Consider the following 57671-nt stretch of genomic DNA (forward strand, 5'->3'; position numbering starts at 1 on the left):
TGGGCGAGCGAGGAGGGCCTGCCGACCCACGTCGGGGTGGCGAAGACCAGGATCTCGGCGTCCAGCAGCAAGGTGTGGATGTTCGGCCATTCGTCGCCGCCGCCGAGGTCGGTCGTCACGCCGGGCGGGATCTCGTGGTCCGCCAGGCGGAACGAGGTGACCTCGACGTCCATCTTGGCCAGTTCGTCGATCACGACCTGGGCGAGCAGGTCGGTGTTGGACTTCTCCGGCGACTTCTTGAGGGTGCAGTTCAGCACGACGGCACGCATCGGGCGTCCTCCTTCGGTAGCGACGGCCATGGCCCCGGCTACCCGGTCATCCAGGTGTGAACCGTTCTGGCCGGGGGTAATCGCTGCACGAGGAGGTCGTCATGCCAGCGGGATCGAACGCGAAACGCGAACGCCAGTACGAGCACATCAAGGACTCCGCGCAGGAGCGGGGCGCCTCGCCCAAACGTGCGAAGGAGATCGCGGCCCGGACGGTGAACAAGAACCGCGCCCAGGCCGGTGAGTCGAAGACGGCGAGCAAGTCGTCCACAGAGGACATGTCGCCGCAGAAGCGCGGCGGGCAGCGGTCCGGGACGAACCGGCCGAAGGGGCTCACCAAGGAGCAGCTCTACAACGAGGCCAAGAAGAAGAACATAAAGGGCCGCTCCACGATGACGAAGAGGGAACTCGCCTCCGCGCTCGGACGCTGACGTGCCCGAGCAGCAGTCCGAAGTGGACAAGTCGGCGGCGCTGGCGATCCTCACCATGGAGCACAACACGTTGCAGATGATCCGCACGGCGACCATCACCGACGCCACCGGCCGCGCGGGCCATCTGCTGACGACGATCTCCGCGTCGATGATCGCGCTCGGGTTCGTCGCCCAGGTCGTGCCGTCGCCGGTGTTGCTGACGCTCGTGCTCGTCATCTTCACCGCGCTGTTCCTGATCGGTCTCGCCACGCTCTTCCGCACGGTCGAGCTGACCATCGAGGACGTCCAGGCAGGCCTGGGGATCAACCGGATCAGGGCCGTCTACGCGGAGCTCGAACCGGCGACGAGGCACGTCTTCGTGCGGCAGCTGCACGACGACACCCTCGGCGTCGAGGCCGACGCCGGCCAGACCGGCTGGCGCAAGGCACGACGGCCTCGGCTGCTCGGCACGGCGCTCGGCGTCGCCGGTCTCGTGAACCTCGTCAACGGACTCGTCGCCGGGGTGATCGCCGGCGCCGCGGCAGGACTGCTGGGCGCGGGCCTGACCTGGTCGATCGTGCTCAGCGTGGTCGTGGCCGTCGCCGTGTTCAGCGGTTTCGGCGTCGCGCTCGGCCGAATCGGACGGCGTGGCATCGCGCCCATCGCCACTCGCTATCCGAGGAACAACCCGAACTGAAGGAGAACCACCATGCAGTACGACGTCGTCGACCTCATCATGCAGGACCACCGCGAGGTCGAGCGCCTGTTCGACGAGTTGAAGAACCACCCGGAGAAGCGACCTCTGCTGACCCCGGTGCTCTGCGGCCTGCTCGTCGCGCACAGCCGCGCGGAGGAGTCCGAGGTCTACCCCGCCGCGAAGGACGCCGGCGGTGAGGACGAGGTCGAGCACAGCCAGGAGGAGCACGCCGAGGCCGAGCAGCTGCTCGCCAAGCTGCTCGACACCGACTACGACTCGCCGCAGTACGAGAAGGCGCTCCAGGACGTCGTCGACTCCATCACCCACCACGTGGAGGAAGAGGAGAAGACGGTGCTGCCGGGCATGCGGCAGCGGCTCAGCGCGCAGCGCCGGTACGAGCTCGGCGAGCTGTTCGCGCGCAGCCGGGCCGACCACCTCGGTGAGCTGCCCGGCCAGGCGACCCGCGAGGAACTCCTCACCCAGGCCAAGAACCTGGGGCTGGAGGGTGCGTCGAGCATGAGCAAGGCGCAGCTGCGGCGCGAACTGCACAAGGCCGCTTCCCGCTGAGCGCCGGCCAGGAAGTCCTGTCCGCACCACGTGAGCCTTCTTCGCGTCTTCTTGCCGCACGCGGGGACCTCGCGTGCGGTCAGCGCGAACGAAAGCTCCCCGCGTGCACTCCAGCAACGTGAAGCACGCTCGCGAAAGCGGTGTGTCCCTGAGAGCGCTCGGGGCCGCGCCGCTAGGCGTTGTCGGTGCGTACGGTCTGGATGTGCACGGTGCGTGAGCCGGTGTGCGCGTCCCTGCCGTGCCAGCAGCGGTAGTTGTCGAGGACCAGGAGCTCGCCCTCGTCCAGCCTGGTCCGCGGCAACGTCCGCTGGACCCGGTCCACCTCCGCGTCGAACCGCGCGAGCAGCGCGGTGACGCGGTCGGCGTCCGGATCGCGGTGCAGGGGCACGACCCCGTCGGTGCGGCGGGTGATCCGTCTGCCCGTGCGGGTGTACTCGATGTGGCGGCCTACCCGTGGCGTTGCGGGTAGGCCGCGCGTCTGCGCCCAACGGCCGTAGAGGTCGACGTCCGTGCCGGTGAGGAAGTCCTTCAGCTCCGCGTCGAGCGAGTCGGTGAACTCGTGCGCGTCGAGCACGAACGACCGGCCCCCGTGCGGCGCCTGGGAGGCGAGCAGCACCAGCACGAAGTCCTCGTCGGGGTGCCTGCGGCGCACGGGTCTGCCGGCGATGTCGACGACCACGTCGAAGCTGTCCGCGTGCAGCCCCACGATCCCGCCGTCGACGGACCTGCGGGTCCGATGTGGGTAGAGCTCGCGCAACGCCGTGCCGAACAGCAGGGCGGAGGCCACCGGCAACGAGTCGGGGCTGTTCGGCAGCCCGGTGAGGATCACCGCGCCGGTGTCGTGCAACGTCCGGCGCGCGGAGGGGTCCAGCGCCGGGACGCGCTGGATGATCACCGGCGCGGCCCGAAGTCGCGCGACGACGGGACCAGCGCGGCCAGACCGGGAGCGGCGAAGCAGATCACCGCGCAGGCCGCGAGCACGGCCGGTGCGCCGAACGCCGAGATCGCCGGGGCGATCAGAGCCAGGCCGACCGGGGCGAGGCCGTAGGACATCAGGAAGTCCAAAGAGGACACGCGGGCGAGCTTGGACGGCTCGACCTCGCGCTGGGTCGCGGTGAACCACGGCACGTTGAACAGCTCGATGCCCAGACCCGCCACGGCGTACGCGGCGATCACGACGAACGGGTGGACCGGCAGCAGCAGGCTCAGCGGTGCGAAGCCGTACAGGGCGAGGCCGAACAGCGCGGTCCAGCCTGCGTGCCGCGGTCGCCAGCGGGCGATCAGCACGGCGCCGGCCAGCGCGCCGAGCGTGTAGGCGGTCAACGCTCCGGCGAGCACGGCCTCGGTGCCGTAGCGGTCGCGGCTGACCAGGGGGAGCACCACGCCGGTGGCCGAGTAGCCGGTGGCGATCACGGCCGTCAGCGCGCCCAGCCCGGCCAGGAACCACGGGTGCCTGCGGGCTTCGCGCACGCCCTCCCAGAAGTCGGCCACGAAACCCGAACCGGTGCCCGGCGCCGTCCGGCCGGTGCCCGCGGGCGGGACGAGGGCGGCGACGAGCCACAGCGCGCCGATGCCGAGCAGCAGCACCTGGGTGTTCAGCACCAGCGCCAGCAACGCGGTCAGGCCCGGCGCGACGAGGGTCGTCACGCGCACGGACAACGTCATCGCCGCGTTCGCTTGCTGGCGTTGCTCACCGTCGACCACCTCGGCGGTCAGCGCCTGGAACGCCGGGCGGCACGCGCCCTGGCCCGCGCCCATCGCGGCGGCGGCCACGGCGGCGACGATCAGCGAATCGCCCACGAAGGCGGCGAGGACCGGGGCCGCGAGCGCGGAGGTCAGACCGGAGATCAGCACGACCCGGCGGCGGGCGTAGCGGTCGGCGAGCACTCCGCTCACGGGAACGGCGGCGAGGAAGCCCGCGGTGCGCGCGGCGAGCAGAACTCCCAGTTCCACGGCCGTGATCGAGCGCGAGAGCACGGCCAGGCCCAGCACGAACGGCAGCGCCCAGGTCGCGATGCCCGACGCCGTGGTGGCGGTCCAGAGACGGAGAAATGTCGGGCTGCGCAGCACCGAGGGAGTGCGGCGCGCTGTGTCGTGGACCACTCGTTCGACCTTCCGGCAGGGTTGCAATGAAAATGATTGTCGTTACAGTAGCGCACACCGATCGAGTGAACTTCTCTGGAGGATCCGATGTCTCACCCCGCCCGGCTCGGCCTGGCGCTGGTCGCGGTTCTCGCCGCCGGCTGCGCCACACCGGGAGGCGCCGAAACCCCGGCAGCCGCGCAATCGGTGGTGGTGGACAGCTGCGGCAAGCAGCTGACGTTCTCCGGCACGCCGCAACGGGTGGTGACGCTCGACCAGAACTCCACGGAAACGTTGCTGGCGCTCGGGGTCCAGGACAAGATGGCCGGCACCGCGAACGTCAAGACCAAGGTCGCGCCGCGGTTCGCCGACGCCTACGCGAAGATCCCCGTGCTGTCGCCGAAGCTGCTCACCGCGGAACCGCTGCGCGCGGCCAACCCGGACATGGTCGTGGCGTCGTTCAAGGAGCTCTTCACCGCCGACCGCGCCGGAACGCGCGACGAGCTGGAATCCCTGGGCGTGCCGACGTTCGTGAGCGCGGTGAACTGCCCGGACGGCACGACCGCGCCGTTCGACCGGCTGTTCCGCGACTACGAGAACTTCGGCAAGATCTTCGGCATCCCGGAGAAGGCGAACCAGCTCGCCGCCGACCAGCGGGCCGCCGTCGCGGAAGTGCAGGCCGTCAAACGGGATCCCGTCAAGGTCGTCTGGGTCTACTCGGTGTTCAAGGGCGTCCCGTACGTGGCCGGGCGCGACGGCATGCCGAGCCAGATGAGCAAGATCGCCGGCGCGGTCAACGTCTTCGACGACGTGAACCAGGAGTGGCCCGAGGCGTCGTGGGAGGAGATCGCGCGCCGCGACCCGGACGTCGTCGTGGTCGGGGACCTGTCCGAGCGCGGCAACCCCGGCGACAAGGCGAGCGAGAAGCTCGCGATGATGCGTGAACACCCGGTCGTCTCGCAGCTGAAGGCGTTGCGGGAGAACAAGGTAATCGAACTGCCCGGCATCGAGATGGACCCGTCCGTGCGCACGGTCGACGCGTTGAAGGCGTTCGCCGCCGGTCTGGACGAGATCCGTGGCTGAGGCCGCGGTGCTGGACCCCGTCGTCGCATCTGTTCCAAAGCCCTTGCAGAGACGTAAGAACACCGCCGTCGTCGTGCTGAGCCTCGTCGTGCTCGTGGTGTCGATGGCGCTCGCCGTGCGGATCGGCGTGGGCGCCGGCTGGGCCGAGATCGGCCGGGCCGCGGGCTCGCGGCTCGGGCTCGCGGTCGTGCCGCTGCCACGCCTGCTGGACTCGTTGATCTGGGACCTGCGGCTGCCGCGGGTGTTGCTCGCGGCACTGGTCGGTGCGGCGCTGGCGGTGTGCGGCGCGGTGCTGCAGAGCGTCACGCGCAATTCGCTGGCCGATCCCTATCTGCTCGGAGTGTCCTCCGGCGCCTCGACCGGTGCGGTGGTCGTGGTGGTGCTGGGGTTCGCCGGGTCGCAGCTCGGGGTGACCGGCGGGGCGCTCGTCGGCGCGCTGGTGGCGTTCGGGCTGCTGATGCTGCTGCTGCGGCGCACCGGGCTGGACTCGTCGCGGATCGTGCTCACCGGTGTGGTGGTGGGACAGCTGTTCGCGGCGCTGACCTCGTTGATCCTGTTGTCGTCCGGTGACGCCGACAGCATCCGGGCCGTCACGAACTGGCTGCTGGGGTCGCTCGCCTCGGCGCGCTGGACGTCCGTCGTGGTGTGCGCGGTGGTGCTCGGCGTCGGCCTGCTGGTGGTGTGGCTGTGCTCGGCGGCGCTGGACGGGTTCGCGTTCGGCACCGACACGGCCTCTTCGCTGGGGGTCGACGTCCGGACGACGCGGATCGTGCTGCTGGTGACGACGTCGGTGCTGACCGCCGTGGCCGTGGCCGCCGTCGGAGCGGTCGGGTTCGTCGGGCTGATCGTGCCGCACGGCGTGCGGTTCCTGGTGGGGCCTTTGCACCGCAAGCTGTTGCCGTTGTCGGCCGTGGTCGGCGCGCTGTTCCTGGTCTGGACGGACGCGCTGACCCGCGTGGTGTTCGCGCCGCTCGAGGTACCGGTGGGCGTGTTCACCGCGCTGCTCGGCGTGCCGCTGTTCCTGCTGGTGCTGCGCAGGCGGGGTGAGCTGTGAAGATCGAGGTCACCGGGCTGAGCTGGGGTGTGCCGGGCAAGACGATCGTGCGGGACGTGTCGCTGGTCGTCTCGCCGGGGGAGACCGTGGGGCTGATCGGGCCGAACGGGTCCGGCAAGTCGTCCCTGCTGCGGTGCGTGGCGGGGTTGCGGGTGCCCACCGCCGGGGTGGTGCGGTACGACGGTGTGGAGATCGGGTCGTGGCCTGCTCGCGAGCGGGCGCGCAAGCTGGCGTTCGTCGAGCAGACCGCCGACACCGAGAGCGATCTCCGGGTCGCCGAGGTCGCGATGCTCGGCCGGACCGTGCACCGGTCGCGGTGGCGCGGGCCGTCCGCCACCGATCACGAGATCGTCGCCGCCGAACTGGCGAAGCTCGACCTGACGGGGCTGGCCGACCGGCCGTGGAAGCAGTTGTCGGGCGGCGAACGGCAGCGCGCGCATCTCGCGCGGGCGTTGGCGCAGCGGACGTCCGCCCTGTTGCTGGACGAGCCCACGAACCACCTGGACGTGCGGCACCAGCTCGAGTTGATGGAGCTGGCGGCGCGCACGCCGCAGACGGTGGTCGTGGCGCTGCACGACCTCGCGCTGGCCGCCCGGTACTGCGACCGGCTGGTGCTGATGCACGGCGGCACGGTCGTCGCGTCCGGTGCCGCCGAAGAGGTGCTGACCGCGCCGTTGCTGCGCTCCGTGTTCGACGTGGAAGCCGAGATCGGCCGCGACGGCCTGGGCCACCTGGCCGTGGGCTACCGCGAGCCGGTCCGATCTGGAGGGGGAACCGATGTCCACCGTGGATGATCTGATAGCCGAGGTGCTGGCGGGACGGCACGGTCCTGATCCGGCGGAGGTGCCGGCGACCAGCGTGTTCTGGGTGCACCACGGCACGCGGTTGGCGGGCGGGAACGTCACCTACCGCAACCAGTACGTGCTGGCGCGCGTCGGGACCGCGTTCGGTGCCTGCGCGTTCGCGGAGGGGGAGGCCGACCCCGCCGTCTGTGCGAACTACTCGGGTGCGCCGGTGTCGGTGCTGCTGACCGAGGCGCCCGCTCCGGTGCGGGTGGCGGCGCTCGACGCCTACCTCGGTTTCGTCCGTCCACATCGGACTTCCGACGCTGAGCGCGTGCTGCTTCCCGTTGGTACGCCCGAGGAGCGGGCGCAGGCGCGGGACGCGGCCGTCGCCGGTCTGCTGGACGTGCCGGCCGGCGCCAAGGTCGCGTTGATCGGCGTGGTCAACCCGCTGGTGGCGGCGATCCGGGAACGCGGTGCGGAGTGCCTGCCGTGCGACCTGGCGTTGCGCACGACGCAGTGGGGCGATGCCGTCACCCCGGACATGCGGGACGTGCTCGGCGTGGCGGACGCCGTCGTCGCGACGGGCATGACGATCGGCAACGGCACGTTCGACGAGATCGTGCGGGTGTGCCGGTCCCGCGAGGTGCCGCTGATCGTCTACGCCCAGACCGCGAGCGCGGTCGCCCGGCACTTCCTCGGCTCCGGGGTCACCGCCCTGTCCGCGGAGCCGTTCCCGTTCTCCCAGTTCAGCGCCGACGAGACAGCGCTGTACCGCTACCGGACATGAGAGAAGACGTGGACCACCACATCGCAGACGCCCTCAGCCGCCCCGCCCTGGTTCGCCTCGACTCCCGCACCTTGTGCCTGCGCTTCGAGACCATGAAGGTCGCGTCGGCGCTCGAGGCCGTCCGGTTCCTGCTGGAGCGCGGGACGATTTCTCGTGGTGACACGCTGGTGGACAGTTCCAGCGGCATCTACGCGCACGCTCTGGCGCTGGCCTGCCACCGGTACGGGCTGCACTGCCACATCGTCGCCTCCACGACCGTGGACCTGACGTTGCGCACCCAGTTGGAGATCCTCGGCGCCACCGTCGAGCCGATGCCGCCGTCGGCCAGCCTGAAGCTGGACCAGAGCCGGCGGGTGGCCAGGGTCCGGGAGATCCTGCGGGACCGGCCGCGGTACCACTGGATGCGGCAGTACCACGATTCCGTCCACTACCGGGGATACCGCGCCATCGCGGACCTCGTCCGATCCACTGTGGACTGCTCGCGGTTGTCGGTGGTGGGCGGGGTCGGGACCGGGGCTTCCACCGGGGCGCTGGTCTCGTTCCTGCGGGAGACCTCGCCGTCGGTGGAGCTGGTCGGGGTGCAGCCGTTCGACAGCGTCACCTTCGGCAGCGAGCACGTGCACGATCCCGAGATCATCATCGCCGGGATCGGTAGTTCCATCCCGTTCGGCAACGTCGACCACACCTTGTACGACACGGTGCATTGGTTCGGGTTCGATGCGGCGCTGTGCGGTGGCGTCGCGTTGTTGCGGGAGCACGCGATCTTCGCCGGGTTGTCCGCCGGGGCCGCCTACCTGGCTGCTCGGTGGGAGCAGCGCGTCGACCCCGAGCGGACCGTTGTGGTTCTGGCGCCGGACACCGGGCACCGGTACGTGGATGCTGCCTATTCCCGGCATGCTTCCGCGCTGCGGCCGGAAGAGTTGGAGCCACGGCAGATCTCGGAGTTGAGCGAGATGGACCTGCCGTGGTCCCGGATGCGGTGGGGGCGGGCCGAGGCTCCGCCCGGGGCCGTCGCGGCCGGATCGGCCGTCAGCGCTGCTGTGGCGGTCGCTTCCTGAAGGTGAGGGTGGCGAGGATGGCGATTGCCCGCTGGCGGGCCGTTGCCCTGGCCAGGGGGCCCTGGCTCAGCTCTTTGGCCAGGTCCGGGTCGGAGGCGCGCAGGCGCCGTTCTATGTCGATGAGCCGTTGCTGTTCCTGACCACTGAGCATGTCCCGCTCCCCAGGTCGGTTCGGCCTGCCGTCCATCGGGGTGGCTACCCGGGGGTGGTCAGGGCCAAACCCGTCCAGTTGGGCGGGTGGCTGGGTTCGGCGCGAAGACCTTGACGGGCCTGGTCGAGGCATCGCCGCTGGCGCGTCGATGGGGATTGGGGCTTGACTTCGAGGCCCTTGCGAGGTGCTGGTCGTCCCGGAAAGGCCGGGCTGAAAAGCGCCCGGCCGATCCGCGAGGGGCAGCACCTCGCACCCGGAGTCAAGCCCCAATCCCTTCAGGTGCGTGGTTGCGTGACACCGCACGTCACCACACCGGCTCGACGGTTCAGCCAAGACGGTCGGCTCGCCTGCGGCATCGCGTTGGGTCTTGGCTGCATGGCGCTCAGCCGGCCAGAGCTGCCTCTGTCCCGTTACTCACCCGTTGGCTTTGGGGTCCGGCGGTAGCGGGTCCGGGCCTGGCGGCCTCGGTGGGGCCGTCGGGTCCGGGTTGGGGGTCAGCGGGTCGGGTGGCGGACCAGGCCTCGGGGGATTCGGGGCGGGTGGGGCCGGTGGCTGGAACGGGTCCGGCGGGCGGGGCTGGTCTGGGCCCGGCGCCGGGGGCTGGTCCGGGCCCGGCGTGGGTGGGACTGGGTTCGGCGGTGGTACCGGTTGGTTCATGGTGTGCGGGTACCCGGTGTGTAAACCCTGGTCGCGGGGCATTCGTGGCCACTTCGAATTACACCGAACCAGCTAATGCGCGGCGGTTCGTGTCCGACAATCCGTCCAGATTCTGTTTGGGACCGGCAGATCGGGGCGAGGGTGGCGCTGTCCAGGGGTGGGTTGCAGGGGTGGTTCGTCGGTTCCGAGCAGACTCGCGGGCTGCAGTTCAGCGGGGCCGTCGAGTTGGTGCGGTTGCTGGATCGGTTGTCCTCGCGGCCTCGGTGGCCCGGGCGGGACGTGCCGTTGCCGATCGTGTGGTTGCGGCGGCCCGCCGGGGTGGAGAGCCCGGTGGAGGCGCTGGCCAACCGGCCCGTCGCCGCTCGGGGGCGGCGCGTGCCTTATGCCCACGTCGATGGGGCCCAGGTGGATCGGCGGCGGTTGCTCGACGACGTCGTCGGGCAGTTGGCCGGTGAGGTTCGCGGGGTGCCTCGGTTGCGGTTTCCGCATTACGCGCTGGCCGGGTGGTTGCTGGACCTGTCGTTGCCCGCCGGGGTCGAGGCGGACGACGAGGAGCGCGAGATCGCTCGTGAGTTCCGGCAGCACCTGAGGCGGCGGGTCCGGGTCACCGCGGACGGGGCCCAGGACCTGGCTCAGGACTTCCCGTGGTGGATTCGGCTGATCATCGGGGTGATGCCCCGGATCGGCCTGGCGGTGATGGCCCTGGTGTGGCGGCCCGCCACCTGGGTGGGGGAGCAGGCTTTCGGCGGGCGGTCGCGGCGTGGGCTGTACCGGTTGGCCAGGGCCGTGGTGAAGGAGGGGCTGGCGGAGCGGCACGCCGACGAGGTCGGCGACCTGTTGGTGCGGGCGTTGCTGGAGGACCTGCGGCGGTCGCACCGGCGGTGGACCCCGTGGGGGACCGGGCGGCGGCGCACCGGGAACCCCTGGCTGCTGGTGGACAACGCGGAGGGGCAGTGGTTGCCCGGAGCCGTGGCGAAGGCCCGCAGCGGGATCCGCAGCGGGCAGTCCTGGCGGGCCAACCCGTTGAGCAAGCCCGATCCGTTGCTGGTGGTGGCCGCGGCGGAGTCCGAGGAGGTGCCGCGGACGCACGCCGCTGACGCGCTGGCCGGGTACCACGACTGGCTGCGGCAGTTGTCGCGGTCGGACGACTGGGTGTTGAAGCTGGACACCGACGCCTCCGAGCCGGCGCGCGGGGTGATCGGGGCGTTGTCGGAGTTGCCGCCGATGCGGCTTCGGCGTGCGCTGGCGGCCCCTGTGGTGTTGCTGGTGCTGGCCGGGTTGCTGGTGGCGGTGCCGTTCGTCAACCACGGGCGGTGTGAGGAGTGGTGGTCGCCCTCGTTCCGGTCGCCGCTCGAACGGGTCGGCGCGGAGTGCATCGGGGTGTCGGCGGATCCGGTGCGGCACTTCGTGCCCGACACGGTGCCACCGGAGATCCGGTCCGACCTGGTGGACGCGTACGGGCGGATCGTGGCCGAGAACCGCAAGGCCGAGACCCGGCCGGACGCGATCACCATCGTGTTCCTGAGCGTGCTGACTCCCAGCACCTCCAACAGCTTCCAGGCGTTGGTGGAGGAGTTGCGCGGCGTCTGGGTGGCGCAGAAGACCAGTGACGTGCCCATCCGGATGTTGCTCGCCAACGGTGGTGAGGGGCCGGGCGGACGAGGGCTCGCGTCCGGGGACGTCGCGACCGACAAGATCATCGAACTGGCCGCGCGGGACCGGAGCGTGGTCGCGGTGACCGGGCTGTCGATCAGCACCGACACCGCCCGGTCCGTGGTGAAGCGGTTGGGCAGCGACGCTTTGCCCATCATCGGTACGCTCACGTCGGCCGACGACATGGCCCTGATCAACGAGTACTACTACCAGATCGCGCCCAACAACCTCCGCGAGGCGCGGGTCGCCGCCTACTACGCGAAGACGCGGCTGAACGTCACGGACGTGGCGATCTTCTACTCCGGTGACCCCGCCGACCGGTACAGCCAGAACCTCGCCGAGGACGCGAAGGCCTCCTTCGGCGAACGGGGGATCACGGTCAGCCAGTACAAGTCGTACCGCGTCGCGAACGACGACGAGGGGCTGGCGCCCGCGAGCCTCGGCCAGGGCGCCTGCCTCACCGAGACGAAGCCGGGGTACGCGATCTTCTACGTCGGCCGCTCGCAGAACCTCGCCGAGTTCCTGCGCGGCATGAACAGCAGGTGCCAGGGCCGCACCCCGCCGGTGATCGCGAGCGACTCGTCCACGCGGTTCATCCTCGAGGGGACCATGACGCAGTTCCCCAACGTGCAGCTGGACTACGTGTCGTTCGCGAGCCCCGCCGCGTGGCGGGACTGCGCGAAGGTGCCGTTCTACAAGAACTACCTCGACGCGTTCCGCAAGGACTGCCGGTCGATCGGGGACGGCCGGTCGGCCAGCGCCTACGACGCGATGCAGGTGCTGGCCGAGGGCGTGCGGCAGGTGCGCCGCACCGACCCCGGCGCGCGCGTGCGCGAGGGACTGCTCGCGGGCATCGGCAGCATCCGGCCGGACAACGCCATCCAGGGCGCGACCGGCACCATCGGCTTCGGTGCCAGCACGCGGTTGCCGTCCAACAAGGCCGTGCTGGTCCTGCGCGGCAACGAGGACACGACCTCGACGCCGTTGCTGCTGTGCGGCGAGTTGCCGTTCCGCGAGGACCTGGTCGAGCTGCCGGACGTGGAGGGCTGCCCGCGAGACCTCCAGTGAACGCAGTGGTGTGGCTCAGCACGCCGGCGCGGGTGCCCCGCCCCCGTGCTGGGCCACACCGCTCAACGCTCCGGGCCCAGCACCGGCTTCACGTCGACGATCGGCGTGCCGTCGATCGCCTCCAGGTGCGCGACCCGCACGCTCAGCCCGTCGACCTCGGTGATCCGCACGTGGTGCAGGCCGATCGGGTTCGGGCGGTCCGGCGACCGGGTGGAGAACACCCCGGTCTCCGGGCGGGCCGGGTCGCTGCGCGGGTGCACGGCCAGCACCGACCGGTCGGCCCGGTCGAGCCACGTGAGCACCAGGACGTCCTGGCCCGGGATCAGTTCCCGCATCGCCCGCGCGTACTCGGGCGCGAACACCAGGGCCGCCTCCGGTGCGCCCTCGTCGGGCTGCTTGGGCGCGGCGGCGCGGTCGGTGAGGGGAGATTCGACGTGGCCGATGGGCTGCAGTTTCATCAAGTCCCGCAGAAGGTCCGGTAGGTGGCGCTGAAATCCCGCGGCGCGGGAGCCGAGAAGTATTCCAGGCCGGGTCGTTCGCCGAACGGGGAGGTAACCGCTTTCAGCAACCGGTGGAACGGGCCCATGTCGCCGTCCGCGCCGGCCGCCAGCGCCTCTTCCACGAGGTGGTTGCGCGGGATGTAGACGGGGTTCACGCGGTCCATCACGCCGGCGTCCGGGCCGAGTTCGCGCCAGCGCGCGATCCAGGCGTCGATCGCGGCCAGGTCGAGGAACAACGACCGCGCGGGTTCCGCGTCGCCACGGGCGGCGTGCGACAGCAGGTGGAAGAACGACGTGAAGTCGACGTGGTTCTCCTGCATCAGCGCCAGCAGGTCCGTCAGCAACGGCTTCACGTCGCCGGACACGCCGAGTTTCGCCGCCATCCCGCCGATCCACGCCTGCTCGAAGTGAGCGTCGAACGTCCGCAGCGTCGCGAGGGCCAGCTGCACGGCCTCGTCCTCGTCGTCGGCGAACAACGGCAGCAACGCCTCGGCGAGCCGGGCGAGGTTCCACTCGGCGATGATCGGCTGGTTCCCGTACGCGTACCGGCCGCGGTGGTCGATGGAGCTGTACTTCGTCGTCGGGTCGTAGGCCTCCATGAACGCGCACGGGCCGTAGTCGATCGTCTCGCCGGAGATCGTCATGTTGTCCGTGTTCATCACGCCGTGGATGAACCCCACGAGCATCCAGCGCGCGACCAGGGACGCCTGCGCGGCCACCACGTGCCCGAACAGCTCCAGTGGGGTGCTGCCGGGGTGGTGCCGGGCGATGGCGTGGTCGGCGAGACGGCGCAGCAGGTCGAGATCGCCCGTGTTGCGCGCGTACTGGAAGCTGCCGACGCGCAGGTGCGACGCGGCCACGCGGGCCAGCACGGCGCCGGCCAGGGGTTCCTCGCGCTGCACGACGTGCCCGGTGGAGACGACGGCGAGCGCCCGGGTCGTCGGGATGCCCAGTGCGTGCATGGCTTCGCTGACGACGTATTCGCGCAACATCGGGCCGACGGCGGCGAGTCCGTCACCTCCGCGGGCGAACGGCGTGCGCCCCGAGCCCTTCAGGTGGAGGTCGCGCAACCTGCCCTCGGCGTCGGTCAGTTCGCCGAGGAGCAACGCGCGGCCGTCGCCGAGCCTGGGGCTGTACCCGCCGAACTGGTGGCCCGCGTACGCCTGCGCGACGCCGGGGGCGTTGTTGCCCGTGAGAAAGGGCAGACCTCCTTCGGTCAGCCAGTCCGGATCGAGCCCGATTTCCCTCGCAAGCTGCTCGTTGAGGACGAGGAGTTCCGGCTCGACGACCGGTTCGGCCTTCCACGAGACCGCCATCTCGGGGACCGCGGTCGCGAAATCGCTGCTCAGGCTGATGTCCACGCCTCCAACGGTACCGGCTGCTTTCCGGAACGCGTGTGATCGCGGTCTCAACTCGAAGTTCGTCGAACCGTTCTGAGAGCGCGCGCGTGTCAGTGGTGAACAGGTTGTCGAGTCCACTCAGGAATGAGAAAAACCAATGCGTCGCAAGCAAGTTGGGATCGTTGCTGCCCTTTTGGTGGTCGGTGTCGTCACGCTGACCGCGTGCGGCCAGGGCGCCACGCAGTCCGGCTCTGCCGCCCCCGCCCAGGAGCAGGCCCAGGCTGAGAACGCGGCCGACAACGCGGTCGAGACCGACGCGACGTCCGGTGTGGATCTGTTGCGCGGCACCGCGAACTCCAACAAGGCCGACCAGAACACCGGTGACCGCGCCCCCGAGGACGCGCCGGTCGCGACCAAGCAGAAGTGGGTCGAGCTGCGCGCCGGCAACGCCGGTGGCCTGGAGCCCGCTGTCGTGAACGGCAAGGGGCTCTCCGTTTACTGGTTCAGCGACGACCCGGTCGGCGGCGGCGTGTCGAACTGCAACGGAGAATGCGCCAAGACCTGGCCCGCCATCACCGTCACCAAGGGCACGCGGCTGTTCTTCCCCGGCATCCGCAAGGAGAACATCAGCTTCATCAAGCGCCAGGACGGCCAGTTCCAGGTCGCGATCGGCGGTCGCCCCGCGTACCTCTTCAACAAGGACAAGAAGGCCGGCGACATCCTCGGCCAGAACGTCGGCGGCAAGTGGTTCGTGATGAACCCCGAGGGCAAGCGCGCCGTGCCGAAGGCGGAGGCCCCGGGTCAGGGCAACGGGCAGCAGGGCCAGCCGGCGCCGGGCGCCAAGCCCGCGAACTCGGTGACCTTCTTCAGCGGCAGGAACCAGAAGGACTTCGGCGACAGCTTCGCGGTCGGCGTCAAGGTCGAGTCGAAGTGCGCCGACCTCCGCGGCGGCTTCCTGTCGCTGAACCCGGACGGTGCCGTGAAGATCTGGTCGGAGCCGGGCTGCAAGGGCAAGTCCGCCGTCGTGAGCGCCGCGGTGAACGACGCGTCCGCCGCCCCGATCGGCTTCCCCGAAGGCGTGAAGTCCTACATCGCCGCCTGACCCTGATCGGGTGAACGACCCGGGCCGCCAGAGCTACCCCCGCTCTGGCGGCCCTTCCGTCTCGCTACGCTCCTGGCATGCGCTACTCCGCCATCGCGCTGGCTTTGCTGCTGCTCGGGTGCGGTACCGGGACCTCGTCCCTGCCCACGATCACCCCGGCCTCCACCACCGCCACCGGCTCACCGCTGCCCGATCTGCAGCCCCGGCTCGACGCCATCGGCGTCCTGCTCACCGACTGCGCCGCCCGCCTGCGCGGCGAGCCCGTCGCCGCCGCCGACAACTGCGCCCACGTCATGCCCGACGTGACAGGCGTGATCGACGAGGTCGAGAAGCAGTCGGCCAAGCTGCCGCCCGCGGGCCAGACCGCCCTCACCGACGTGCGCCGCCAGCTCGCCGAGATCGGCTCGTGCGAACCCTGGTTCGCGGCCGGCGGGCAGAGCGCGGACGGCGACCTGAACGCCCGCTGCAAGAAGGCCTGGGACGCGCTGTACAAGGGCTACAACGCGGTCCGCAACGCCGCCTAGGTCCCTCACCCGCGCCTGCCGCCCGACGGACTTGCAGGACAGGGACTAGTCCACAGTGGACGGCTCCGCCGGGAAGCGGGTCGTGAGCTCGGCCGAGATCTCGTAGTGGCGCACCAGGAACGTGCGTTCGTCGAGCTTCTTGCGCCGCAACCAGCCCGTCACCTCGGCGTTGCACTTGCTGGCGTTGCACGATCCGCACGCGGGCACGACGTTGCCGAGCGTGTACCTGCCGCCGCGGGAGATGGCCTGCACGCAGTCCTTCTGCAACGCGGCGGCGGGTGCCGTGCAGTACGCGCAGCCGCCCCACGCCGCCTTGAGGGCGTCCCACTGGGCGTCGGTGAGGTCGTTGACGACGCGGGCCATGCGCTTCTTCCGCTTGCGCGCGGCCCGAACCTGTTTGCTACCGCCGGTCGGCACGATGGGTGAGACTACGCGTCGCGATGGTCAACAGGTCGGAGGCGGGGCCGCGCGGTGTCGTGCCGGACGGCCAGACCGCCCGCAGCGCGCGGTGCAGGTCGACGTCGCCGACCTCGATCCGGACGAGCGTGCGGGCCGCGAGGTCGGCCTCCACGGTGTGCACGCTGAGCACCGCCGGGCCGATGCCGCCGATCGCGGCCGCCTTGATCGCGGTGGTCGACGACATCTCCAGCAACGGGTCCGCCGACTCGGCGATGCCCGCGGCCTGCAGCGCGTGCTCCCAGGCCTGTCGCGTGCCGGACCCCGGCTCCCGGCTGGCCAGCGGCGTCGCGGCGGCCTTCGCCGCGGTGACCCGGCGGCGGCGGGCCCACGGGTGGCCGGGTGCGACGACGAGCACCAGTTCGTCGCGGGCGACCACGCGGGTGGCGAGTCCCGCCGGCACGTCGGTGCTCTCGATGAACCCCAGGTCGGCGCGGTCGGCGAGGACCTGCTCGGAGACGTGCACGGAGTTGCCCGCGGACAGCACGGTCGCGGTGCCGGGGCTCACCTGGCGCAGCGCGATCAGCCACGCGGGCAGCAGGTACTCGGCGACGGTGAGGCTCGCGGCGATCCGGAGGTGGCTCTGCCGGTCGGCGCGCAGGCTCGTGATGCCGGCGTCGAGGTCGGCAGCCTTGGCGATCACCTGCGCCGCCCAGCCCGCCACCAGCTGACCGGCGGTGGTGAGCTTCGCGCCGCGCGGGGTGCGTTCGAGCAGCGTCACGCCTACGCGGGCCTCGAGGGTCCGCAGGCGTTCGCTGGCGCTCGGCTGGGACATGCCGTGCGCCAGCGCGGCCCGGCCGATGCTGCCCAGTTCGGCGACGCTCAGCAGCAGGTCAAAGCTGGTGAGGTCGGTGACCCTCGGCGGCAGAGGCATAGGGACAGCCTATGTGCACATCGGCGGTTGCCGCCTACCGAGGTGGATTCGAACGGACGATCGTCATGTCGTGACCGCTCTCGCACCTCGACCACACCGTGCCCCAGAGGTGCGACGAGCGGCGCCCTTCGGCCCGAACCTCTTCGCTTCCGTGATGGGGACGGGGATCGTCGCCACGGCCGGTGCCCCTGTGCCGGGCCTGCACGCCGTCGCCCGGTACGTGTGGGCGTCGGCCGCCCTGGTGCTGGTGTGCCTGGTGGTCGCGGCCACCTGGCGGTGGACGTGGCAGACCGTGCGCGCCCAGGTCGCGGACCCCGTGATGGCGCAGTTCTGGGGCGCGCCGCCGATGGCGTTGATGACGGTCGGCACCGGGACGTTGCTGCTCGGGTCCGACTGGATCGGGTTGCCCGCCGCCCTGGCCGTTGACTGGACACTGTGGACGGTCGGCACCGCGCTGGGACTCGTCACGTCCGTCGTGGTGCCGCTGCGGATGTTCGGCAGCGGGGAGCCCGCGTTCGCCGGCTGGCTGATGCCCGTCGTGCCGCCGATGGTGTCCGCTGCCTCCGGAGCCTTGCTGGCGCAGCACATGGCGGACGGCGCCGGGCGGCAGGCGATGGTGCTCGGGTGTTACGCCCTGTTCGGCGTGAGCCTGTTCGCGACCTTGGTGATCGTGCCTCAGGTGTGGCAACGGTTGGTGCGGCACGGAGTGGGTGCCGCTTCGGCCGTGCCCACGGTGTGGATCGTGCTCGGGCCGCTGGGGCAGTCGATCACGGCGGCGAACCTGCTCGCCGGGGTGCCCGTGCTGCCGGGGCAACGCGCGTTCGGCGTGCTGTACGGGACCATCACGTGGGGGTTCGCGCTGCTGTGGGTGGCGCTGGCGGCGGCCGTCACCGTGCGGACCGTGCGGCGCGGGCTGCCGTTCGCGTTGACCTGGTGGAGTTTCGTGTTCCCGCTGGGGACGTTGGTGACCGGGACGAGTGCCCTCGCCGTGCGGGTTCCGTCGGCGTTGTTCTCCGGAGTGGCGTTGGTGCTGTACGGAGGTCTGGTGGTCGCCTGGGCCACCGTGGCCGCTCGCACGGTTGTTTCCCGGAACTGGCCCCTCGCGGTGGGAAACGCGCCCTGAGCAGCAAGATCATGTGCCCGGAAAACCTTAAGAGCATTTAAAACCAAACATGTCCCGGTCCGCTTTGAACCCCGTTCGTGACCTCCCCGTAGTCATCGGTACAACACCGTTCGACCCCCCGAGGAGACACAGAATGGGCGCTCGACACCGCAAGCCCGCCATGATCGGCGCGGGCGCCGTGCTGGCGGTCGCCGCTGTCGCCGGTGGCATCTTCGCCTTCAGTGGCACCAACTCGAACGCGGCTGAGGACTGCGGCGGACTGGACACCGCCCTGCAGAACAACCTGAACTTCATCGCGGGCCAGCAGGCCAACCCCGACGCCCAGTCGGACGCGCGCATCCAGAACCGCCAGCAGGTCGTGAACCTCATCAACCAGCGGCGTGCCGCGGCGGGCTGTGGCGGCAACGTCCAGGCCAAGCCCGAAGCCGGGCAGGCCGCCACGTCCGGTGAGGACTGCGGCGGACTGGACAAGGCGTTGCAGAACAACCTGAACTTCATCGCGGGCCAGAAGTCCAACCCGGACTCCCAGTCCGAGGCGCGGATCGCGAACCGGCAGGCCGTGGTCGACCTCATCCAGCAGCGGCGCAAGGCGGCTGGGTGCCAGGGCGACGGCGGCGCGGGCGACGCGAACCAGGGCAACACGGGCAACGCCGGCAACAACAACGGCAACGCGGGCAACGGCAACCAGGGTCAGGTCGCGCAGCCGCCCGCCAACGAGGGCAACAACAACGGTGGTGGCGCCACGGGCCAGCAGGTCTGCAACGGCTCCACCGTCACGCTCTCCGGTGAGGGCGGCGCCCCTGCCGCGTCCAGCGGCACGTTCCCGGTCGGCACGACGCTGAAGGTCACGAACCTGGACAACAACAAGTCCACGACCGTCAAGGTGGCGTCGGTGTCCGGCAGCTGCGCGCTGCTGAACAACGCGGCCTTCGAACAGGTGCGCGAGCCCGGCAAGTTCCTGATCCGCAACGCGCGGATCGAGAAGATCGGCTGATCTGTCCACAAAGGACCGGGACGGGTGCTCTCCGCAGGCGGCGGGGGAGCACCCGTCCTTCTTTGCCTGTTGACGCGGAATATCGACGCGGTGTGGTCAGGAGCGCTCCGGTGGTGGGACCTTGGTCCACGTGACCGAGAAAGCGACGAAGGCACCGTCCGTCTTCCGCAACACCGCGTTCCTGAGGCTGTGGACCGGCACGACCGCGTCGGGGCTCGCCATGTGGGCACTGCCGTTCGTGCTGGGCCTGGCCGTGCTGGAACGGTCGATCACGGCCGTGGAGCTGGGGGTCGTGCTGGCCGCCAGAACAGCCGGGTTCGTCGCCGCCGTGCCGGTCGCCGGGGTGCTGGCGGACCGGCACGCGCGCCGGGTCGTGGTCTTCTGGTCGTGCCTGGTCGCGGGCTTGGTCACGCCGCTGATCGCGCTGGGCGTGGGGCGGTCCCCGCTGCTCATGGCCGTGGCGGCGGCGGTCGTCGGTGCCGGTCAGGGTGCCTGCCGGCCCGCCTTCCAGGCGTTGGTGGCCGAGGTGGTGCCGCAGTCGCAACGGCAGCAGGCCAACGCGATGACCACCCTCGCGATCCGGGTGACGACGTTGGTCGCGCCGAGCCTCACCGCGCTGGCGGCGCTGATCACCGACGCCCGGGTGCTGCTCGCGGTCACCGCGGCGCTGTGGCTGTGCGCGGCGCTCGTGCCGCCACGGGGGCAGGGCAGGCCGGAGCAGACGCAGGCCCGCGCGGGGTTCGTGGCCGACTTCCTCGACGGCATCCACGAGGTGCGGCGGCACCCGTGGTTGTTGGCTGGCCTAGGCGCGTTGACGGCCATGATCGCGTTCGGGTACTCCGCGACGGCCGTGCTGCTGCCGGTCGTGAGCCGCGACCGGTACGACACGGAGGCGGTGCTGGCGGGCGCCACGACCGCGTACACCGTGGGGGCGTTGATCGGCGCGGCGGTGATCGGGCGGTGGCGGCCCCGGCACGCGGGCTGGGTCGCGTTGACCGGCCTCGGGCTCTACGGGCTGATCCCGCTCGGCCTGCTGCTGCCGGTGCACCCCGTCGTGCTGATCGCCGTGTACGTGGTCGCGGGCATCGGGATCGAGCTGTTCAACGTGCCGTGGTTCACCGCGATCCAGCGCGAGGTCGAGCCGGGCAAGCTCGCCCGCGTGTCGTCGCTCGACTTCCTGCTCTCCTACGGCCTCGCGCCGCTGGGACTCGCGCTCATCGCACCCGCGATCGACGCTTTCGGTTCCGGCGCGGTGCTCGGCGCGTGCGCGGTGATCTGCTTCGCCACCGCAGCCGCGGCCGCGCTGGTGCCCTCGGCGAGGGGGTTCACCAGGTCCAGCTGAAGCCGCGGCTGCCGGGCCGCACGTCCAGGGCGACGTCGAGCAGCGTGCGGCCGGGCTTCACCTCGGAGCCGTCCGCGACCTGGGTGACGGCGCTCGGGGCGTCGCCCTCGAACGTCACCTCCAGCACGTACTCCCTGGTCGGCAGCCGGAACTTGCGCTCGTAGCTCGTCGCGGGCGGGCACGGGTCCTGGTTCACCAGCTCGTGCTCGATCACGACGCTCTCGCCCTTGCGCAGCGGCCGTTCGAAGAGCAGCTCCGCGACCAGCAGCCCGTCGGCCGGTTCGCTGACCGTTCTGCCGACCGTGCAGTTCTTCAGGGCGTTGATCTGCGGCAACGGCCGGTGGTGGTCGTCGATGTGCATGATCACGACCCAGCGGTCCGGGCCGTTCATCGACGCCGACAGCACCTGGCGCGAGCGGAAGACCCGTTCGGTGCGGTCCGCCCCGATCGTCACGAAGTCCTGCTGGCTCACCCGCAGCAGCTGGTCGTCCCACTGCGTGTCGAGGTCGTGCAGCGCGTGCTCGACGGGCGAGGGGAACGGCCAGAACGCGGACATCGGCGCCGGTGCGTGCCGCAACCAGCGGCCCCTGGGGCGCGGCGGCCCGAGCAGTTCGGAGAGGTGACCGGGCGGCACCTGCAGGATGTGTTCCAAGTGGACGACGGCCTGCAGCGACTTCTGCCGCTCGGGACGGCTGCGGCCCGTCTGCCAGTAGCTCAGCGTGGCCATCGAGACGGACACGCCGTTCTGGGAGAGGTGTTCGCGCAGGCGCTCCAGACCGAGACCGCGATTCGTGATCGCCGTCCGGAGCGCCTGCGCGAACTCGTCCACGCTGGTCACGCTAATGCATCTGCACGTCCTGCTGAAGTCCTCCCTGGTAGGGGCGGTAGGTGACCTGGTTGCCCTCCAGCACCAGCTCGACCTCGACCGTGTCCGGGAAGGGCGGGCCCAGGGGCGCCAGCAGCACCGGCGCGTGACCTGCCCGGTGGATCCGGACGTTGACGCCCTGCTGCGTCGCGATCAGGTGTCCGAGCAGGTCACGGGCGTTCTGCCAGCCGTTGTTCTCGTTCGCGTCGCTGTGCATCCGCCAGTTGGCGTTCTCCACCAGCGACCCGTACAGGTGACCCTGGTGCATCGGCCTGCCGACGCCGTAGTCCGCGACGGCCTTCGTCACCTTCTGGTGCGTGGCCGCGAGCCGCACGACCTCCCTGCGCAGGGTCATCGGGTCGACGCCGCGGGCCTGGCCGACGACCGAGTACAGGCCGTTGGGCGTGACGGGCGGCGCCGGCTGGCGGACGAGCACGTCCTCGTTCAGGTACCGCAGCTGCCGTTGCGCGGTGCTGACGTGGTCGGACGCCACCACCCCGTGCGCCGCGACGAGCTTCTGGTCCTTCTGGATGCCCGCCTGCATCTGATCGAACGGCGCGGGCATCGGTGCCGACACCGCCGGGTTCATCTTGTTCTTCTGCAACGCGCCGAGCTGGTTCGCCATCGTCTTCGGCGGCTGCCAGGTCGTCTTCGTCTCGCCGTCCGCCGGGGGCAGGAACGGCTCCACCAGCGCGTGCTCACCGGTGGCGAGCCGGTCGCGTTCGTCGGCGAACTTCGTGCCCTTCTTGGCGGGCCTGCCGTCGAAGAACCGCTCCGACACGCTCGGCAGCGCGGTGTGCGACTGCGGCAGCTTGCTGTCCTTGATCAACCCGTAGGCGATCCTGGACAGGTCCGTGCCGGTGTCACCCGCGACGAAGTCCGTCTTGAACGCCTCGCCGCGCACCGGGTGCCGGTTGTTCTGAACGTCCACTTTGGCGCGTTCGGTGGCGGCGGCCATGTCGCTCGCGTCCTGCGGCGTGTGCAGCTTCGCGAGCTCCGCCGCGTAGAACCGGTTGAGCGACTGGCTGAGCTGGCCGTACTCCGCCCCGCCCGGTCCGAATCGGACGGTCGGGTCGGTGAGCGGCACCAGGGCGTCGACGAAGAGGTTCGGCTCCGGCGTGTAGGGCAGCAGCGGGTGGATGCCCTGCTGCGTCCTGCGCGCCTGCATGTCCGCGTCGATGGCGTGCACGAAGTCGTGGTAGAAGTTCTCTTCGCCGAGTTGTTCCCTGAACTCCGCCTTCTGCTGGTCGGTCGTGCTCGGGTCGTTGTCGATGCGGTCGAGGACGTCGGCGTGGAGCTGCTCGGGCGACACCGCGACCCGGTAGCCGCCGCCGATCAGCAACGGCCTCGTCGGCGCGCCGGCGTCGTCGCCGACCCTGCCGTCCACGAGCTGGGTGACGTGGTCGAAGACGTGGCCGCCCTGCCTGGTCGTGCGGTCGGCGGGGTCGAAGTCCATGACCGCGACGTACGGGTGCGTCCCGGTGGCCGCCAGCGCGGTCACCGCGAACGCGTGCGCGTCGCTCTCCAGCGTCGCGTTGCGCGTCTCGCCGAACTTGAAGCCCTTCCGCCCGTGCACGACGCTCACCAGCGCGATCGGCTCGGTCCGGCCACCGATCACCGGCGCCGCCTGGGCCATCGCCGCGTCGATCTCGGCCTGCGTCCCGGCGTTCACGCCGAGCACGAACGCCACCCGGCCGTCCACGTCCTGCGCGCCGGCCATGACACCGTCGACGACGGCCGGCAGCTGGTCGAGTTCGCTCGCCCGCACGATCATGCTGACCACGAACGACGGCTTCTCGTCGTGGTCGATGCCGTGCTGGGTGCGCTGCAGGTAGTTGTCCGCGGTGAGCTGGACGAGTTCGTGGCCCCGGGCCAGGTTCTCGTACGCCGCGTTGTGCACGCCGTGCTCGTTGAACGTGCTTTCCCGCATCTCGGCGTCCTGGGTGTCCTCGATGGACAGTTCCTCGAGGTCCTCACGGGTGCGCTTCACCGGGTCGGCCGCCGGGTCCGTGCCGAGTTCCTCGTTGCCGCGCTTGGGCATGTGCGGCGGGGGCAGCTCGGACCGTTCTTCGGCTTGCCGCTGCGGCGGGTTGTGCGTCTGCAGCGCCGCCATCCGGTCGGAGACCAGCTGGAGGTGGCGCGGCTTGAGCCGTGCGTCCGCCTCGCCGATGCCGTCGTTCATGGGGGAGTTGTCGTCGACGACGTGTCCCTTGCCGTCCTGGTGCTGGAAGATCGGCTTCACCGGGCCGGTCTCGACGTACTCGTCCCGCAGGCCGAGGAAGTGGCCGACCTCGTGGGCCAGCCTGCGCTGGTCGGTGTGCGAGGGCCAGGTGAGCTGGTCGGCCCGGCCGTCGGGGTCGTTCGTGACGGCGACGGTGGCGTGCGCGTCGGCGGGGTCGTCGGTGAACTCGACGGTGACGTGGAACTGCTCGCCGCCGGGCAGCCGGTAACCCTGGTTGAACATCTCCTCGACGCCGGCACGGGTGCGGTCCTGCACGTCCGGCGTGCCGTTGTCCAGGTGCAGCCTGACGGTGAAGTCGCGGACCTGGACGCCGTCGACCTCCAGGGTGCGGAGGTCGTAGGTGATGGGGCCGCGCCAGGCCTGCATGGCGATGCCGTTCGGGCCGACCTTGGTGGAGTCGAGCACGCCACCGGCTTCGCCGCGGACCCAGCTGGTGGCCGGGGTGGTTGCGCGGGCGTGGGCGATGGCCTCGGAGGAGACCGGGGTGCGCGGGTCGAACCAGTCGGCGGTGGTGTCGGTGCTGTGCAGCGGGTCCGCCTGGGTGGCGGGCTGCTCGGCTTCGACGGTGGCGACCGGCTCGGCCTCGACCGGGCTTTCGACCGCGGGCTCGGCTTCGGCGGTGGTGTCGGCCGCTGGGGCGGCCTCGACCTCCGGCTCGGCTTCGACGGCGGCTTCAGCAGCGGTCTCGGGTGCGACCGGGGTTTCGGGCTGGGTGTCCACTGCGGACTCCGCCGGGCTCTCGGACACCGTGGTGCCGCCCGGCACCGGCGCCTCGACGACGTCCCTGAACGCCGCCTCCTGCGCCACGCTCGCGCCGTGGTCGTAGCCCATGCCGTGGGCGAAGACGTCGGTGGCGAGCTGGTCCGGGTCGGCGGTGTAGGACGGCGTGGTGCCGATGGCGTCCCACATGCGGTGCGCCCAGGCCTCGAAGGCGGACCGGCTGCGCGGGTCGGCGAGGTCGCCGAACTGCGCCTGCTGGGCCGTGCCGATGACCGGGTGACCGAACTCCTTCTCGAACGCCCTCGCCACCTGGGCGGCGCCGTGCCGCTGGATCAGCGTGGCGACGTCGGCGGTCCTGGTGTCGAGGACGACCGAGGCGCGCAAGAGGCCTGCGCCCTGGCTGGTGGGCAGGGCTTGCTCGACCTGCTTGACCAGCGGGGGAGCGTCGGTCATCGCGTCCGCGGTCAGGGACTTCAGGTGGCTCGCCACCACGACGTCCGGGACGCTGGCCGGAGCTTCGACGTCTGGAGCGCTGGTGTCCGGGGCGGACGTGGTCGGCTCGCCGCTTGCGGGGGCGTGCGGCGGTTGCGGTGCCTGACGGGTCGACGACGACGCCTCGGCGGACAGCACAACGACGGTGTCGTGGTCGGTGTCGCTGGGCGAAGCCTCGGTCACGGTGATCACGGGCGGCTGGGGAGGCACATCGGTGCCGCCATCGGTTCCGCCATCGGTTCCACCGTCGGTCTCGCCGTCAGTCCCGCCATCGGTCTCGCCGTCAGCGCCGCCGCGGGTCCCGCCGGTGCCGCCGTCGGTGCCGCCGTGAGTCCCACCGCGGGTCCCGCCGCCGGCACCACCGTCGGTCCCGCCGTCGGTCCCGCCGGCCGCCGGAGCCGGAGGCGCGTTGAACGAGGCGATCTGCCGGTCCACCTCCGCCTTCTTCTTCCACCACTCCTGCTGCAGGTCGTCGGCCGCCCGCCGCGCGTCGTTCAGGCGCGTCTCGGCCGCGGTGACCAGGGCCTCCTGCGTGGCGCGGTCCTGCGCCAGCCGGGCGGCTGCCTGGTCGTGGGTCGCCTTGGCGGCCAGGCGGTCCGCCTGGGCCTGGGCGATGACCTGCTGCTGGGCCGCCACGTCGGCGCGGCGGGCGCCTGCCTCGGCGCGGAGGTCGCTGATGGCCGCGTTGGCGGCGTCGAGCCGGCGTTGGGTCTCCCGCATGGAGTTCTGCGTGGAGTCGAACGTCGCCTCGGCGGTGCGCAGCGCGGTCTCGGCCTCGGCGTGCGACCGGCGGGCGGCGTCCACCTGGGGCTGCAGGCCGGGGTTGGCGGCCAGCTGGGCCTCCAGGCGCTGCACGGTGGCTGCCTTGGTCTCGACGTCCGTGCGGGCGTCGTCGATCTCGAACTGCGCGGTCATGGCGAGCGCGCCGAAGCCGCCCACCTTGGGTGCGAGGTCGTTGATCTGCTCCAGGGTCCGCGCCACCTCGAGGCGAGCGGTCTCGGCGCGGGCTTCCAGGGCCGGCAGCTTCGCCTGCTCGTCGAGATGGGTCTGGATCGCCGCGTTGTAGGCGATCTGGACCGGGGTGAACGACGAGTCGGCGCGCGCGTTGGTCGCCGCCACGTCGTTGATCACCTGCTGGGCCTCGTGGCGGCGGGTGTCGACGGTGACCTCGGCGGTGCGCCAGGCGTCGGCCGCGGCCTTCACCTGGGTCTGGGCACCGGACAGCTCAGGGCTGAACGGGCGGCCCAGCAACGCCTGCGCGTCCGCGACGGGCATGCGGACGGCGGCCGACGAAGGCACCGACAGGTCGACCACGGAGGTCTTGCCACCGATGGTCGCGACCACGCGGTACTCGACCCCGAACCGCACCAGACCGGTGGTGGCCTTCGGCTTGAGGTTGTTGACCTTGTTGTCGGTCTGGCCGCCGCCGACGGCCGACGAGTCCTCGGCCGCGTGTCGCAGTTCGACACCGCTCACAGCGACCGCCACGTTGTCGCCGGGGTCGGTGTTCTGCTTGATGCCCGCGCCACCGGTCGCGAGACCGACCGACACGTCACCGGTGTCGGCGACCTTGGAGTCGGTGCTGGTCGCGGTGACCTGCGTCCTCGGGTTCTCCAGCGCCACGCCGTCGCTGAGCGCGCCCAGCGACGGGTCGACCAGCTTCGCGTAGACCTTGACGTCCGCGTCCTGCCCGAACGTCAGCGCCGCCTCGTGCAGGCCGGGCACCGACAGCGGCCCGGACAGCATCGACGGCAGGTGCGGTTGCAGGTTCTCCGGGCTCAGCGTGGACAGCAGGCTGTTCAACGAGCCCGTGCCCTTGCCGGTCAGGCCCTTGCCCGCACCCGCGCCCTTCAACGCGTCCAGCGCGGCCGTGCGCAGGTCCGCCGCACCGCGGAAGTTCTCCACCGACGCACCGGCGGGCAACGAGGCACCGCCCGCCTTCCACGCGTCCACCGCGTCCGGAGCGGCGTCCGCCGCGGTACCGGTGGTCTGCGTCTTCGTGTACGGCGCGGGCGCCTCGGTGCCGCCGACCTTCTGGTTGTCCGCGTGCAGGCGGACGGTCATCGACTGCACCCCGCTGGGCTGCGAGGCGACGACCTTGTCACCCTTCTCCACCACGAGCTCGAACTCGATCGGCACGGTGTAGCGCGCCGCCGGTCCGCTGCCCGCGCGGAACGCCGAGAACTGGTCGGTCGTGGACGTGCTGACCGAGCTGCTCGTCGACGAACCGACGTTCGCCGCCGCCGCGACACCCGCAGTGCCGGACACGTTCGGGTTCGCGCTGCCCGGCGCCGCGAGGCCCGGTGCCTTGAGCCCGACGCCCCAGCCGGTGCCGCGGCCCTGGCCGTCGGTCACCTTGTGCGAGCCCGTGATCGTCGACTCCATCTCGACGCCGTCGTTGACGACGTCGACGAACTCCGGCGTACCGGCCTTGGCCTTCAGCGTGACCTGGTAGGAGTCCTTGCCGAACGTGCCTGGCTGGTGCACCAGCAGTGGAACGCCGCCGTCCAGTGCGCTGTCGATCATCGCCTTGACGCTCGCGGGCGAGCTGAAGTCGACCAGGCGCTGCAGGTTGCTCATCGAGTCGTCGAGCACCGAGTCCGGCAGCAGCGAGCCGCCGAAGCGCTTGGACGTCTTGGCGTTCACCTTCGTCGACAGGTCCGACACCACACCGGACAGGTCCGGCACGCTCTCCACGGTGGACAGACCCAGCGCGCCGGGCTCGCCGGGAGCCACGGTCGCGGGCGGCGCCATCTTCGGGAACTCGGGCCTGGGCACGTCCGGCTGCACGTCGGGCAGCAGGCCCATCTCCCTGGCGACGTCCTCGGTCACCCGCACGAACACGGAGTTCGGCAGCGAGACCGTGGCGCCCTCGGCGTGCGGCTTGGAGCCCGCGATGAAGTTGGCCGCCCGGCTCTCGCCGACCACGGTGACGTCGGCGTCGAGCTGCACCAGCACCGTGCGGGCGCCGGAGGGCGTCACGCGGTTGCGGTCGTGGCTGCCGCCGACCTCCTTGCCGGAGGACCTGGAATCCGACCACGGCGTGATCTTGCCGGCCACCGCGACACCACCGGCACCGCTGGCGGGCGTGGGCTCACCGGCGGGCGGGGCGGGGTCGTTCGGCTTGATCGGCACGTTGATGCCGCCGGTCACGTCCACCGACCGGCTCGTCGACGACGTCTGACCGGCCTTGTAGCCACCGGTGCTGGCGTTCTCCGTCGCCGTGTCGTCCGAAATGGACACGATCTTCGGGTTGCTCAGCCCGAACTTCACGCCGATCGCGCCGGTCCGGTCGAGCAGCCTGCGGTCGTACTTGAGGCCTTGCTCCCCGATGCCGGTCTCGGTCAGCGTGCGCAGGTTCGCCTTGATGTTCTCCGGGGAGAACATCCTGTCGATCTGCGCGCGCGACGCGGTGCCCGGCACGGTCAGCGCCGAGTCACCGCCCGCCGCGCGGTTCAGGGCGTCGATCGCCTGGTCGCGCAGCGCCGTCGTGTTCGCGACGGCCTCCACGTGCAGGAAGTCCGGTGCCTTGTCCGGGTTGCGGGTGCTCAGCAGCTCCTTGACGGTCGGGGCCTTGTCCAGCGCCTTCGGCTCCGGCGTCCCCGGCTCGAAGCCCTTGCCGGGATCGGTGTCCAAAGTGGAGCTGTCGGACACCCACAGGTTGACCTCGCCCTTGATCGGGGCGAGCCCGCCGTCACCGGTCTTCGCGACCGTGGTCTGCACCGGCGCCTGGAAACCGGGCGCGCCGGGCACGATCCGCCGCACCCAGGCCCGCGGACGGGTGAACGTGGTGATCTCGACCTCGAACTCGACGTCGCCGCGGAACACCTGGGCGTTCGGGCTGCCGACGTTGAGCGACGTGCTGTTCACCGTCGGACCGGCGGTGGTCTTGTCGGTCCACGAGTGGTTGTACTTCACGCCCGCCTGCGGGGTCGGCGTGAGCTTCGCGACCGACGTCTGGCCGGGGATCACGACCTTGCCCTCGACGCCGCCGCTCCAGCCCTTGGTGGTGCTGGAGGAGCTGTCGAGCTTCGGGCCGGTCGACGACGCGTCGCGCACGTTGCGCAGGTCGGCCTGCCCGAGGTGCTTCGGGTCGCTGACCTTCGCCTTGACCGTGACGTTGACGTAGGTGTTGGTGGAGCGGCCGCTGTTCTTCAGCTGCACCTGGACACCCGGACCCAGGAGGCTGTCCATGCTGGTCCGCAACGCCGCGGGGGAGAGCTGCGAGGTCAGCCTGCGCTGGTTCGCGAGCTGCTCCGCGACGTCCGCGAAGTCCTTGCCCTTGCCGCTGCGCGGGTCCGCTCCGGCCTCGTTCCACCTCGGCAGGAACTTCTCGAGCCCCGGCACCTTCCGCAGCTCGGCCTCGACCTGCTGCTGGACCTCGGCCGCCACCTCGAACTCGCCGACCTTGGCGTTGCCCGTGGCGATCGCGTCACCGAGGTAGGGCGGCGGGAACTTCCTGCCCTTGTTGGAGTCGTCGACGATCGAGGCGCGCGTCCCGTCCGGCGTGGGCAGCCCGGCCTGCGCGGCCTCGGGCAGACCGACGCGCAGGTACGTCGTCACGGGGATCTTCACGCTGTCCCCGGACGGCGTGCGCACCTCGACCTCGGCCGTCACCTTGTACAGACCGGTGTCGCCCTTGAGCTGGATGCCGCTCTTGTGCGCGGTGTTGATGCCCGCGTTGACGTTCTCCGCGGTGCGTGCCGAGTACCCGAGCGTGGCGCCGACCTGGCCGCCGACCGCGTTCGGCACGCCGATGTTGCCGCCGAACCCGGCCGTGACGTCGCCGCCCGACTTGGTCGTCGAGGACACACCGCTGCTGTGCGCCGAGGACTCGTGCAGGCGCAGCTGGCCGGTGCCGAGCGTGCCGACGAGCTCCGCCTTCTGCAGCGTCGCCGTCATCTGCACCGCCGCGCCCTTGCTCGCGTGCGGGCTGACCAGGTCCGGCGACGTGACGTACGCGCCGCCGAGCATCGCGCCGAGGTTGTTGCGGATCTCGGTGGGGGACAGGAAGTTCTGCAGCGCCTCCCGGCCGGGCGAGCCGACCTTGACGATCGACGGGTGCAGCTTGCGCGCGACGTCCTCGAACGCCTTCACCTGGTTGTCGACCGTCACGGCCTCGGGCGCGGGGTGCTCGAGCTTGGTGCCCCACTTCGGATCCGCGGGGTTGTGGCCGTCCTTGGCGGTGCCGGAGCCCGTGATCACCGCGAGGTCGTTCGGGACCTGCAGCGTCACGTCCGTGCCGGTGTCGACCGTGCCGACGGTCGTGTGGCCGCCCTTGGCGTCGGTCAGCGTGATCTCGTACGCCACCTTCACGACCGCCTGCGTCGACCCCTCGCCCGCGCGGATGATCCGCTGGTCGGTGAGCGACGACGACGTGCTCTGCGACTGCGCCGGTGTGGCGAACTGGGCCTTGCCGCCCAGCGAGCCGTACGGGCCCATCGCGACGCCGGCCGTGGCCGAGCCGCCGATGTCGTTGGCCGTCGCGACGGTGTGCGTGGCCGAGGACGAGGTGCCCGACTGGGCGGTCGCGTCGACCTTGACGCCCGGAGCGTCGACCGGGGCGGTGTCCGTCTGCGCCTGCATGGTGGCGCGGACGTTCACCTCGTAGGCGTTGTTGCCGATCTTGACCTGGAAGTTGCGGCCGGAGTCGAGGAACGACTCGAAGTCGCCCCTGATCGCCTGCTGGATGCGGGCGGCGTCGTCGGCCTTCAGGTTCGAGATCGCGTTCGTGACGTTCTCGGCACCCCGGACGTCCGTCGGCGCGATCGTGCCCAGCGCCCTGTTGTCCTGGAAGAAGCCCGGCAACGCCTGCGTGCCCGGCATGACCTGGCCGACCGCGGGCGGCGCGAGCACGGTCATCGGGAGGACGACCGGGTTCGGCTTCGGCGGCGCCGGACGGGTCTCGACGTCCGGCTCGGCGTCCACGTCCGCGGTTTCCGGGGCCGTCCACACAGGACCGTCCTGGCGCGGCGGTGCCTGGCGGGTCGGCGCGTCGTCGACGTCCATCGCGTCGGGGTCGTACGGCCGGAACGTCGACTTGCCGGTGTCGTCGTTCGGCGTGACCTCGAACTCCAGCGCGGGCTCTGCCGAGGTGCCGGTGAACGGCTGCAGCGTCAACGACTCACCGGGACGGTGGAAGACCACCGGCCGGCCGAGCTGCGTCGCGAGCACGTGACCGGCGAGGTTCTCCGCCGCACGCACCTTGACGTGGTCGGCCGCCTTCGCGTCGGCCTCGGCCTGGTCGAACGCCGACTGCTCCATCGGGTCGACGTCGCCGGGCGTGCCCGTGTGGTCGATCCCGGGCGAGGTCGGCTCACCGGGCGCCGGCGTGAAGCCGGCGGGGATCCTGGTCTCGGGCGCGGGGCCCGGTTCGAGGAACGCGGTGGCCACGTGGCCGTTCGCCAGGCGGTGCTGCTGCCGGTACCGCGCGATCTTCGTGGTGACCGCGGGGGAAGCGCTCGCCGCCTTGGCGATCGTCTCCCTGCGCAGGTCGGTCGACGTCCGGGGATCGTTGCCGAGTGCGTTCGCGGCGGCGTCGAACAGGCCGTTCGGGCGCGGTTCGGCCGCGTACTGCAGGACGCCGTGCTCCAGCGTGCCGAACGTCCGGGTGACGTTGCTGTTGTTGTCGGCCAACGCCATCGCGAGCGCCGCGGCCATCTTGTGCTGCTTGGTGCTGGCGTCGATCGGGGGCAGTGCTTCGAGCGCGGCCTGCTTCTCGGCTTCCCGGAGCGCCTTGTCCGCCGCCTGCTGTGCCGCCTTCTCCTCCTTCGTGAGCTTCGGCCCCTTCGGCGCGGCCTTCTTCTTGCCCTTGTCCTCCGGCGGCAACGGCGGCGTGTACACCGGCGGCACGCCCGAGTCGAGACCCGAGTACCCGATCCCGGCCTTCATCGGGGCCGAGACCGCCCGGTTCAGCGTGTTCTTGTCCTGCCACCCCAGCTTGCGGGCGTCCCCGTCGGTCGAGTCGTCCGGCTGCCAACCGGGGTCGACCGACGTCTGGTCGTGGCGCCCCGTCTCCGGGTCGTAGTCGTACTCGTGGTGCTTGACCTGCTGGGGCTCGCGCTCGGCGTGCTCCTTGGACTTGAAGTCGTTGCGGATGTCCTTGGGCCCCGTGCCCTCCTTGGCCGCCTTGGCGGCCTGGGCGACCTTCTTGGGGTCGACGACGTCCGGGCCCGCACCGAAGAACCGGCTCGGCACGGTGGTCCAGTCGACGTGCGACTGCGGCCACGACCTGCGGCCCCGCTCGGCGTACTCGAGCGCGAGGCGGGACAGGTCGGTGCTCACCGCGCCGTCCACGAAGTCGGTGGAGAAGTTCTGACCGCGGAACGGGTTGCGGTTGTTCGCACCGTCGACGGCCGCACCGGAGGCGATGTTCGCGATCTGGGTCTGGCGGTCGTTGCCCGACTTCCGGTGCACGGCCTGCGCCGCGTGGATCTCGACGAGCTCGTGGGCCGCGAACTGGTTCATCGACTTGCCGAGGCCGTTGAACTCCGCGTCGTCCTTGCTGAACCTGACCTGCGGGTCGACCAGCGGGACGACGGCGTCGACGAACAGGTTCGGCTCGGGGGAGTACGGCAGCAACGGGCTCACGTCGGCCTGCCGGACGCGCGCGTCCATGTCGTCGCGCATGGCCTGCTCGAAGTCCTCGACGAAGCCGGGCTCGTTCATCTCGGCCCTGGCCGCCTCGAGTTCCTCCTTGCGGGCCTTGATCTCCGCGATCCTGGCCTCGGCCTTGTCCGGGTCGAACTTGGCGCCCTTGCCCTTGCCCTTCGCGGCGGCGTTCGGGTTGTGGTTGTTGATCTGGTTCTGAAGCTTGCCCGCCTCCGCGTTGAGCTTCTTCGTCTCCTTGTCGATCCGCGCCTCGACCTGGCCCTTGATGTCCGCGTCACCGACCCGGTAGCCGCCCGAGTACATCAACGGGCGGAGCGGCGCGATCCCCTCCGGGCTCATCGAGTCGCGGAAGTGGTTGAAGACGTCCTTGCGGTCACCGGTCACGAGACGCGAGCCGGTGTCGAAGTCCTGGATCGAGAGGTACGGGTGGGTGTCGCGGCCCAGCATCGCGCCGACGGCGAACTTGGTCGCGTTGCTGGTCATCGTGTCGTTGCGCATGTCGCCGTACGGGAACTTCGCCGAGGCGGCCGCGGACACGGGGTCCAGCCTGACCAGGGCGATGGGCACGTCGAGCCCGGCGATCTCGCGATTGGCGTTCGCGATGGCGACGTCGAGCGCGCTCTCGTCGCCCTTCTTGCCGTTGACGCCGACCACGAACACGATGTCCTTCTTCAGGTCACCGGCGTTCGCGGTGATCGACTCGACGACCGACCTGATGCCGGTCTCCGGATCGCTCAGCTGGCCGTGCCCGACGATCATGTTGACCACGAACGACGGCGGCTTGTTCTGCTCGACGCTCCTGAGCAGCTTGCCGACGTGCTCCTGCCGCGACGGGATCGGCACGGCGTCCGCCGAGAGCTTCGCGAACGCCTGGTTGTACTTGAAGTCCACCGGGCCGAGGTCGAGCTGGCCGAACTTGGCGGTCAGGTTCTCGACGTCGGCTGCGAGCGCCGCGTCCTCCTGCCGGGACCTCTTGTCCGCACCGGACGGCTGGGTCTCGGCGTCGCTGTCGTTGTCGAAGTCCCGCTCGTCGCGCTTCTTGCCGGGACGCGTGTCGCCGTCGTGGCTCTCCCGTGCCCACGTGGTGTCCCGCGGCGTGGTGATCGGGCCGGTGTGGTCCAGCCTGGTGTCGGGCACCATGACCTGGCTGTTCGCGGTGCGCTCGACGAGCCACAGGTGCCGCGGCCGCAGGCCGGGCTCCTTGCCGTGGACGTCGGCGCCCATCATGCCGCCGTCGTTCTGGTGCACGCCCGAGTTGGTGTCGTGCTGCTGGAAGACGCGGCTGGTGTCCTTGTACTCGTCCGGGACGCCCAGGTAGTGCAGCGTCTCGTGGGCCAGGACCTCGGGACTGGTGTCCGGGTTCCAGTGCTTCTGGTCGACGTTGGGGTTCTTCGGGTCGACCTTGATGCTGGTGTGCGCGTCGGCCTTGTTGTCGACGAACTCCAGGTTCAGGTGGAACTGGTCGCCGCTCGGGAGCCGGTGACCCTGGTTCAGCAACGAGTTCACGCCGTTGGTGGCGTTGGCCTTCAGCTCGGCCACGACCTCCGCGTGGACCTTCGCGGCGGGGTCGAGGTGCACCTTGACGGTGTACTCCTGCACGAAGTTGCCCGGCGAGGTCTCGATGCGCCGCAGGTCGTAGTTGATGAGTCCCTTGTAGGACTTCAGCTTCGACGGCGTGCTGTCCGTGCGGACGTCGCGCACGACGACGTCGACGGTCTTGACGTTCGCGTTCGCCCGGCGGTCGGCCCACGTGCTCGGGTCGGCCGGCTTGCTCGGCGCGAACCAGTCAGCGGTCTTCGCCGGGTCGTGCCGCCACGACTCGTCGGTGAGGACGTCCTTGCCCGCGTGGGACTCTCGAGTCGGCGGCGTCATCTTCGGCGGCGCGCCGACCTTCGGCACGTCCCTGCGGCCGTTCGGGACCGGGGGAGCCGGCGGGGCGTCCGGCGGTGCCGGACGCGACGAGCTCGCCTCGGCACCGGCGCGGCTGGTCTCCGCGGTGTCCTTCGGCGGGGCGGGCGGCGGCGTGTCGGTGTCCGCGCTGGTGTTCGTCTCGGCGTGCGCCGGCGCGTTGCCGTCCTTCGGCGGGACCGGCGGCGGGGTGGGGTGGTTGAACGAGTTGATCTCGCCGTCCACCTTCGCCTTGGCGTCCCACCACTTCTGCTGCTCGGCGTCGGCCTTGCGGCGCGCGTCGTCGAGCTTGGTCTCCGCGTCCCTGATGTCCTTCTCGGCCTTGGCCTGCTCGTCCACCAGCTTCTGGCGGGCTTCCTCGGCCTTCGTGCGGGCGTCCCGGGCCTCCGCGGCGACCTGCTTGTGCTCCTGGAGGTCCGTGCGGGCGTCCGCGGCTGCCTGACGCCGGGCGTCGAACTCCGAGCGCGCGTCGGAGAGCTGCTGCTGGGTGTTGATCAGCGCGGTGTGCGCCGCGTCGGCGTCCTGCTCCAGTTGGGCGATCTGCGCCTCGGGCGCACCCTCGGCCCGCGCGTCGGCGAGCGCGTTGTCGGCCACCTGCGCGTCCTGGCTGAGCGACACGACCTGGGAGTTGAGGTCCTGGATGGTGGCGCGGGTGGCGGCGGCGTCGGCGATCGCGCCGTCGAACGTCGTCTGGAACGGCGTGACGTCGTTCTCGGCGTTGAGGTGCGTCTCGATCGCCGTGTTCGCCTTGACCGAGGCCTCGGTGAGCGGCGTCTCGGTCCGCGCCATCACGGCCGCGGCCTCGTTGATCCTGTCCTGCGCCTCGTGCCGGGCGTCCTCGACGGCCTTCTCGGCGGTCCGCCAGTCGTCGGCCGCCTTCTTGACCTCGGTCTGCGCGTTCTTCACCGAGTCGCTGAGCGGCTGCTTCAGCACCGCCTCGACCTCGGCGGCGGGCATCCGCACACCGGCCGAACCGGGCACCGTCAGGTCCACGACACCGGTCTTGCCGCCGATCGTCGCCACCACGCGGTACTCGACGTCGAACTGCACGAGACCGCTGCGGGACTTGTCCGCCGGCTTGACGTTGCCGCTCGAGGACTGCGACGGGTTGCCGGACACCGCGGCGGAGTCCTCCCCGCCGTGCCGTCCCTCGACACCGCCGGTGCCGAAGTTGACCGTGTCCTTCGGGTCGGTGCCCTGCTTGACCGCGGCGCTGCCCTGCGCGAGACCCACCGACACGTCGGCGGTCTCGGACACCTTGGCCTCGCTGGAGGTCTCGGACGACCTCGTGTCGAGCGGACGCTCGATCTTGACGTCGTCGCTGAGCGACCCGAGCTGCGGGTTGACGAGCTTCGCGTACACCTTGACGTCGGCGTCCTGCCCGAACGTCAGCGCCGCCTCCTTGAGGCCCGGCACGTCGAGCGGGCCGGACAGCATCGACGGCAGGTGCGGCTGCAGGTTCTCCGGGCTGAGCGTGGCGAACAGGGCGTTGAGCGAGCCCGTTCCCTTGCCGGTCAGGCCCTTGCCCGCGCCCGCCTCCGTCATCGCCTTCACCGCGGCGTCGCGCAGGTCCTTCGCGCCGCGCAGGTTCTCGACCGACGCGGTGGAGGGCAGCTGCGAGGCACGGGTGTCCTGCTGGAACGCGGACGTCGCCGCGTCGGTGCCGAACTCGGCGCCCCGCCGGGAGGACGCGGACATGTACGGCTGCGGTGCCGCACCACCGGCGATCTTCTGGTTGTCCGCGTGCGTGCGGACCTTCATCTCCTGCGGGCCGCTCTCCGCCCTCGCGACGAGCTGGTCGCCCTTCTCGACGACGATCTCGAACTCGACCGGCACGCTGTACTGCGCGGCCGGCCCGCTGGCCGTGCGGCTGTGGCTGAAGCCCTCGGTCGTGGAGTTGGTCAGCGAACTGCTCGTGCTGCCACCGACGTTCACGCCCGCGGCGACACCCGCGGTGCCCGAGACGGCGGGGTTCGCGCTGCCCGGCGAGGCCAGGCCCGGCGCCCGCAGCCCGGCGCCCCAGCCGGTGCCGCGGCTGACGCCGTCACTGTCCTTCCTGGACCCGCCGACGTTGTGGGACATGTCCACGCCGTCGTTGACGACCTGCTCGAACTTCGGCGTGCCGGCCTTGGCCTTCAGCGTGACCTGGTAGGAGTCCTTGCCGAACGTGCCGGGCTGGTGCACCAGCAGCGGAACGCCGCCGTCGAGCGCGCTGTCGATCATCGCCTTGACGCTCGACGGCGAGTTCAGGTCGACGATGCGCTGCAGGTTGCTCATCGAGTCCTGGAGGACCGAGTCCGGGATCAGCGGGTCGCTGCCGAACTTCTTGGTCTTCGTGGACAGCTCGGTGGTGAGCTTGTTGACCGCGGCGGAGAGGTCGGGGACCGACTCCACGTTGGACAGACCCAGCGCACCGGGCTCGTTGGTCGCCACCGTCGACGGCGGCGCCATCTTGCCGAAGTCCGGCTTCGGCACGCTCGACTCGACCTTGGGCAACGCGCCCAGGTCGCGCGCGACGTCCTCGGACACGCGCACGAAGATCGACTTCGGCATGTCCACCGTGACGCCCTCGGCGTTCGGCGTGCCGCCGTGCAGGAAGTTCCCGGCGCGGCTCTCGCCGACGATCGTGAACTCGGCGTCGATCTGGACCAGCACGGTCCGCGCCTCGCCGGAGGTGCTGCGGCCGCGGTCGACGTTGCCGCCGATCTCGTTCGACCTGGTCTTGCTGTCCGACCACGGCGTGATCTTCGCGGTCGCCGCGACACCACCGGAACCGCTCGGGTTCGAGGGCGTGCCGGCGGGCGGCGGGGTGACGTTCGGCCGCACCGGCACGTTGATGCCGGCGGTGAGGTCGACGGACCGGGAGGTCGTGGACGACTCACCGGCCTTGTAGCCGCCGCTGACCGAGTTGTCCGTGCCGGTGGTGTCCGAGATGGCCACCAGCTGCGCCTTGCCCAGCTTGACGGACATGCCGATGGCGCCGGAACGGTCGGTGACGCGGCGGTCGTACTTGAGCCCCTGCTCCTGCACGCCGGTCTCGATGAGCCGCTGCAGGTTCGCCTTGATGTTCTCCGGGGCGAACATCTTGTCGATCTGCGCCCGCGACGCGGTGCCCGGCGTGGTCAGGGCGGAGTCGCCCTTGGCCGCCGCGTCGAGCGCCTTGATCGCCTGGTCCCGCAACGCGGTCGTGTTCGCGACCGCCTCGACGTTGAGGAACTCCGGCGACTTCGGCCGTGCGGCCTCCGGCGCCAGCAGCTTCTTGACGGTGGGCGCGTCGTCGAGCCGGGTCACCGTCGGGTCGCCCGGCTTGAAGCCGTCGCCAGGGTTGTTGCTGAGGGTCGCGCCGTCCTGCACCCACAGGTTGACGTTGCCCTCGATCTTGGGCAGCTTCGGGTCGCCGGTCCTGGCGACCGTGGTCACCTCGGGCGAGTGGAAACCGGGCGCGCCGGGCACGATCGTGCGCACCCACGTGCGCGGCCGGGTGAAGGTCGTGATCTCGACCTCGAACTCGACGTCGTTGGAGAACACCTGCGAGTCCGGGCTGCCCGACTGCGCGTTCGTGGCCGAGACCGCCGGGCCCGCCGAGGTCTTGTCCGTCCACGAGTGGCTGTAGGACACACCGGCCTGCGGCGACGGGTTGAGCGCGGCGACCCCGGTCTTCACCGGGATGTTCACCCTGCCCTGCACGCCACCGGTCCAGCCCTTGGTGGTGCTGGTGTTGGCGTCGAGCTTCGGGCCCGTCGTCGTGGAGTCGCTGACGGCGTGCTGGTCGGCCTTGCCGAGGTGCTGCGGGTTGCTGAGCTTCGCCTTGACCGTGACGTTCACGTAGGTGTTCGTCGTCTTGCCGGTGTTCTTCAGCTGCACCTGGACGCCGGGCCCGAGCAGGCTGTCCATGTTCGCCTTGAGCGCGGCGGGGGACAGGTTCGCGGTGATCTTGCGCTGGTTCGCGAGCTGTTCGGCGACGTCGGAGTAGCCCTGGCCCTTGCGCGGCTCCGCGTTCGGGTTGTTCCACTGCGGCAGGAACTTCCGCAGGCCGGGGATGTCCTTGAGCGCGCCCTCGACCTGGCCCTGGACCTTGTTGGCGGCCGCGAACTCGCCGACCTTCGCGTTGCCGGTGGCGATCGTGTCGGCGACGAACGGCGGCAGGAACTTCGTGTTCGCCGTCGCCGGGTCGGTGATCGTGTTCCTGGTGTCCGGCGTCGTGACCAGGCCCACCGCGCCGGCCTCGTTGAGGCCCATCCGCATGTGGGTCGTGACGTCCATCTTCACGCTCTCACCGGAGGGCGTGCGGACCTCGACCTCGGCCGTGACCTCGTACAGGCCGGTTTCGGCCTTCACGCCGATGCCGGTCTTGTGGTTGCTGCTCGATCCCGCGCTGACGCCCTCGGCGGTGCGCGCCGAGTAGGTGACGGTCGCGCCGACCGTGCCGGTGACGGTGCCGGGCACACCGATGTTGGCGCCGATGCCCGCGTTCGCGTCGAACCCGGTCTTGGTGGACGCGGACACGCTGCTGCCCCAGGCGGAGGTGTCCTTCAGGTCCAACGCGGCGCTGTCGTGCGTGCCGACGAGCTTCGCTTCCTTGAGCGTCGCCTTCATCTGGACCGCGCCGCCCTTGCTGGCGTGCGGGCTGACGAGGTCGGGCGACGTCACGAAGCCGCCGAGCATCGCGGGCAGGTTGTTGCGGATCGAGGTGGGGCTCAGGAAGTTCTGCAGCGCCTCCCGGCCGGGCGAGCCGACCTTCGTGATCGACGGGTGCAGCTTCGCGGCCACGTCGGTGAACGCCTTGCCGGAGTCCTTGACCACCACGGCTTCCGGCACCGCGTTCTCGACCTTGGTACCCCACTCCGCGTCGGCGGGCTTGACCGCCGGCGTGGTCTGGGGGGTGTCGACCAGCGTGCTGAGGTCCGTCGGGACCTGCAGCGTGACGTTGGTGCCGGTGTTCACGGTCGTGGACGGCTTCGGGTTGCCGCTGGCGTCCCTGAGCGTGATCTCGTACGAGACCGGCGTCTTGACGGTCTTGGAGCCCTCGCCGGACTTGATGGCGCGCGCTTCGGTCGTGGTGTTCGTGGTCGACTGCGAGACCGCGGGCGTCGCGATGGCGGCCTTGCCGCCGACCGAGCCGTACGGGCCCGCCGCGACACCGGCCGTCACCGCGCCGCCGACGTCGTTGGACGTGGCGATGGTGTTCGTCGTCGAGGACGCGGCGGCGGCCTGGAAGTTCTTGTCCACCTTGGTGTCCGCGTCGGCGGTCACCTCGGTCGTGGCGTCCGCGCGCATCTCCGCGCGGATGTTCGCCTCGAACCACTTGCCGTCGAGCTGCACCTGGAAGTTGCGGCCGGTGTCGAGGAACGTCTCGAAGTCGTTCTCGAGGGCGGCCTTGATGCGCGCCTGGTCGTTCGGCTTCAGGGTGTCGATGCTGCCGACGACCGCGTCGGCGCCCTTGACGTCGACCGGCGTGATCGAGCCCAGCGCCTTGTTGTCCTGGAAGAAGCTCGGCAGGTTCGTGCCGGGGACCTGGCCGACGGGCTGCGGAGCCGTCGTGGTCATCGGGATGGCCGGGCTCGGCTTCGGCGGCGCGGGACGGGTCTGGACGTCGGCGTCGGTGTCGGTGTCGGTGTCCACGTCCATGTCGGCGGGCGCCGACCGGGTGTCCGTCTCGGGCTTCGGCGGCGCGGGACGGGTGTCCGCGTCCATGTCCACGTCGCCGTCACCGTCGCGCGTGGAGTCGTCACCGTCGCGCGTGGAGTCCCGGTCGCCGGGGCCCGTCGGGCCGTCGCTCATCTCGTTGGGCCGCGGCGGGTTCTCCGGGTCGTGCGGGGTGAACCTGGTCCTGCCGTTGTCGTTCGGGTGCGCGTCGACGTGGATCGCCGTCGCGGGGTCGAACGTCGGCGGCTGCCAGTTCTCGATCTCCTCCAGCTTCTTCTTCGACATGCCCGGCTTGATCTCGGGCCTGGGCTCGAAGAACGGCTCGACGGTCGTGGTCGCGCCGTTCGGGCCGTGGATCGTGATCGGGCGGCCGATGTCGGTCGCGAGCAGCTTGGCGGCCAGCACCTCGGCCTGCGCCAGCTTGGCGTTCTCGGCCTTCTGCTCGGCCTTGTTCTCCGCGTCGTACCGGGCCTTCTCGGCTTCCGACAGCGGCTGGTGGTCCGGGTCCTCGATGCTGTTGTCGACCTCGACGTCACCGCTGCCCGGCTGGTACTTCGGGTCGATGGGGTCCGGCGTCAGCGGGCCGGGCTCGAGCAGCGAGCTGACCAGGTGGCCGTTCTCCAGCCGGTGCTGCTGGTTGAAGTCCGCGATCTGGTCGACGATCCCGGGCGTGGACGTCCAGCCGGTCTCGACGGCACCGGCGCGCAGGTCCGTCGCGGACTTGACGTCGGTGATGGCCGGGTCGGCGACCATCGCGTCGTGCACGGCGCTGAAGATGCCGTCCGGCCGCGGGTCACCGGCGTACGGCAGCGCCCCGTGCTGGAGCGTGCCGAACTGGCGCGTGACGGTGCTGGGGTTGGTCGACATCGCCAGGTTCAGCAACGCGGCCATCTTCTCCCGCTTCGCGGCGGGATCGATGCCGATGCTCCCGTGGCCGGAAACGGGCGTGGAGACGGCCGGGCTGAGCTTGTTCTTGTTCGGCTCGCCGAGGAACTTCTTGTCCCCCGCCGAGGGGTTCCAGCCGCCCTGCGGTTCGGCCTTCTTCTTGTGGACGCCGGAGTTCTCGTCGAACTCGTAGCTGTGGGTCGTGACCTGCTGCGCTTCGCGCTTCTCGTGCGGCTTGAGCTTGGCGCCGGTCTTCGCTTCGCCCTTGTCGTCGAGCGGCCCGAAGGCGTCGCGGATCTTCGCGACGGACACGCCGCTCTTGGCCGCGCGGTCCTCGAACATGCGCGACGTCACCGAGGTGAGCACGTCGTGCGACTGCGGGAGCTCCGCCCCCTTGGTCTGGGCGAAGGTGTGGGCGAGCCGGGACAGGTCGGTGCTGACCGCGCCGTCGACGAAGTCGCTGGTGAAGTTCTCGCCGCGGTAGGGGTTGCGGTTGTTCCTCAGGTCGACCGCGATGCCCGAGTCGACGATGCTCTGGTTGAGGATCTTGTCGACCGCGGCGTCCACCGCCGCCTGGGGCGCGTTGGGCGCGTTCGCCGTGAGCTCGGCCCTGATCTCAGCGGCCTTCCGGTCGATCTGGGCGATCGAGTCGTCGATCGACTCGAGGGTCTTCTGCTGGGCGGGGCTCGCCCCCTCCGGCTGCCTCGCGATGTCCGCTTCCAGCTTCGCCTTGGCTTCTTCGAGCGCCCGCGTCGGGCTCGCCGGTGGCGGCAGCTGGTTCTCGTGGATGTCGACGACCTCGGCGCCCGCGAACTCGTTGATCGACGCGCTGAGTCCGCCGAACTCGTTGCCGTCGGGGCCGAACTTCACGTCGTGGTCGACGACCGCGACGTTGCCGTCCATGAACAGGTTGGGCTCGGGCGAGTACGGCAGCATCGGACTGGAGTCCTTCTGCCGATCGCGCGCGTCCATGTCGTCGCTGATCGCCTTTTGGAACTTGTCGACGAAGTCGGGGCTGTTGAGGAAGTCCTCGGTGGCCCGGATCGGCTCGAGAGCGGCGTCCTTCTCCTCGCGGGTCAGGAAGTCGTTCTTCTCGATCGCGTCGCGGTCCTTCTGGATGCGCGCCTGCGTGTCCGTCTTGAGCTGCACCGGGTCGCCGACGCGGTAGCCGCCCGAGTACAACAGGGGGCGGTTCGGACCGGCCGGCGTGTTCATCGACTCGGCGACGTGGTTGAAGATGTCCTTCGGCGGTGCGCCGTCCGGCGTCTTCACCGTGCGCGAGCCGTTGTCGAAGTCCTGGAACGAGATGTACGGGTGCGTGCCCTTGCCGTTCATCGCGCCGACCGCGAACTCGTTGGCAGAGCTGTGCATCGTCTCGTTGCGCATGGTGCCGAACGGGAAGTCGCCGTCGAACGTCGTCAACGGCACCAGCGCGATCGGCTCGGTGCGGCCCGCGTTCGTGATCGAGTCGTTCGCGGTGTTGATGCTGTTGGTGATGTCGGGGCCGGTGCCGGTGGGACCGTTGACACCGATGACGAACACGATGTCCTTGGCGAGCGGGCCGGCGTCCCGGGTGATGGCGTCGATGACCGTGTTGACGTTGGTCTTCGGGTCGTTCAGCTGCGTGTGGCTGACGATCATGTTGACCACGAACGAAGGAGGCTTGCCGCCCTCGACGCTCTCCTTGAGCTTGGCGAGGTAGTTGTCCCTGGTGGGGACGTCGAAGCCGCCGTTCGCGAGGTCCCGGAACGCCTGGTTGTAGACGACGTTCTGGTTCGTCATGGCGTTGACCGCGCTGTCGACGGCGGCCTGGGTGTCCGCGTCGAGCGCGGGCTGGTCGACCTCCATCGCGGTGTCCGCGTCGCTGTCCACCGTGGACGGACCGGCTTCGGTGCTCGGGCCCGCGACGTTGTCCGGGTCGAACTCCGGCCCGTCGTGCTTCGTCCTCTTGGCGCTGGGTTCGGCGTCGGCGTTGGTGTCGGCGTTGAGGTCGATGCCGCCGACGTCACCGAGGTCGCTGTCCTCGGAGTGAGCGCGCTTCGCGGGACGGGTGTCCACGTCGGCGTTCGCGTCGATGTCCGGGTTCGGCGAGGCGTTGGTGCCGGTGTTGGCGTCGGTGTTGGCGCCGGGTGCCGGAGACGAGCTCCTCGGCGTCCAGTCCGCGGGCGGCGGCACGGTGGCCGGGCCGGCCGGGTTGATCGTGGTGTCGGGCACCATGACCTGGCTGTGGGCCGTGCGCTCGATCAGCCACAGGTGCCGCGGCCGGATGCCGGGGTCGGGCAGGTGGACGTCGGCGCCCATGAGGCCGCCGTCGTTCTGGTGCACGCCCGAGTTGGTGTCGTGCTGCTGGAAGACCCGGCTGGTGTCCTTGTACTCGTCCGGGATGCCCAGGTAGTGCAGCGTCTCGTGCGCCAGGACCTCGGGGCTCGTCTGCGTGCCCCAGTGGGTCTGGTCCGGGTTGGTCGTCTTCGGGTCGACCTTGATGCTGGTGTGCGCGTCGGCCTTGTTGTCGGTGAACTCCAGGTTCAGGTGGAACTGGTCACCGCTGGGCAGCCGGTTGCCGTTGTTCAGCAGGTTGTTGACGCCGTTGGTGGCGTTCTCCTTGACCTTCGCGATCTGCTCCGCCGTCATGTTCGCGGCGGGGTCGAGGTGCACCTTGACGGTGTACTCCTGCACGAAGTTGCCGGGCGTGGTCTCGATCCGGCGCAGGTCGTAGTTGATGAGTCCCTGGTAGGACTTGATCTTCGACGGCGTGCTGTCCGTGCGGACGTCGTGCACGACCTGGTTGACCGTGCGCACGTCGGTGTCGTTGCGGCGGTCCGCCCAGGTGCTGCGGTCGGCCGGGTTGTTCGGGTTCGACCACTCCGCGCTCCTGGCGGGGTCGTGGCGCCACGACTCGTCGGTGAGGACGTCCTTGCCCGCGTGGGACTCCGGCGTCGGCGGCGTCATGGCCGGCGGGGCGCCGACCTTCGGGATGTCGCTCCGCGTGCCGTCCGGGTTCGCGTTCGGTGCAGGGGGAGCCATCGGCGGTGCGGGCGGCGGCGCGGGACGCGCGTCGCCGTTCTGCCGCGCTTCCTGGACGTCCTGGGTGAAGTTCCGCAGGCCCTCCAGGTGGCTGACGTCGTGGCCACCCGCCCGGGCGTGCTCGATCTGCTGGTCGAGGTGCGCCTGCACGGTCGCGATGTCCGCGTCGCTGAACTGGCGCCAGCCGTAGGAGTTCGGGTCCGCGGGCTGTTGCAGCGCGTACGAGGTGAGAGCCGCGTCCCGATTGTTCGTGAACTGGTCGACCCGTTCCTGGGCGCGCTGGACGTCGCGGTCGGCCTGCTCCTGGCGGGCCGCCTTCTCGTCGAGCATGTCCTGCGTCTTGAGCGCGTCGGGGATCAGGTCGGCGGCGTTCCACCGGTTGCGCGCGGCCTCGGCCCTCTCCAGGCCCCGCTGCGCGGACTGCGCCTGCGCGTCGTAGACCGAGGGACCGCCGATGGACCGGGTGTTGGTGTCGATCTGGGTCTGGATCGCGGCAGCGCGCTCCGGGTTGCCGCTGTACGCCGGGTTCTGCTGCATCTCGCGCAGCGCGTTGTTGTCGAGGCCGTACAGGGACGCCTCGAACGACTGCTGCGGCGTGCCCTCCTGCACGGGGCCGAAGCCGCCGGGGACGTTGAGGTCCACGTCCGCGACCGCGGGCCGGTTCGCCGGGTCCTGCATGAACGGCGGGCGCGGCCGGGGTTCCGGTGCCGGTGCGGGCTGGGCCTGCTCGTTCTGCTCGACCTGGGCGTCGTTGCCGGACTCGACCGACGCCGCGTCGTTCTGCTCGGCGTTCTGGGCGTCGTTCTGCTCGACGGCGGGGTCGATCGCCTGGATCGGGCCGCCCTCGTCACCGATCCGGATGTCCCGCAACGTCTCGGCCAGCCGGTCGAGGTCGGGGTTCGTCTGCCCGGCGGCGTGCGCGTCGTTGATCAGGTTCGTGACGTGGTTCTCCAGCGCCACGACGTCCCGCGGCGACATCGACTGCCAGCCGGGGGCGTTCACGTCGGCGGGCAGGTTCAGCGCGTACGAGGTGAGCGCGTCGCCGCGGTCGAACGTGAGCCGGTTCAGCTCGTTGTTGAGCTGCATCTCCTGCAGCCTGAGGTTCTGCTGCTCCGCCTGGCGCGCGGCCTGGTCGGTCTTCATCAGGTCGGACTTCCACGCGTCCGGCAGCGTGTCGGTGAGGCGCTTCAGGTCGTTGATCTGGTTGCGCGTCTCCTTGGCCTGGTTCTGCAGGTCCTTGAGCTGCCCCTCGATGCCGCCGTCCTTCCCGGCGGCCTCCTGGTTGCGCTGCATCTGCTCGATCTCGGCGGACCGGTCGACGTCGTTCTGGTACTGCGCGGCCAGCGCGTCGAGCTCGGCCGGGGACTTGCCGAACAGGGAGGCCTTGAACGCCGAGTGCTCCTGCCTCGCCAGCTGCCGGGCGTGCTCCTGCGCCTCGCGGATCTGCTGCGCCCAGGCCTGTTCCGCCGCCTCGCGCTGGGCGGTCCGCTCCATGTTCTGCCGGTTGCGCTCCTGCAGCGCGTCCAGCCGCTGGTTGACGTCGTGCGTGTGCAGGGCCTTGTCGACCCGGTTGCTGTACTCGGGGTTGGTCGCGAACGACAGCTGGTGTTCGTTCTTCTTCAGCAACGCCTCGGCCTCGGCGATCTTCGTGTCGACATCGGCAGAGCTCTGCCAGTTGCCGTCGCCGAAGATGCTGTTCATGAAGCCGTTGAAGCCGGTGTAGTCCTCCTTGGTGGCGCGGATGTCGTCCAGGATCGCGCTGACCCTGTCGACCTGGGCCTGCAGGCCCTCGACGCCGTGGCGGGAGATCTGGGCCATCGCGACGTTCGCGTCCGGCTCGTTCTGCACCCGCTCCAGCAGGGCCTTCAGGTCCTTCGCGTCGAACCCGGCGTTCTCCGCCGCCGCGATCTGCTCGGTCAGGTGCGTTTCCACCTCCGCGAGCGCCCGGTCGTTGAGCTTGCCGACGCCGTCCGCGGTCGGCCCCGCCACGAGCTTGTCGATCTGGTGGGTGAGCCTCACCCGAGGGCCGGCGTCCCGGATCGAGTCGATCTGCTGGTTGACGTTGTTCAGCAGGTCGGTGTCGCGCTGGATGTCCTGCTGCAGCTGGGCCTCTTTGGCCTTGTCCTGCTTCGACTGCAGCGCCTCGGGCTTCCAGGTGGACCTGGACTTCGCGTCGTCGATCCGGTTCTCGAGCTTCGCCTGCTGGTTCAGCAGGTCGTTCATGAAGACCGACGGACCGCCGGGGTGCTCGGCCGCGCGCTTGATCAGCTGGGTCTGCTTCGCGGCGTCGTACAGGGGCTGGTTCTGGACGCCGCCCTTGTACAGGTCGGCCATCGTCTTGTTGATCTCGGCCGCGGACTTGCCGCCGAGCCAGGCCTCCATGCCGGCCTTGACGTCCTGCGGCGACGGGGTGCCGAGCGCGCCGAACGTGCCGTTCTGCTGGTTGACCTGGACCTGCGGCGCGCCCGCCGGTCCGTGCAGGGTCTGCACGCCGTTGTTGTCGACGGCGATCTGCACGCCCAGCGACTGCGCGATCGTGTCGGGCAGCTTCGCGCCGACCTGCGAGTCGGCCCAGGCAGGGGTTTCCAGACCCTTGGCGACGAGGTCGGCGGAGGACGGCATCGCGCCGTTCGCCTTGACCTCCTGCGTGACGTGGTTGATCACGTCGACGTCGCCGGGCTTCATGGTGCTCGGGTCGAGGCCCGCGTTGACGACGTCCCAGCGCTTGCCGGACCCGTTCTGCAGGTCGGCCGCGACGTTCTGGCGCCACTGGTCGATCTTGGCGTCGTTGGTGAGGCCGGGCGTGTTCGGTTCGAGGTCGGGGTGGAACTTCGCCAGCGCGTCGGGGTCGACCTGGCTCGCGACCCAGTTGCTGAGGTCGTTCGGGGTGAGGCCGGCGTGGTCGTGGTTGCCCGGGTTCTGCCGGACGTCGTTCAGCACCGTGTCCACAGTGGACTTCACGTCGGTGCCGCTGACGAGCGGCGAGGAGTTCGGCACGTCGACGCCCTGGAACGCGGCGCTGCGCAGGACCGACTCGACCAGGCCGACCTTGTCGAGGTTCGGACCGTGCGTCTGGACGGGGGGAACCTCGGCGTGCACCTCGGCGTCGAGGTCGACGCCGCCGGGGAAGCCGCCGGGCATCGGGGCCGGGCGCGTCTGCACCTCGGGGGCGACTTCGCGGGTGGCGGTGTCGGGTGCGGCGTCGCGGGTGGAGTTCGCGTCGTTGTCGGCGTTGGTGTTCGAGCCGGTGTTGGCGTTCGACTTGGTGTCGGTGTTCGTCTGCGACTGGACGTCGGCGTCGGTCTGCGACTGGACGTTTCCGCCGGTCTGCGGCGACGGGGGTGCGGGGCGGGTGTCGCTGTCGGCGTCCCGTGAGCCGCCGTCGCGCGAACCGCCGTCCCTGGACCCGCCGTCCCTGGGTCCGCCGTCCTTGGAGTCGCTTCCCTTGTTGTCGGCGTCCTTGGAGTCGCTTCCCTTGGAGTCGCTGTCCTTCGGGCCGCCGCCCTTGCCGTCGTTCGAGTCGGGGCTGTCGTCGTTGCCCTTGTCGTTGCCGTCGTTGGTGTTGTCGTTGGTGTTGTCGGCCGGGCCGGGGTCCCTGCCGTCACGTCCGCCGACCGCGTCGCCCAGCGCCTCGTAGCCGGTGACGGTGTTCGGGTCGTTGTTCAGGTCCTTGTGCGGGCGGTTCTGCTCGAAGTTCGCCGGGTTCTCGTCGAGGATCTTGTAGGAGCCGTACTCGGCGAGGTCGTCGAAGACCTCCTTGCGGAACGCGTCGCCGAGCGGGTTCTCCTTGGTGATCGGGTACGACTCGAAGCGGCTGTCCCACTCCGCCCGGCTCGCCTTGCGGTCGGTGTCGACCAGCGCCTCCCAGGCGGCCTGCTTCCAGTCGCCCGGCTTGGTGGCGGCGTCGACCGTCTTGCCGAGGTTGTTGGTGTCGATGTCCTGGTGCATCGCGAAGGCGTTGACCTGCGCGTCCGACCCCTTGTGGTCGGTCAGGTACTGCTGCAGGTGGTGCTGCGCCGCTACCAGCGACAGCCCGCCCTGCGTGTAGTCGATGAGCACGACGTTCTTGTCCGCGGGCAGGTCGCCCAGGAACTCGTCGAAGTGCTGGTTGAGCATGTTCTGCTGGTCGGGGTTCAGCGGCTCGACCTTGCCGCCGTGCGCGTCGAACGACGGCCGCAGGATCGAGTTCGGGTCCGCGGGCGGCGGCCGGAAGTTCGACAGCGGGATGGACACCGCGGGGTGCCCCTGGTTCTGCAGCGCCGCGACCACCGCGGCGGGGCTGCGCCCGAGCCCGACGTAGGCGAAGTCGCTCGGCGGGTACTTGCTGGTGATGTGGTTCGCGACGTCGTTGACGGCGTCGACCAGGTTCTGCTGGCCCTGGATGTGCTGCTCGCGCGCCAGGCCCATCATGTCGCTGTGGAAGTCCGCGGCGTTGTTGACGTCGTAGACCTCGGGCTTGCGGTTGCCGCCACCGACGTTGGGGTCGTAGAGCAGCGGGATGATCGTCGAGTCCACGCCGCTCTGCGGCGGAACCTCGATGTCGTTGTCCTTCAGCCACTCCTTTGCCATGTACGGCGTGAGGCCGATCGGCCCGTTCTCGCCCTTGATGCTGACGAACTCGGACGGCTTGTTCTGCTGGTACTTGAACTCGCCGTCGACCTGCTGCCACCGCGAGTCGAGCTTCGGGTCCGACGCCTTGTAGGTGTCGACCCGCTGGTCGACGCTCTCGAACGCGTCGTGGAAGTCGCTGTCGCTGTCCGTGTCGCTGTCGACGTCCGAGTCGGTGTTGCCACCGGACCTGGGCGGCGCCTGGTTGGGCGCCGGAGCGGGAGGCGGCACGACGACGGGCGGCGCGACGACGAGGTCGGGCGCGGCGTTGGGGTTCGGGTTGGTGGCGGGGCCTGCCACCGGACTGCCGGGGGGCGGGGGAGCGGGCCGCGTCTTGACGCTCGGGTCGCCGGGGTTCGGCGTGGTGGCGGGCGGGACGTTGGTGGCCGGGCTGGGCGAGGTGTTCGTGCTCGTCTCCGGCCGCGGCGACGGCACGGAGGGAGGCGGCGTCGCGGCGTTCGGCGGCGGGGTGTTGACCGGCGGGGTGTTGGTGCTCGGCGTGTTGACCGGCGGAGTGTTCACCGGCGGCGTGTTGGTGCTCGGCGTGTTGGTGCTCGGCGCGTTCACCGGCGGCGTGTTCGCCGCAGGGGTGTTGGCGGGCGGGGTGTTCGCCGGAGGCGTGTTGGTGTTCGGCGTGGTGACCGGCGGGGTGTTGGTCGCCGGGTTGGGCGTGTTCACGGACGGCGCGTTGGCCGGCGGCGTGTTCACGGGCGGGGTGTTGACCGGTGGCGCGGGCGGGGCCGGGCGCGTCTGGGCCGGGGGCGGGGTGTCGGCGCGCGGCGGCTGCGCGGACGGCGTCGACTCCGGGCGCGGGGACGGCGTGTTCGCCGGAGGCGTGTTCGTCGTCGCGTTCGGCGGGGGCGTGTTGACCGAGGGCGCGTTCGTCGACGGGGTCGGCGACGGCGTGTTCGCGGGCGGCGTGTTCGTGTTCGGCGCGTTGATCGGCGGGGTGTTGACCGGCGGTGCGGGCGGGGCCGGGCGCGTCTGTGCGGGCGGCGGGGTGTCGGCGCGCGGCGGCTGCGCGGACGGGGTGGTGTCCGGGCGCGGCGACGGCGTGCTCGTGTTCGGTGCCGGGGTCGGCGAGGACACCGGCGGGGTGTTGACCGGCGGGGCCGGGCGCGTCTGGGCCGGCGGGGCCGTGTTCGCCGCGGGCGGCGGGACGTTGGCTGCCGGGGGCGGGGTGCCGGGACGCGATTGGGTCGGCGGTGCCGTGTTGGGGGACGCGGTGTTGGGGGACGCCGTGTTCGCGGCAGGGGTGTTCGACGCCGGAGCGTTCGTGGAGGGGGTGTTCGTCGCCGGTGGCGGGGAGAGCGGGGTGGGCTTGGGAGCCGGGGGCGGCGTCGACGGGGACGACTGCGGCGGCGCCTTGGTGATGGTGCTGTCGGGGGTCGGGGGCTTGGGCGCGTCGAAGACGCCCTTCGTGCCGCCACCGGGACCGAACTTGTTGCCGCCCCGTTCGCCGCCGGTCGCGCCCGCGGCTGCGCCGCCCGGTGCCATCGGCGGGGCCATGCCGCCTGCCGCCGCGTTCGGCGCAGGCGTGACGGTCGGGGTCGCGCCGGGGCGCCCGCCCGCGTTCTGGGGCGGGGTGGTCACCGCGCTCTGCGAGCCCGGTGCGGCGGGCGGCACGTTGCCGGGGCCGTTGTAACCGGGTGCGGTCGGCGTGAACGCCGCCGGCGTCTTGGCGCCACCGGAGCCACCGGGCGAGGTGCCACCCGGAGTGCCGCCGGGGGTCGTGCCGGCGGGCGGCGGGGAGAGCGGGGTGGGCTTGGGAGCCGGGGGCGGCGTCGACGCGGACGTCTGCGGCGGCGCCTTGCTGATGGTGCTGTCGGGCGTGGGGGCCTTGGGCGCGTCGAAGACGCCCTTCGCGCCTCCGCCCGCGCCGAACTTGCTGCCGCCGCGCTCGCCGCCGGTCGCGCCGGGGGCTGCGCCGCCCATCGGCGGGGCCATACCGGGAGGCGCTGCCGGAGGAGTCGCGCCGCCGCGGGACGGGGACGTCACGGCGTTCTGCGGGCCGGGTGCGCTCGTGGACGGCTTGGTGCCCGCGGCGCCGCCCGGCTCCTTGTAGCCGGGGGCCGACGGGGTGAACGACGCGGGGGCCTTGGCGCCGCCGCCGGTGGACGCACCGGTGCCGCCCTTGCTGCCGCCACCAGGGGTCGCACCGGGGGTCGCACCGCCACCGGTCGTCGCGCCGCCCTTGCCGCCGGCGCCGGGCGGGGTGTAGCCGGGCGCGGTCGGGGTGAAGGACGCGGGGCCCTTGGCACCGCCGGTGGTCGCGCCGCCCTTGCCACCGGCACCCGCCGGCGGGGTGTAGCCGGGTGCGGTGGGCGTGAAGGACGCGGGGCCCTTCGCGCCGCCACCGGTCGTCGCGCCGCCCTTGCCACCTCCGGCCGGCGGGGTGTAGCCCGGCGCGGTCGGGGTGAACGACGCGGGACCCTTGGCGCCGCCGCTGGTGGAAGCGCCGGTGCCGCCCTTGATGTTCGGAGTGGCCGCGGCCGGGCCACCACCGGGCGTCTTGACGCCCGAGGTCGCGTTGCTGCCGCCGCCCTTGATGGTGCCGGGGCCGTTGTAGCCGGGCGCGGTCGGCGTGAACGGCGCGGGGCCCTTGGCTCCGCCGCCACCGCCCTTGATGTTCGGGGCCGCGGCGGCCGGGCCACCGCCGGCGGTGTTCACGCCGGACGTCGCGTTGCCGCCACCGCCCTTGATGTTCGGGGCCGCCGCCGCCGGACCGCCGCCGGGGCCCTTGACACCGGACGTGGTGTTGCTGCCGCCGCCCTTGGTCGTCGGCGCCGGACCGGCGTTCGGGCTGCCCGGCGTGAAGTTGCCGGACGTCGCGTTGCCGCCGCCCTTGATCGCGGTCGGGCCGTTGGCCGTGGGGCTGCCGGGCGTGAAGTTGCCCGAGGTGTTGTTGCCGCCGCCGCGCACGTTCTTCGCGTCGGTGGTGGAGTCGATCGACTTGATGTTCGTCTGGTTCGTCTGGTCGACCTGCTGCGACGTCTGAAGCGTCGCCTTCAGGTTCGACTGGACGTCGGTGAACGCCTTCGCGCCCTTGTCCGCCTGCGAGACGGCGTTGTCGTTCGAGTTGTTCAGCGCGGGCACCGCGAACAGGCCGATCGGGCCGAGCGCGTTGCCGCTGAAGTTCAGGCCCCGCAGGCCCGACGAGATGCTCGACAGCCGGGACCCCAGGTCACCCGCCTTGCCCTGCAACCCCTGCATCGAGGAGTCGTTCATGGAGTAACCGCTGGTGCCGCTGGGGCCTCCGCCGGTTCCGCCCGTTCCGCTCGTGGGCGGCGCCGTGGGGGGCGGGTTCGCCCCGGGGTTCGACGACGGGTTCGGGTTGACGTTCCCCTTGGCCATGAGCGGCGATTCTCCAGAACTGCGTCAGAACGAGGCGGGATCCCACCCGGGATCCCGGCTGTTGGCTGGGACTTACTCTGTCGGCCGGGCGGGACGCTCGGCCGGGCGCAACGGCTGCGAGGCGGCCCCACCAGCAGCCTCGTACGCCGTGGTCGACTGCAGCGGCTCGCCCATGAGCGGGTTCACGCTCTCGTAGTAGGCGGGCTCCGCGTCAACGCGCGCATAGGCTTCGCGCGGCTGCGACGGCTCGAGAGCGTCGTACGCATGCGACATCTGCGTGCGCGCGAGAGGCTCGTAACCGGACTGCTGCTGCAACGGCTCGGACGGCGTCTCCGGGCTGATGTACATCTCACGCGCCTGCATCGGCTGTGCGGCCTCGTGCATCGCGCCACCACCGCCGCCGGTCATGCTCACGCCCGACGTCATCGTGGAGTCCGAGTTGTCCACGCGGGAGAACGCCACCGGCGCCTGCAGAGCCTCGGCCCGCTGGAAGGGCTGCACCGGCGTCGAGGCTTCCCGCAGGTAAGCCTGCTGCGTCGGCTGCAGCGGTTGGGCGGCGTCGCGTGCCAGCATCTGGTGGGTCGGCTGGAGCGGTTGGGCGGCGTCGCGTGCCAGCATCTGGTGGGTCGGCTGGAGCGGTTGGGCGGCGTCGCGTGCCAGCATCTGGTGGGTCGGCTGCAACGGCTCCGCGTCACGCGCCCGGACCGCCTGCATCGGCTGGAGCGGTGCGTCGGCGAGCCTCTTGGCCGTCTGCATCGGCTCGAGTGGCGCGTCGGCGAGCCTCCTGGCCGTCTGTATCGGCTGCAACGGCGCGTTCGGCAGGGTCGCCTGGGCGTACCCGTCCGGCTGCACGGTGCCGACGCGGGCGCTGGCGAGCGTCGCGTGCGCGGTGCCGTCCGGCAGCACCGTGCCGACACGCGCGTTGGCGAGGGTCGCGCTCGCGGTGCCGGTCGCGTCCGCGGCGGTCTTGCCGTCGGTCGGAGCACCACCCGTACCGCCGCCACCACCGCCACCGCGGTTCGCCATCGCCTCGTCGATCTTGTCGTCGACGCCCTTCTGCGCCTTGTAGCCCTCGTAGGTGATCTCGGCGACGTCAGCCGAGTTCTCGAAGCGCTCCCAGCCCTTGCTGACCTTCTTCATGATGTCGTCGAGGTCGCCGATGCGCTTCATCTGACGGCCGAGGGCGGCGACGACGCGCGCCACGCGGGACGCGATGTTCACGCCGAGCGCGACGGCCTTGCCGACCGCGAAGCCGCAGAAGATCGGGATCGAGGCGCCGAACGTCGGGATCATCGCGGCGGCCGCGAGGATCGCGCCACCGATCAGCGAACCGATGAGCTGCGCGATCAGGTCGCGGACGATGTCGCGCAGCACCGTGACGAGCATGCCCATGATCGCGACGATCTTGGCCTTGCTCTCCACGGCGTTCGCGAGGTCGTCGAGCTCGTGGCTCATGTTGTCCATCGACGCCTTGAAGCGCTCGGACGACTCACCGGTCCAGCCGTCGAACGTCGCGAGACCGCTCTTGTGGTCCTCGGCGAGCACGCGCAACTCGGCCGCGCGGGCCTTGTTCGCCTCGACGTTGGCCTGGATCTCCTCCGGGTTGCCCATCAGCTGGTTCAGGGCGTCGCGCAGGAACGACACGTGCTCGATCAGCCAGCCGACACCGGCACCGATGATGCTGCCGAGCGGGTCGATCGCGAGCATCACGGTGGCCGAGGCGGCGCCGATGGCGTTGAACGTGATGTCCAGCGCCTTCTCGGTCTCGCTCTCGGCGTCCTTGCTGATGCCGTCGATCAGGCTGCCGTAGGCCTCGATGAACAGCGAGCCCTTGAGCTTGTTCTCCTCGGTGATGTGCATCCCGGGAGGAGACGGGAGGGGAGTTTCAGGCGCGGTCATCGCTGTTCCTTACCAGGGCTCGTTGTCGTCGTTGTCGTCGTCGTCCGTGCGGGGCCTGCCGCGCACGGGCGGCGGCTGCGGGGCCGCAGCGGGCCGCGACGCCGCCGGAGCGGGAGCCGGAGCAGGTTCCGGCTCGTCGTCCTCCTCGACCGCGTCGTACCGGTCGTCGGTGTCCTCGTCGACCTCGTCGTCCGGGATCGAGTCGGAGACCATCTGGTAGGCCTCGGTGCCCTCGCCGAGAGGCTTGAAGAGCTCCAGGACCTGCTGCGCCGCCTGCTTCTGGGCCTTGCGCGCCGTCTCCAGGATCAGCGCGGTGAGCCGCGGCCCGCCCAGTTCGACGGCGCGGTGACCCAGCTGCAGGTTCTGCAGGCCGCCGTTGGGCCCCACCGTCACGGTCACCGCGCCGTCCTGGGACGACACGGTGGCGCCGGCCGCCGCGAAGTTCTCGGTCAGGTTCTCCGACTTCTGCTTCAGGTCGGCCAGCTTGGCTTCGTACTCTTCGACCCACTGGTACGGGTTCGCGGCAGTCACACGGTCCTCCGGCGGCGGCGGTTCAACTTGCGATCTATCAGTTACACGTCGGTTCGCGCGGTTCAGTTCACGCCAGTACGGCGTTGATGCGCGTGGCGATGCGGTCGTTGTCGGTCGGCGACAGGCTCATCCAGCCGTCCGAGTTGACCATCAGGTAGCGGCCCTGGTGCGTGTCGAACCAGTTGATCACGACACCGGACCGCTGGCGGTCCTGGGTGACGCCGAACTGGCCGCCCGCGACGCGGTTCGACGCGAGCTCCTCGAACTGCTTGGCGTCCTGGGCGGACAGACCGGCCTGTTCCAGCGCCTCGCGGTCGTCCACACCGCCTTCGCCGAACAGGTCGTCGGCGTCGGCCGCGCCCTCGGCCTCCTGGATCGCGACCGCGTCCTGAAGGGACTGGACGCGGACGTTCACCGCGGTGCCGGGGCCCGGCTCGGCGTCGGGCAGCACCTTCACGATCTCGCGGGCGATGCCGGTCTCCCGGATCTCCAGCAGCCCGACGCGGTCGCCGTCGATGATCGCCAGCGCGGCGCGCTCGCCGTTGGAGACGGCGAGCGCGCGCACGGTGCGGTCGAGACCGGCGACGGCGTCCACGGACACCTTGTGGTCCGCGAGCAGCCGCAGGAAGTCCTCGAGACGCTGGTTGTCCACGAGCCCGCGGGACCGCAGCTCGTCCATCGTGTTCGTGACGAGCACGCGGCGTTCCTGCTCGGTCGCGCCCTCGTTCGGGACGTCCAGCGGGTAGGGCACTCTGCCCAGCCGCAGGTCGTTCCACAGGACGTCGAACTCGCGCGGTGAGAGCAGGAACTCGGGCGTGATCACGAGGATTCGGTCCCCTTCTGCTTCTTGACCTTGGCGGCACCGATCACCGACGGGGGCAGGTTCTCACCGGGGACCTCGAACAGGTCGCCGCCCATGATGTAGCTGGCGGAACGGTGTTCCTTGTCCTCCTCGCCGCGGCCACCGGCACCCGGAGCGCCACCCATCGGCGCACCCGCGCCCATGCCGGCACCGGCAGCCGTTGCGCCACCGGGACCCATGCCCATCGGCATGCCGCCCCGGCCCTGGGCCTGGACGCCCGCCGCACCACCGGAGGTCATCGAGCCACCGCCGGCACCGGCCGTACCGCCCGCGCCACCACCGAACGCGCCGCCACCGCCGCCGCCCGCACCCATCTGCGGGGTGTACGGCATGGGGCCGCCCTTCATACCGCCCGCGCCGCCACCGGCACCGCCACCACCGCCGGCGCCGCCGCCCGCACCGCCGGGGCCGGTGTAACCGGGCGCCGAGGGGTTGTAGGCCGCGGGGCCGCCCTTGATGTTCTGCGGGGTGTAGCCGGGGTTCTGCGGGTTGTAGTTCGGGTTCGCGACGTCGCGGCCGACGACCGGGACCTTCGGGATGTTCTGGTTGTTGTTGCTCCCGGACTTGTTCGGGCCCATCTGCGGCGTGTAGCCGGGACCCATCTGCGGCGTGTACGTGCTGCTGCCGCCACCGCTGCTCGCGGCGTAGGTGCTGCCCGTGTTGGCGGCCGGGTTGTAGTTCGGCGCCGTCGGCGTGTACGCCGCTGCGGTGTTCGTGGAGGTGTTGCCGGTCATCTGCGGGGTGTAGGAGGCAGCGCCGCCGGCGCCACCGCCCGCACCGGCACCGGTGCTCGCGGCCGGGTTGTAGCCGGGCGCGCTGGGGTTGTAGGCCGCCGCGGCGGGCTGGTTCGCGGCGCCACCACCGGCACCACCACCGCCACCCGCGCCGGTTTGCACACCGTTGGCCGTGGGTGCGTCCACAGCGGACTGCGTGCGCATCAGGCCGTCCACGCCACCGTCGAGGGCCGCGGCGCCGGAGCGCGGCATGGCCATCACCGGTTCCTCGACCTGGCCGGTGTTCGGGTTGAACGGCGGCTTGAAGGCCGGCGTCGACGCGTCGATCTGGCGGGAGTTGTTCTCCATGTCGGTCATCACGGTGACCGCCTGGTCGTGCGCCGCGCGGGAGACGGCGTTGGCGACCGCGATGTCCGCGGAGGCGAGCACGAACGCGGGCGTGCCCGGCTGGGCGAGCGCGGCGGCGGCCTTGTTCCAGTCGAACTGGACGGGCTGCGGCATCTGCGCGCGGGCGTTCTCCATCACGCGGCCCTGGTCGGCGACCTTGTTGCCGACCTCGACCGCGGTGCGAGCCGTCTCGTCGACCCAGTCTCCGAGTTTCTTCATCGCGGCGCGGGCGGCGTCGGCGGAGCCGCCGGTCCACTTGGACTCGCTGGAGGTGATGACCGAGTTGATGACTCGGGAGGCCTCGGTGAGCTCGCTGCCGTACTTGCCCCAATCGGAGCTGATCTGGCCGGCTTGACCGGGGTCGTTGTTGTTGTGCACCGCGGCATAGAGCTCTTGGTGCGATCGGGACGCCCAGTTCTGCGGGTCCGTGAGGACCGGGACGTTCTCGACCTCGCTCGGGTCGGTCTCGGGGGGCATGACCGGCTCGCCTCTCGGTTCAGTGGATCAGCTGGCCACGAGATCAGCTGTTACCCATGTGCTTCTTCAGTTCGGCCTGCTGTTCCTGGTCGAGCGCCTCGAAGTTCCCGATCGCTTCCACGATGGAGGTCTTCGTCTGCTCGAGAACCGTGCGGTACGCGGTCATCACGCTGACGAACGAGTACTGCTCACCCTCGGCGCGATGGGTGAACTTGTCGCGCATCTTGTCGCCGACGGGGTTCGCGCCGAGCGCCGTCGGACGGGCGATGCTCGAGTTGGCACGCTCGATCCACGAGTCGACCTGGTCGATCTGGGCCTGCAGTTGCTTGCGGAGTTCCTCGCCCGCCTCCGGGTCGATCTGCACCTGGCCAGAGGTGACGGTCTCGCGGAGCGGGACAACGTCTTTGTCACCGACGATGTACATGCGGGCAGTATCGGGTCTCTTTAGGGCAATTGCTCGCTCTGACGCGTACGAGTCACCAATTGAGACCGGTGTTCACAATGCGTTGCCGGGCGCCGAAACGGGCCACGACCAGGTGAACGTCGTGTAACGACGTGATCGTTTCCCCAGGTTGTGGGAGCGCTCTCGGGGCCCTGCCCGCTCGGGCTTGTGATCTCTGTTCACATCCCTGGAACAGCCCTTGACGCGAGGTTACTGTGACCCAAATCACATAGGGGAATTTCCAGGATTTAGGGCTTTCTTAAGGCTTCGTCACCAGCTGGTTCGGCGTTCACCGGAACGGCTGAATCGATTGGCCGCGTACGAAACGCGGGCGCACTCCTGAGAGTACGCCCGCGGTGTCCGTTTTGGAGCATTGTTGTGCGGTAAGCCGCACCGAGTTCACCTTCAGGC

The 57671-nt window shown here is 70.8% G+C and carries 30 protein-coding genes (2 of these 30 cut by a window edge); 14 read left to right on the forward strand and 16 right to left on the reverse strand.

The annotated features are described in order from the left end of the window. Positions 1 to 269, reverse strand: the start of a protein-coding gene (locus QSK25_RS03970; protein ID WP_285632773.1) for a flavodoxin family protein. It extends 334 nt beyond the left edge of the window; the window shows 269 of its 603 coding nt (coding positions 1-269); its start codon is at positions 267 to 269; its stop codon lies beyond the left edge, outside the window. 101 nt (positions 270 to 370) lie between these two features. Here QSK25_RS03970 and QSK25_RS03975 point away from each other — a divergent pair, with 101 nt between their 5' ends. From QSK25_RS03975 to QSK25_RS03985, 3 genes are read left to right on the forward strand one after another with little or no spacing between them, the layout of a single operon-like run. Further along, entirely contained in the window at positions 371 to 697 is a 327-nt protein-coding gene (locus QSK25_RS03975) for a plasmid stabilization protein (RefSeq protein WP_285632776.1), read from the forward strand. Position 698: 1 nt separating this feature from the next. Then, complete coding sequence (locus QSK25_RS03980) at positions 699 to 1373, forward strand: hypothetical protein (protein ID WP_285632779.1); 675 nt, start codon at positions 699 to 701, stop codon at positions 1371 to 1373. Positions 1374 to 1385: 12 nt separating this feature from the next. Then, positions 1386 to 1940 (forward strand): hemerythrin domain-containing protein, encoded by a 555-nt coding sequence (locus QSK25_RS03985; protein ID WP_285632781.1) that lies wholly within the window; start codon positions 1386 to 1388, stop codon positions 1938 to 1940. A 172-nt stretch (positions 1941 to 2112) separates the two neighbouring features. On the opposite strand, the gene QSK25_RS03990 is transcribed toward QSK25_RS03985, so the two are convergent. Then, a complete protein-coding gene (locus tag QSK25_RS03990; protein WP_285632785.1) occupies positions 2113 to 2835 on the reverse strand; it encodes a TauD/TfdA family dioxygenase in 723 nt (240 codons plus the stop codon). Beyond that, on the reverse strand, positions 2832 to 4043 hold the full coding sequence (locus QSK25_RS03995) for an MFS transporter (protein ID WP_502881800.1): 1212 nt from the start codon (positions 4041 to 4043) through the stop codon (positions 2832 to 2834). Before QSK25_RS03995 ends, QSK25_RS03990 begins: the two co-directional genes overlap by 4 nt. Before the next feature lie 87 nt (positions 4044 to 4130). Between QSK25_RS03995 and QSK25_RS04000 the strand changes: the two genes are divergently transcribed. Genes QSK25_RS04000 through QSK25_RS04020 form a run of 5 tightly spaced genes read left to right on the forward strand, consistent with a single transcriptional unit; the run spans position 4131 to position 8789 of the window. Next, complete coding sequence (locus QSK25_RS04000) at positions 4131 to 5105, forward strand: ABC transporter substrate-binding protein (protein ID WP_285632788.1); 975 nt, start codon at positions 4131 to 4133, stop codon at positions 5103 to 5105. A gap of 43 nt (positions 5106 to 5148) precedes the next feature. After that, positions 5149 to 6159 carry a FecCD family ABC transporter permease gene (locus QSK25_RS04005; protein WP_285632791.1) on the forward strand — a complete coding sequence of 337 codons (1011 nt, stop codon included), beginning with the start codon at positions 5149 to 5151 and terminating at the stop codon, positions 6157 to 6159. After that, positions 6156 to 6953: an ABC transporter ATP-binding protein gene (locus QSK25_RS04010; protein ID WP_285632794.1), complete on the forward strand. Its 798-nt coding sequence runs from the start codon at positions 6156 to 6158 to the stop codon at positions 6951 to 6953. Before QSK25_RS04005 ends, QSK25_RS04010 begins: the two co-directional genes overlap by 4 nt. After that, on the forward strand, positions 6937 to 7731 hold the full coding sequence (locus QSK25_RS04015; protein ID WP_285632797.1) for a Rossmann-like domain-containing protein: 795 nt from the start codon (positions 6937 to 6939) through the stop codon (positions 7729 to 7731). Before QSK25_RS04010 ends, QSK25_RS04015 begins: the two co-directional genes overlap by 17 nt. Next, a complete protein-coding gene (locus QSK25_RS04020) occupies positions 7728 to 8789 on the forward strand; it encodes a pyridoxal-phosphate dependent enzyme (RefSeq protein ID WP_285632800.1) in 1062 nt (353 codons plus the stop codon). The genes QSK25_RS04015 and QSK25_RS04020 overlap by 4 nt, the downstream gene beginning before the upstream one ends. Here QSK25_RS04020 and QSK25_RS04025 read toward each other — a convergent pair. After that, positions 8761 to 8940: a DUF3040 domain-containing protein gene (locus QSK25_RS04025; protein WP_285632803.1), complete on the reverse strand. Its 180-nt coding sequence runs from the start codon at positions 8938 to 8940 to the stop codon at positions 8761 to 8763. The two genes, QSK25_RS04020 and QSK25_RS04025, sit on opposite strands and share 29 nt — an antisense overlap. Before the next feature lie 798 nt (positions 8941 to 9738). Between QSK25_RS04025 and QSK25_RS04030 the strand changes: the two genes are divergently transcribed. Further along, on the forward strand, positions 9739 to 12318 hold the full coding sequence (locus QSK25_RS04030; RefSeq protein ID WP_285632806.1) for an ABC transporter substrate-binding protein: 2580 nt from the start codon (positions 9739 to 9741) through the stop codon (positions 12316 to 12318). A 62-nt stretch (positions 12319 to 12380) separates the two neighbouring features. Here the strand turns inward: QSK25_RS04030 and tsaA are convergent, their stop codons facing one another. Together tsaA and QSK25_RS04040 are read right to left on the reverse strand one after the other, a co-directional pair. Beyond that, positions 12381 to 12776: a tRNA (N6-threonylcarbamoyladenosine(37)-N6)-methyltransferase TrmO gene (tsaA, locus tag QSK25_RS04035; RefSeq protein ID WP_285632809.1), complete on the reverse strand. Its 396-nt coding sequence runs from the start codon at positions 12774 to 12776 to the stop codon at positions 12381 to 12383. Beyond that, complete coding sequence (locus QSK25_RS04040) at positions 12776 to 14179, reverse strand: protein adenylyltransferase SelO (RefSeq protein ID WP_285632812.1); 1404 nt, start codon at positions 14177 to 14179, stop codon at positions 12776 to 12778. Before QSK25_RS04040 ends, tsaA begins: the two co-directional genes overlap by 1 nt. A 136-nt stretch (positions 14180 to 14315) precedes the next feature. On the opposite strand from QSK25_RS04040, the gene QSK25_RS04045 reads away from it, so the two are divergent. Together QSK25_RS04045 and QSK25_RS04050 are read left to right on the forward strand one after the other, a co-directional pair. Then, complete coding sequence (locus QSK25_RS04045) at positions 14316 to 15260, forward strand: COG4315 family predicted lipoprotein (RefSeq protein ID WP_285632815.1); 945 nt, start codon at positions 14316 to 14318, stop codon at positions 15258 to 15260. 77 nt (positions 15261 to 15337) lie between these two features. Then, on the forward strand, positions 15338 to 15784 hold the full coding sequence (locus tag QSK25_RS04050; RefSeq protein ID WP_285632818.1) for a hypothetical protein: 447 nt from the start codon (positions 15338 to 15340) through the stop codon (positions 15782 to 15784). 45 nt (positions 15785 to 15829) lie between these two features. Here the strand turns inward: QSK25_RS04050 and QSK25_RS04055 are convergent, their stop codons facing one another. Both QSK25_RS04055 and QSK25_RS04060 read right to left on the reverse strand, forming a co-directional pair. After that, positions 15830 to 16201: an HNH endonuclease gene (locus QSK25_RS04055; protein WP_285632821.1), complete on the reverse strand. Its 372-nt coding sequence runs from the start codon at positions 16199 to 16201 to the stop codon at positions 15830 to 15832. After that, the gene (locus tag QSK25_RS04060; protein ID WP_285632824.1) at positions 16185 to 17114 is read right to left on the reverse strand and encodes a LysR family transcriptional regulator; all 930 of its coding nucleotides are present in this window, start codon (positions 17112 to 17114) and stop codon (positions 16185 to 16187) included. Before QSK25_RS04060 ends, QSK25_RS04055 begins: the two co-directional genes overlap by 17 nt. Before the next feature lie 109 nt (positions 17115 to 17223). Between QSK25_RS04060 and QSK25_RS04065 the strand changes: the two genes are divergently transcribed. From QSK25_RS04065 to QSK25_RS04075, 3 genes are all read left to right on the forward strand, one after another. Continuing rightward, complete coding sequence (locus QSK25_RS04065) at positions 17224 to 18237, forward strand: TDT family transporter (RefSeq protein ID WP_285632827.1); 1014 nt, start codon at positions 17224 to 17226, stop codon at positions 18235 to 18237. Positions 18238 to 18370: 133 nt separating this feature from the next. After that, positions 18371 to 19231: an SCO2207 family protein gene (locus QSK25_RS04070; RefSeq protein ID WP_285632830.1), complete on the forward strand. Its 861-nt coding sequence runs from the start codon at positions 18371 to 18373 to the stop codon at positions 19229 to 19231. A gap of 130 nt (positions 19232 to 19361) precedes the next feature. Next, positions 19362 to 20573 carry an MFS transporter gene (locus QSK25_RS04075; RefSeq protein ID WP_285632833.1) on the forward strand — a complete coding sequence of 404 codons (1212 nt, stop codon included), beginning with the start codon at positions 19362 to 19364 and terminating at the stop codon, positions 20571 to 20573. Here QSK25_RS04075 and QSK25_RS04080 read toward each other — a convergent pair. The 8 genes from QSK25_RS04080 to QSK25_RS04115 form a co-directional block, all read right to left on the reverse strand. Continuing rightward, positions 20557 to 21402 (reverse strand): XRE family transcriptional regulator, encoded by an 846-nt coding sequence (locus QSK25_RS04080; protein ID WP_285632836.1) that lies wholly within the window; start codon positions 21400 to 21402, stop codon positions 20557 to 20559. The two genes, QSK25_RS04075 and QSK25_RS04080, sit on opposite strands and share 17 nt — an antisense overlap. A gap of 10 nt (positions 21403 to 21412) precedes the next feature. After that, on the reverse strand, positions 21413 to 51928 hold the full coding sequence (locus QSK25_RS04085; RefSeq protein WP_285632839.1) for a hypothetical protein: 30516 nt from the start codon (positions 51926 to 51928) through the stop codon (positions 21413 to 21415). Positions 51929 to 52000: 72 nt separating this feature from the next. Then, entirely contained in the window at positions 52001 to 53827 is a 1827-nt protein-coding gene (locus QSK25_RS04090) for a hypothetical protein (RefSeq protein WP_285632842.1), read from the reverse strand. A gap of 9 nt (positions 53828 to 53836) precedes the next feature. After that, positions 53837 to 54358, reverse strand: a complete 522-nt coding sequence (locus tag QSK25_RS04095) for a YbaB/EbfC family nucleoid-associated protein (RefSeq protein ID WP_285632854.1) — start codon at positions 54356 to 54358, stop codon at positions 53837 to 53839. A gap of 67 nt (positions 54359 to 54425) precedes the next feature. Next, positions 54426 to 55181, reverse strand: a complete 756-nt coding sequence (locus QSK25_RS04100; RefSeq protein WP_285632857.1) for an ESX secretion-associated protein EspG — start codon at positions 55179 to 55181, stop codon at positions 54426 to 54428. Further along, positions 55178 to 56818, reverse strand: a complete 1641-nt coding sequence (locus QSK25_RS04105) for a PPE domain-containing protein (RefSeq protein ID WP_285632860.1) — start codon at positions 56816 to 56818, stop codon at positions 55178 to 55180. Before QSK25_RS04105 ends, QSK25_RS04100 begins: the two co-directional genes overlap by 4 nt. 43 nt (positions 56819 to 56861) lie before the next feature. Then, positions 56862 to 57242, reverse strand: a complete 381-nt coding sequence (locus tag QSK25_RS04110; protein ID WP_285632863.1) for a hypothetical protein — start codon at positions 57240 to 57242, stop codon at positions 56862 to 56864. Positions 57243 to 57665: 423 nt separating this feature from the next. Continuing rightward, positions 57666 to 57671: the end of an ESX secretion-associated protein EspG gene (locus QSK25_RS04115; RefSeq protein WP_285632866.1), read on the reverse strand. It continues 756 nt past the right edge of the window; the window shows 6 of its 762 coding nt (coding positions 757-762); the start codon falls outside the window, past its right edge; its stop codon occupies positions 57666 to 57668.

The sequence above is a fragment of the Lentzea sp. NBRC 102530 genome (genome assembly GCF_030269365.1).
In the GTDB taxonomy this organism is placed as follows: Bacteria; Actinomycetota; Actinomycetes; order Mycobacteriales; family Pseudonocardiaceae; genus Lentzea.

Excerpts from the sequence above, each read along its gene's own strand:
- QSK25_RS04105 (WP_285632860.1), bottom strand. The coding sequence starts at position 56,818 with ATGCCCCCCGAGACCGACCCGAGCGAGGTCGAGAACGTCCCGGTCCTC.
- QSK25_RS04045 (WP_285632815.1), top strand. The coding sequence starts at position 14,316 with ATGCGTCGCAAGCAAGTTGGGATCGTTGCTGCCCTTTTGGTGGTCGGT.
- QSK25_RS04090 (WP_285632842.1), bottom strand. The coding sequence starts at position 53,827 with ATGACCGCGCCTGAAACTCCCCTCCCGTCTCCTCCCGGGATGCACATC.
- QSK25_RS04060 (WP_285632824.1), bottom strand. The coding sequence starts at position 17,114 with ATGCCTCTGCCGCCGAGGGTCACCGACCTCACCAGCTTTGACCTGCTG.
- QSK25_RS04070 (WP_285632830.1), top strand. The coding sequence starts at position 18,371 with ATGGGCGCTCGACACCGCAAGCCCGCCATGATCGGCGCGGGCGCCGTG.
- QSK25_RS04000 (WP_285632788.1), top strand. The coding sequence starts at position 4,131 with ATGTCTCACCCCGCCCGGCTCGGCCTGGCGCTGGTCGCGGTTCTCGCC.
- QSK25_RS04025 (WP_285632803.1), bottom strand. The coding sequence starts at position 8,940 with ATGCTCAGTGGTCAGGAACAGCAACGGCTCATCGACATAGAACGGCGC.
- QSK25_RS04085 (WP_285632839.1), bottom strand. The coding sequence starts at position 51,928 with ATGGCCAAGGGGAACGTCAACCCGAACCCGTCGTCGAACCCCGGGGCG.
- QSK25_RS04015 (WP_285632797.1), top strand. The coding sequence starts at position 6,937 with ATGTCCACCGTGGATGATCTGATAGCCGAGGTGCTGGCGGGACGGCAC.
- QSK25_RS04050 (WP_285632818.1), top strand. The coding sequence starts at position 15,338 with ATGCGCTACTCCGCCATCGCGCTGGCTTTGCTGCTGCTCGGGTGCGGT.
- QSK25_RS04110 (WP_285632863.1), bottom strand. The coding sequence starts at position 57,242 with ATGTACATCGTCGGTGACAAAGACGTTGTCCCGCTCCGCGAGACCGTC.
- QSK25_RS03985 (WP_285632781.1), top strand. The coding sequence starts at position 1,386 with ATGCAGTACGACGTCGTCGACCTCATCATGCAGGACCACCGCGAGGTC.
- QSK25_RS03975 (WP_285632776.1), top strand. The coding sequence starts at position 371 with ATGCCAGCGGGATCGAACGCGAAACGCGAACGCCAGTACGAGCACATC.
- QSK25_RS04020 (WP_285632800.1), top strand. The coding sequence starts at position 7,728 with ATGAGAGAAGACGTGGACCACCACATCGCAGACGCCCTCAGCCGCCCC.
- tsaA (WP_285632809.1), bottom strand. The coding sequence starts at position 12,776 with ATGAAACTGCAGCCCATCGGCCACGTCGAATCTCCCCTCACCGACCGC.